We start from the raw sequence: 54,339 nt of genomic DNA, 5'->3' as shown, positions 1-54,339 counted from the left end.
CGAGGAAAGGACAGAATCATTTCACCGCTAGGACACCGGTGGGATGAATTTTTTCTGAATGGGCCTCGTGTCAGTGATGACTTTATGAGCGACCGTGGGTCGCAAAATCAATCAGATCGAGAAGCGCTTTGATGTTCAAGTATCTTTTGGATACCAACATCGTCATCTATGTGTTGAAGAAGCGACCCATCGAAGTCATGGGGATGTTTAATCAAAATGCCAATCGCATGGCGATATCAGCCATTACTTTTTCTGAGCTTCAGCATGGGGCCGAAAAAAGTGTGCGCGTCCAGGAGAATCTCAATGCAATTGAAGAGTTCACCACTCTAATTGACATACTGCCCTATACCGCCAAGGCCTCCATGCACTATGGTGACATTCGAGCTGTCTTAGAAAAAGCAGGCCAAACCATTGGCGTGAATGACCTGCACATTGCTGCCCATGCCAGAAGTGAGGGTCTGGTTTTGGTAACGAACAATTTGAATGAATTTGTTCGCGTACCTGGTCTGTTGGTTGAAAACTGGGTAAGCAACTAACGACAAAACAAGGTCATTAGCTATGCTCAACCGCCCAGCTATGTCCTGTACCTCGCGCCAACGCTGGCCCCACCACTTCCATGGCCTCGCGCAGTTTGTCTTTGAGCGTAAAAGGCGCATTGACCACAAACATGCCACTGGCCGACAAACCTGCCGAGCTGCCGTCGGTGTTGCGGCCAATCGACAAGGTGAGGTTGAGCCATGGTTTTTGTGACTGGTTGCTCAAAGTGCGCAAACGCTTGGGCAAATCGTGCGCCTCAGGCCGCGCAATGATGGGGTACCAAACCAAATAAGTACCTGTCGCAAAGCGCTTGAGGCAATCTTGTATGTTGGCGGCCACTTTGCCGTAATCGCTTTTGATTTCGTAGCTGGGGTCCATCAGCACCATGGCGCGTTTGGAGCCGGTGGCCGACGGCGGCGGTGGTAACAATTTTTTGAGCGATTCAAATCCGTCTTCGCGGGCAATCATGATGCTGCGGCCGGCGTCCAGTTGGGCCACGTTAGAAGCCAAAGCTTTGCTGTCGGTGGGGTGCAATTCAAACAGACGCAACTTGTCGCGCGCATCTTTGCGCAGCATGGCGTGAAGAATGAAGGGCGAGCCGGGGTAGAACTTGGCTTGGCCATTGGGGTTGAAGCTGGCAATCATGTCCAGATAGGCTTGGAGCGCTTCGGGAATGGGCTTGGCATCTTTCTTGGCGCTGGCAGCGTCAAGCTGGCTGAGCAGTTTGAAGATGCCGTCCTTTGCTTCTCCGCCGGTTTCGGAATAATCACCGTCAAGCCGGTACAGGCCAGCACCCGCATGGGTGTCCACAATGGTGATGCCGCCTTCTTTTTGTTGCAGGTGCTGCAAAGTGGCAATCACGGTAAGGTGCTTGATGACATCGGCATGGTTACCGGCGTGAAAGGCGTGTCTGTAACTGAACATGCCCTGATGGTAACGCTTACACCCCCTCAAATGCCAAAAAACCCTTGCAAAACAACAATTTTGTCGTTTAGAATCGAGGGCTTCGCAGCGAATTAGTGATCCCGCGGCGAAGGGCCTTGATTTTTACCTCAGGTAAAGACGTAAAGGCCAACCCCACCTAAGAGGTTCCCAGAAGAGGAACACCGACCGTGGAAAAGGATCCAACAAACCTTCTTTTAAAGAGAAAACTCATGACCAAAACGTTCAGCGCAAAACCCGCTGACGTGACGCACGAGTGGTTTGTGATTGACGCGACCGACAAGGTCCTCGGACGAGTAGCCAGCGAAGTTGCTCTCCGTTTGCGCGGCAAACACAAGGCCATTTACACGCCTCACGTCGATACTGGCGACTTCATCGTCGTCGTTAACGCAGCACAACTTAAAGTGACTGGCACCAAGTCTTTGGACAAGGTGTACTACCGCCATTCTGGTTATCCAGGCGGCATCACAGCCACTAACTTCCGCGACATGCAGTCCAAGCACCCTGGACGCGCGCTCGAGAAGGCCGTTAAGGGCATGTTGCCCAAAGGTCCTCTGGGCTACGCCATGATCAAAAAACTCAAGGTGTACGGTGGCGCTGAGCACCCCCACACCGCCCAACAGCCTAAAGTGCTGGACATTTAAGGAGCCTTGAGAATGATTGGTGAATGGAACAATGGCACCGGCCGTCGCAAATCTAGCGTCGCCCGCGTGTTTCTGAAAAAAGGCTCTGGCAAGATCACGGTCAATGGCAAGGACATCCAAGCCTACTTCGGCCGCGAGACTTCGATCATGATCGCTAAGCAACCTTTGATGTTGACCAACAATGCCGAATCTTTCGACATTCAAATCAACGTTCACGGTGGCGGCGAATCCGGTCAAGCTGGTGCAGCCCGTCACGGCATCACACGTGCCCTGATTGACTATGACGCTTCTTTGAAGCCCGTACTCAGCCAAGCTGGTTTTGTCACACGTGACGCCCGCGAAGTTGAACGTAAAAAGGTCGGCTTGCACTCTGCTCGTCGCCGTAAGCAGTTCTCTAAGCGTTAATTCGTTTACAGCCTGTTTCAAGAAAACCGTTCTGCTTGCAGAGCGGTTTTTTTTTCGTCAGGTTTTTTCGTAAGTGCTTTTTTTCTGGGCGGCGGTGGGGTACGGGTTGACGCTCATCTTCGCTTGACTCAGAACTTCGCTTACAACCCATACCCCACCACCACCCAGAAAAAAGGGTAGCGGCATGCGGGGAAGTTAACACCAAGTAAGCAGTACTGGAAGAGGTGGTGCTGGTGTTCGGACAAGCGAAGTTCTGAGTAAAGCGAAGATGAGCAAGTCCGAATACCAGCGCCGCCTCTTCCAGAACGGACCGGCGGAAACCCCTCCTAACAAGGCAGTTATTAGAAGTTAATTGTTGACCAATCCACTATACTACTCACCAAGTAGCCGGAGAAAAAACATGAGCGCCTTAGCCGAAACAATCCCCACAGAAATGCCCGAAGCCATTGTCTTCACAGACAGTGCAGCCGCCAAAGTGGCCGACCTCATTGCCGAAGAAGGCAACCCCGATTTGAAACTGCGCGTGTTTGTGCAGGGTGGCGGTTGCTCAGGCTTCCAGTATGGTTTTACGTTTGACGAAATCGTCAATGAAGATGACACCACCATGACCAAACATGGCGTGTCTTTGCTGATCGATGCCATGAGCTACCAGTATTTGTTGGGCGCAGAAATTGATTACAAAGAAGACCTGCAAGGCGCGCAGTTTGTGATCAAGAACCCCAATGCCACCACCACGTGTGGTTGCGGTTCTTCATTCTCGGTTTAATTCAGCGACAAAGCCAAATACACCGAAGGGTCATCTGGGATAGATGGCCCCCAAGACACGGGCGCCTCGAGCGCCCGTGACGCTTTCTAGACTTCCCGTTTCTCGTTTTATCGCTTTGGCAGCCAGCCAAGCAAAGGCGGCCGCTTCCACTTGCAAGGGCGGTAAGCCATGCAGTTCCGTAGAAGCCACCTGCACACCGGGTGCATGAAATTGCAAACGCGACATCAGGTGCGCATTGAGTGCGCCACCGCCACACACCCACAACTGCTGGGCTTCAGGCGCATGGCGCTTGAGGTCTTGCGCAATGGCCAAGGCCGTGAACTCGCACAGCGTGGCTTGCACATCAACGGCTTTGAAATCTGCACGCAAATGTTGCTGCAACCAAGTGGGGTTGAACAAATCGCGGCCTGTGCTTTTTGGGGGGGCCTGATGCAAAAACGCTTCAGTCAACAAGCTTTGCAGCAATGAAGGAATGACTTGACCTTGCGCTGCCCAAGCGCCGTTGGCATCGTAGTCAGTGCCTTGGTGCACATGCACCCAGTGGTCCATCAAGGCGTTGCCAGGGCCGCAGTCAAAGCCGGTGATGCTGTGCTGTGCGGTGTTGCGCAAGATGCTGATGTTGGAGATGCCGCCAATGTTGACCACAGCCACGCTGTGCTTGGGGTTGCCAAAAACCTCTGCATGAAAGGCTGGCACCAAAGGCGCACCTTGACCGCCGGCTGCCAAATCGCGTGTCCGAAATTCGGCCACCACATCAATGCCCGTCAGTTCGGCCAGCAAAGCGGGGTTGTTGAGTTGCAAGGTGTAGCCGACTGCGCCCTGACCGGTGCTGCGGTCGGCATCAAATTCAAGTGGACGATGTCGCACCGTTTGGCCATGGGCGCCAATGGCTGCAATGTCATGTGCTTGCAAACCACTTGCATTGAGCAGCGCATGCACCACCTGCGCATAGTTTCTTGCCAAGCGATTGCCAGCCAATGCGGCGCGATGCAACTCGTTGTTGCCCGGTGTATTCAGACTCAGCAACTCTGCCCGAAATTCAGCATCAAATGGCTGAAAGACATGCTGCAAAACTTTGAGGCTGGGCGTGTTGAACAACAACGCAGGAGACTGATCTTGACCCACGCTGCCATTTCCACTTTTGCCACTTTCTTGTTCCGGTTTGCTTTGCCATTGCAAGAGCACACCGTCCACGCCATCGAGCGACGTGCCCGACATGAGGCCAATGAAGTATTGAAAGCTGGGTTGAGTCACCGTTGTGGGCGATGGGGAAAGGGGAGAAGAGGGGGAGGAAGTCAACCCGGCCCCTGCCAACGCTGAGAATTATTGAACGTTGTTTTGGCGCATTTGCGCCGCAGCCATCAACTGTGCGCGCGCAAATTCGGCACGTTGGTTGAACTGGTTACGCTGAGCAGCCGAGATAGGTTCGGATGAACCTTGTTGTGCCAAGGTCAGTGGATCGACGTGACGACCATTGATGCGGAATTCAAAGTGCAGGTGAGGACCTGTGGACAGACCCGTGGTACCCACTGCGCCCACAATATCGCCTTGTTTGATGGTTTGACCGCGCTTGACGTTCATGCGGCTGAGGTGAGCGTAAACCGTGCTTTGACGAGCATTGTGTTGCACCACCACCATGTTGCCAAATGCGCCTTGGAAGCCACTTTCAACAACCACACCGTCGGCAACGGACATGACGGGTGTGCCAGTTGGCGCTGCGTAGTCAACCCCTAAGTGCGCGCGCTGGGTATGGAGAATGGGATGCTCGCGCATGCCAAATCCGCTGGTGCGGCGTGAGTAGGGAACAGGTGATGCCAAGAAAGCTCGGCGAAGGCTGTCGCCTTTGAGGGTGTAGTAAGCACCCTTTTGGCCAGGCTCTTGGAACCAAACAGCGTTGTAGGTTTTTTGATCGTTGGTAATTTCGGCGCTGAGCAAACGGCCGGCGCGCAGGGGTTCGCCTTCAGCTTCCAAGGTTTCGTAGACCACCGAGAACACAGCGCCTTTGCGCAATGCACGGTGGAAGTCAATTTGACCAGAGAAGACATCGGCCAATTGGCGTGTGACCGTTTCGGGCAAACGGGCTTCGTCGGAGGCTTCGTACAAAGAAGAATTGACTGTGCCGCCAGACATGCGAACGCTGGCTGTTAAAGGTGCCGTGTCGGTGCGAACGCTGAACTTGTTGTCTGCATCACGCGTGATGACCATGCGCTGGAATTGGCTGTCGTTGTCGTTTTTGAGCCAGCGTGTGGTGAGCGTCAACAGTTGCTGCTGCTCATTGGCCTCCACAGACACATTGCGGCCAGAGCGGTTGAGCAGGGCTTGACGAACTTCTGGCGTTTTGCGGATGTAGGCGGCGGCGGCTGCGTCAACCAATCCCAGGCGGCGCAACAAACTCTCGGCCGTGTCGCTACCGCGGGTGATGTCGTTGCGGTAGAGCTTGAGGGTTTGCTGCTCAAGCGCTTCAACTTGTGCATCTAAATTGGGTGTGCTGAGTGTTTCAACCAGGGTGCGAACGGGCAAATTGGCGGCATCTGGCCCCAAGTTGGCCACCGCAAACGCGCCGCCGCCGCCGCCGAGCAGAACTGCGGCAAGCACGGCTGTGACGTGTTTGGGATGACGCGCAACAAAGTCCCGCAGCGTGTCGCTGTGGGCTTTGGCCGATGCCAACAGCGCGAGGCTGAACGGCTTGGCAGTCGTCATCAATGTGTTGAAAAATTTCATTCAATAGGGAATAGCAAGGTCAGCCCTTAAAATAGGGCAAACAATTCCGCCAATTCTACCTTCAAACCTCCAAGGCGCATACTGGAAAACCCTATGAATTCACCTGTTTCGACCTCCTATCCCGTGACAGACGCTGTCAAAGAGGCCTTGGCGGTCACCTTGCGAGGCTGTGAAGAGCTCATTCCCCAAGAAGACTGGGTCAAAAAACTGGCCAAATCAGAGGCCACCGGCGTGCCCTTGCGCATCAAGTTGGGCCTGGACCCCACCGCGCCCGATATCCACGTGGGCCATACCGTGGTGCTGAACAAAATGCGCCAGTTGCAAAATTTGGGTCACCAGGTGATCTTTTTGATTGGCGACTTCACCAGCCTGATTGGCGACCCCTCTGGTCGCAACTCCACGCGTCCACCGTTGACGCCCGAGCAAATCAAGTTGAATGCAGAGACGTACTACCGCCAGGCCAGTTTGGTGCTGGACCCCACCAAAACCGAAATTCGGTACAACAGCGAGTGGAGTTTGCCGCTGGGTGCCATGGGCATGATTCAGTTGGCGGCCAAGTACACAGTGGCGCGCATGATGGAGCGCAACGATTTTCACGATCGGTTTAAAGCCGGTACCCCCATCAGCGTGCACGAGTTTTTGTACCCCCTTATGCAGGGCTACGACTCTGTGGCTTTGAAGTCTGACCTGGAATTGGGCGGCACCGATCAAAAGTTCAACTTGCTGATGGGTCGTCATTTGCAGACCGAGTACGGCCAAGAGCCTCAGTGCATTTTGACGATGCCTTTGCTCGAAGGCTTGGACGGCGTGGACAAAATGTCCAAGTCCAAGAACAACTACATCGGCATCAGCGAAGAGCCCAACACCATGTTTGCCAAGGTGCTGTCGATTTCGGATGTGCTCATGTGGCGCTGGTACACCTTACTGTCCTTCAAATCCATGGCCGAGATTGAAGCTTTGAAGAAGCAGGTGGCCGATGGCTTGAACCCCAAAGAAGCCAAGGTGGCCTTGGCCAAAGAAATTACCTCGCGCTTCCATGGTGCGGCAGCTGCCGATGCCGCCGAGCAAGACTTTATCAACCGCAGCAAGGGCGGTGTGCCCGATGAAATTCCTGAAGTGAGCCTAAGTGGCGCACCTTTGGGCATCGGTAATTTGCTCAAGATGGCAGGCTTGGCGCCTTCCGGCTCAGAAGCCAATCGCTTGATTGATGGTGGCGGTGTGCGCGTGGATTCTTCTGTGGTCAGCGACAAAGGCTTGAAGTTGGAGGCCGGCACGTATGTGGTTCAGGTGGGCAAGCGCAAATTTGCGCGCGTGCATTTGAGCGCTTGATGCTTGTTCTTGATCTAGGGCTTGGTTTTTGTCATCGATGTGCGTTAACCTGACACCATGATTTCAAAACTACCGCCTTGGTCACCCCGCACTTTGTTGTGGGCCTCTGTGGTGGTGGCCATCATCACCATCACGCTCAAAACTTGGGCTTGGTGGATCACCGACTCTGTGGGTTTGTTGTCCGATGCCATGGAGTCTTTGGTCAATTTGGCCAGTGCCATTTTTGGCTTGCTCATGGTCACTGTGGCTGCGCAACCGGCCGACGAAGAACATCCTTATGGTCACCACAAGGCGGAGTATTTTTCTTCGGGCTTCGAAGGCATTTTGATCATCGTGGCGGCCATGGGCATCATTTGGGCCGCCAGCCACCGTATTTTTGATCCACAGCCCATTGAGCAGGTGGGTTGGGGTTTGGCATTGTCGGTGGGCAGTTCGGCTTTGAATGGATTGTTGGCCTGGGTCATGTTTGGTGCCGCCAAGACGCACCGCTCTATTGCTCTGGAAGCTGATGCCAAGCATTTGGTGACCGACGTGTGGACTTCGGTGGGCGTGGTCATTGGCATTGCTTTGGTCAGCGTCACCGGTTGGTTGTGGCTCGATGCGCTGGTGGCCATTGGTGTGGCGTTGAACATTTTGAAAGAAGGCTTTCACCTCATTTGGCGTTCGTCACAAGGTTTGATGGATGAAGCAGTAGAGCCTGAAGTGATTGCGCAAATTCAAGAGACTTTGGCGGGCTTTGCGCATCAGCGCGATGATGTTTCGATCATTCGCTTTGACCACATCACCACGCGCAAAGCGGGGCAGCGCCGATTTGTCGACATGCACATGCACATGCCTGCATCCTGGACCTTGGGTCGTGCGGCAGCATTGCGAACCAGTGTGGAACAAGCCTTGATGAGCGCTGTGCCTGGCTTGCGTGCTTCAATTCAGTTGTTGCCCTCCGATGTAGAAGCACACTTTGATGCAGAAAGAGATTTGCTGTGATCGGTGTCGCGCAACGTGTGCTTGAGGCACGTGTGGTGGTGGATGGGCAGGTGATTGGCCAAATTCAAAAGGGTTTGTTGTTGCTGTTGTGCGCCGAGCAAGGTGACACCACTGTGAATGCAGACAAGATGCTCAGCAAACTTTTGAAGTTGCGCATTTTCAGCGATGAGGCGGGCAAGATGAATCGCTCTTTGCAGGATTTGGATGGCAATGGCTTGCAAGGCGGTTTGTTGGTGGTGAGCCAATTTACGCTGGCCGCCGATGTGAGCGGCGGCAATCGCCCCAGCTTTACGCGTGCTGCGTCACCGGCAGATGGTCAACGCTTGTACGACTACTTCGTTGCGCAAGCCCGAGAGGCACATCCCATTGTGCAAACCGGTCAGTTTGCGGCAGACATGAAAGTGCATTTGGTTAACGATGGTCCTGTGACCATTCCTCTTGAGATGTAATCGGGGCAAGTTTCTTCCTCTCCGGCGAGAGCAAAACAATTGGGGTCAGATCAACATTAATTCCCAATTCAAGGGGCAAAAGCCTGAGGGGGGCTGAACGATTTCTGGTACTCCAGTATGAGGAAGCCCCCCTCAGGCTTTTGCCCCTTGGATTGACAAAATTAATGTTGATCTGACCCCAATTGTTTTTCACCCCAACTCACTCACACGCATAATCGACGCATGAACGAAAACAAAAATGATTTTGCGAAGCTGAGTTTGTCGGCTTCGATGCTGGGCAATTTAGAGCAGTTGGGCTATTTGCAGATGACGGCCATTCAGGCGGCCAGTTTGCCTGAGACCTTGGCGGGCAAAGATTTGATTGCCCAGGCCAGCACCGGCAGCGGCAAGACGGCGGCGTTTGGCATTCCCTTGGTCGAAAAAATTCTGCCCGCAGACTTTGCAGTGCAGGCCATGATTTTGTGTCCAACCCGTGAGTTGGCCGATCAGGTGAGTCAAGAAATTCGCCGTTTGGCGCGCGCAGTGGGCAATGTCAAAGTAGTCACCTTGTGTGGCGGTGTGGCGCTGCGTGGCCAGGTGCTGAGCTTGGAACATGGCGCACACGTGGTGGTGGGCACACCGGGTCGCATCATGGACCATTTGGAGCGCGGCTCTTTGAAACTCAAAGGCCTCAAAACCTTGGTGCTAGATGAAGCCGACCGCATGCTCGACATGGGTTTCTTTGAAGACATCGCCACTGTGGCCAGACAGTGTCCGCAGAATCGTCAAACCTTGCTGTTCTCTGCCACCTATCCTGAAGGCATTGCCAAGTTGGCCACGCAGTTCATGAAAGAGCCGCAAACGGTGAAGGTGGAAACACAGCACAGCGCCAACAAGATCAAACAAATATTTGTGCAGGTGAAAGAGTCTGAACGCCTGCATGCCGTGTCGATGGTGTTGAACCATTTCCGTCCTACCTCCACGCTGGCCTTTTGCAATACCAAAGTGCAGTGCCGCGATTTGGTGGCGGTGTTGCAAGCGCAAGGTTTCAGTGCGCTGGCGCTGTATGGCGAATTAGAACAGCGTGAACGCGACCAAGTGTTGATTCAATTTGCCAACAGAAGTTGCTCCGTGTTGGTGGCCACCGACGTGGCAGCGCGCGGCCTAGACGTGGCACAACTCGAAGCGGTCATCAACGTTGATGTCACGCCCGACGCCGAAGTGCACATTCACCGCATAGGCCGCACAGGTCGCGCCGATGCAGAAGGCTTGGCTGTGAGTTTGGCCAGCATGGACGAGATGGGCTATGTGGGCAAGATTGAAGTGTTGCAAGGCCGTGAGTCGAGTTGGCAAGAACTGAGCACTTTCACGCCGACTGGTAAAGACATGCTGGTGCCCGCCATGGCCACCTTGCAAATTGTGGGCGGACGCAAAGAAAAAATTCGTGCGGGTGATGTGTTGGGCGCACTTACGGGCGAAGCGGGTTACACGCGCGAACAAGTGGGCAAGATCAATGTGAATGAATACTCTACCTACGTTGCGGTAGCACGTGACATTGCGCGAGAGGCTGTTTCGAAATTGTCGCGCGGCAAAGTGAAGGGCAAGTCAGTGAAAGTACGTTTGCTGGAGGATGCTTCTGGCATTGAAAGTGAATAAAGAAAATCACGGCTGAGTGTTCCACTGACACTCAATGCATGACCATGAATGAAGGGCTAGCAGCATCATGGCTGGATGCACTTTACATGCGACCCCAACAAAAGCCGTGCAAATTATTTCAAACATGGCATAGTGCTTGAATTCGCTCAATTTCTTGATTGGACGAAGGAAGTAGTTTGGCAGGATGTTCGCTACAACTACAACGAGGTCCGCATGAGCGGCTTGGTACCTTTGGAAGGCAAACTTTACGCAGTGGTGTATGTGTTGCGTGCTGAATCTACCCGAATCATCAGTTTGCGAACAGCAAACAAACGAGAGGTTAAGCGCTATGAAAAAAATCAGTAAAAATACCAAAGCCATGAAAATCATCATGCCAACGGATGAAGAAGACAGAGCCATCACATTGGCTGCGATGAGCGATCCAGACAATCAGCCTTGGACTGATGAAGATTTTGCAAAAATTAAAAAATTCTACAGATTTGGTGATGTGATGCCGAAAGCTTCCGATCTTCCATCGAAGTAAATCAGGCGCTTTAAAATCAATATGGGTTCTTAAACCCTAGCCTGTGCATGATCTTAATTTCATGCGCCTCCATGGCCTCTGCATCGGCCTCACTGGTCTCATGATCCCAGCCCTGCGCATGTAGTGCGCCATGCACTAGCAAATGCGCATAGTGCTCCTGCAACGTCTTGCCTTGCTCTCGAGCTTCCTTGGCAACTACCGGCGCACATAACACTAGGTCTGCCATCACCACAGGTGACTGCATGTAATCAAATGTCAGCACATTGGTGGCGTAATCTTTCTTTCGAAACTCACGGTTCAAGCGCTGACCTTCTTCGGCATCGACAATGCGCACCGTGATCTCGCCATCTGCAGCCAAGCTGTGTCGAATCCAACGTGCCACTTTGTGACGCGGCAAGGCGGCACGATGACGCGTAGCATAAGGGATGTCACCGAATTGCAAGGACAAGTTAAGCGTAGAAAGTGCCATAAGTTTTAAGCATCAATCGATCGACTACGCACCGTGGTTCTTTGCGCATCATAAGCATCCACAATGCGCGCCACCAAAGGATGACGCACCACATCCGCACTAGAAAAGCGCGTCATGGCGATGCCCTTCACGCGCCTTAAAACACGCTCGGCATCAATCAAGCCACTGAGCTGCCCTTTGGGTAAATCGATCTGACTCACATCACCCGTGACCACCGCCTTGGCACCAAAGCCAATGCGGGTGAGGAACATTTTCATTTGCTCTGGCGTGGTGTTTTGTGCTTCGTCCAAAATCACAAAGGCATTGTTCAAAGTGCGGCCGCGCATGAACGCCAAAGGTGCAATTTCAATGGCATTGCGCTCAAAGGCTTTTTGCACTTTGTCGTAACCCATGAGGTCGTACAGGGCGTCGTACAAAGGACGCAAATAGGGATCCACCTTTTGCGACAAATCGCCTGGTAAGAAGCCCAATCGTTCACCAGCTTCCACGGCAGGGCGGGTGAGCACAATGCGTTGCACACTGGCGCGCTCCAGGGCGTCGACAGCGCTGGCCACGGCCAAATAGGTTTTGCCTGTACCCGCTGGGCCAATGCCAAAGGTGATGTCGTGCGTGGCAATGTTGTCCATGTACAAAGCTTGCACAGGGGTTCGGGCTTTGAGGTCGGCGCGGCGGGTTTGCAGCGTGGGCACGTCGGGGTTGTTGGCCACCTCGGGGTCGCCGGCCATCATGAGCTGAAGCGAATCTTCCTTGATGGGCCGGTCGGCCATTTCATAGAGTGCCTGCAGCAACTCCAGCGCTTGGTTGGCTTTGGCTTTGGGGCCGTCGATCTTGAACTGCTCATGCCGATGGGCAATTTTGACCTGCAGCCCAGCTTCGATGGTGCGCAAATGCGCGTCCATGGGGCCGCAAAGATGGGTCATGCGGGTATTGTTGTGCGGCGTGAAATTGTGTCTGACAATCAAGCTGATAATCCTCAGTGGAAAATAGACATCCAAGCCAGGGGCATCGATGTCTGACCCCCTAATGATAGGCACTTATCTGATGAAGAAGAACGGCACGCCATGATTGGTCAGTTAACAGGCACTTTGATCGACAAAAACCCACCCGAAGTGATGGTGGATTGCCATGGTGTGGGCTACGAGGTGAGCGTGCCTATGAGCACCTTCTACAACCTGCCAGCCTTGGGCGAAAAAGTGAAGTTGCTCACGCATTTTGTGGTTCGCGAGGACGCACAACTCTTGTACGGCTTTGCCACAGCTGAAGAACGCGCAGCCTTCAGGCAGTTAATCAAAATTTCAGGCGTCGGCCCCCGCACCGCATTGAGTGTGTTGTCGGGCATGGGCGTGGCCGATTTGGCGCAAGCCATTACCCAACAAGAAGCGGGGCGTTTGGTCAAAGTGCCCGGCATTGGCAAGAAAACCGCTGAGCGTTTGTTGCTAGAACTCAAAGGCAAATTGGGCGCCGACTTGCTCACCACAGGCAGCGCATCACACGACCACGCCAGCGATATTTTGCAAGCCCTGGTGGCTTTGGGCTACAGTGACAAGGAAGCTGCTTTGGCCTTGAAATCTTTGCCCGCTGATGTGGGTGTGAGCGATGGCATCAAAATGGCACTCAAGGCCTTGGCCAAATAAACGGACACCATGAGCATTCAAACCGACGACTTTGGAACACCGCCGCCGCCCGCGCGCATGGTGGACGCCACACCCGAAACGCCTCAAGAAGAAGCCATTGAGCGCGCCTTGCGCCCCAAGTTGCTGGACGACTATGTGGGCCAAGCCAAGGTGCGCGAGCAACTGGAGATTTTCATTGGCGCCGCCAAAATGCGCGGCGAGCCGCTAGACCACGTGCTCTTGTTTGGCCCGCCCGGTTTGGGCAAGACCACCTTGAGCCACATCATTGCCGCCGAGCTGGGTGTGAACCTGCGTCAAACCAGTGGCCCCGTGCTTGAAAAACCCAAAGACCTGGCGGCATTGCTCACCAATTTAGAAAAGAACGATGTGCTCTTCATTGACGAGATCCATCGTTTGTCGCCCGTGGTGGAAGAAATTTTGTACCCCGCCTTAGAGGACTATCAAATCGACATCATGATTGGCGAAGGCCCCGCAGCACGCAGCATCAAGCTCGATTTGCAACCCTTCACCTTGGTGGGTGCCACCACCCGCGCAGGCATGCTGACCAACCCTTTGCGCGATCGCTTTGGCATCGTGTCGCGCCTGGAGTTTTACACCCCTGAAGAGTTGGCGCGCATTGTGACGCGCAGTGCCAGCCTGCTCAAAGCACCCATGGATGCAGCCGGTGGTCAAGAAATTGCCAAGCGTTCCCGCGGTACGCCGCGCATCGCCAATCGCTTGCTGCGAAGAGTTCGCGATTACGCCGATGTCAAAGGCGTGGGCCACATCACACACGACATTGCCAAACGTGCTTTGTCCATGCTGGATGTCGACCCTGAAGGTTTCGATTTGATGGACCGCAAATTATTGGAAGCTGTGATTCACCGTTTCGATGGTGGCCCTGTGGGCTTGGACAACATTGCCGCCAGCATTGGCGAAGAACGCGACACCATTGAGGATGTGATTGAGCCCTACTTGATTCAGCAGGGCTTCTTGCAGCGCACGCCGCGTGGCCGCATGGCCACCTTGGCGGCCTATCGCCATTTGGGTGTGACACCGCCCAAAAGCTTCACGCAAGACTGAAACAAGCGGCCAAGCAAAAGCCGCAAGCTCGGTGTCAGCCGCTTCAGAATTCGTCGCGCGTGGTTTCGTCTAAATGCGACGTGTCGGCCCAACCGACCAAGGTGACACTTTGCGGTGTCCACAGCAAGCGGTTGATGGCGGTGTTGGTGAGCGTCCATGAGCGCGGCGCTTGCAAATCCAGGCCAGTGGCAATGCGGTACAACAAATCCATCACGCCGCCATGTGCAAACAAAGCAATGTGTTGCCCCACGTGTTGGGCCGCTAAATCGTCCAAGGTTTGACGCACGCGCTGTTCCATCACGACCAAAGATTCACCACCTTGAGGCGGTGCCCACAGTGGATCGCGTTTGCGCCATCGCATGGAATCTTCTGGCAGGTCGCGTTCAATTTCGGCAAAGGTTTTGCCTTCAAAGGCGCCAAAGCCGCGCTCGCGCAAACCGGGATGGCTGATGGCCTCTAAGCCTTGCTGCACAGCCACAGCAGTGGCGGTTTGATGGGCGCGTTTTAAATCGCTGGTGTACACCGCATGCAAGGGATCTTGCGCGGCCAAGGCTTTGGCCAATTGGGCAGCTTGCCACTCGCCTTTGGCGTTGAGGGGAATGTCGAGTTGGCCTTGGATGCGGGTGTCGACATTCCAAGCAGTTTCACCATGACGGATGGCCAGAATTCGGGTAGCTTGCATGCGCAAAAATCAGATTCAAATGTCAGCGTGAAATGGTGGTATCAACGCGTCGGTTTCGGACTTGGGGATTGGGAAATCCTTGCAAGGCGGCGGCCATCATGACGGGCAAAATATTGGCGTGATCGGCCCAAGGGCCTTCATGCGTGGCTTTGGTTTGGTACACCACGTTGCTGGTGTTCAAATCGCGAATGATGATGCTGACTTCTTGGGCGTAACCAGAAGGCGGTGGAAAACCAGCGCGGCCAAAGGGTGGCAAACCTGTGCTCATGCCAACGCCCACACCAACGCCGTGTGCGCGGTAGCCAGATCCCACGCTGATTTGCAGGTGGTTGGCCCAAGGACTGCGAACAGGTCGGCCCCAAGGGTCTGCAATGAACTCAGCGGTGCGCACGCCCACCCAAATGCTGTACTGGGCTTCGAGGTCGTTGCGTGTCCAGCCCAGTGGCGCCAAGGCAGACTCCAGCTGAACTTCGGCCCAACCCGCTTGCGGGTTGTTGACATCGGCAGGCAAGCGATCCCAGCGGTAAAACGCTTTGGCTGGTGCAGGCGCTGTCCATTGCGGCGTGGACTGAACTTGGCTTTCAATGATGCGAACGTTGGTGCATGCAGTCAGCAGCAACATGCTGGCCGTAACGGCCAGCAAGAAGATGCGCTTCATGCTTTGAGACATGGCAGGCTGTTTCATGATTGCCTCCTGAAGAAATACGTGTTGGGCAAAGTCACTCGGTTCAAAGTTGCACCACTTGCACACCCTGCAAGCTGGCCATGACATTGGGCGCTTCAAAGCTTTCTTCGTCAAATGCTTTGTCGCCATCGGGATTGGGCTTGCCGGTGATTTGCAAATTTTTAAAGTCGTGCAACTGGGCGTCCATCAAGTGGGAGGGCACCACGTTTTGCAAAGCGGCAAACATGTTTTCAATGCGTCCTGGGTATTTTTTCTGCCAGTCGCGAATCATGTTGCCAATTTGTTTGCGCTGCAAGTTTTCTTGGCTGCCGCAAAGCGTGCAAGGAATGATGGGGAACTGACGGTGTTCGGCCCAGCGTGTCAGGTCGGCTTCGGCCACATGGGCCAGCGGGCGAATGACCATGAACTCACCGTTGTCGCTCAGCAATTTGGGCGGCATGCCCTTGAGCTTGCCACCAAAAAACATGTTGAGGAAAAAGGTTTGCAGCATGTCATCGCGGTGATGGCCCAAGGCCAATTTGTTGCACTTGAGTTGACCGGCCACCTTGTACAAAATACCGCGGCGCAATCGACTGCACAAACTGCACATGGTCTTACCTTCGGGAATTTTGTCCTTCACGATGGAATAGGTGTCTTGCGTTTCAATGTGAAACGGAATGCCCAAACTGCCCAGGTAAGCGGGCAAAATTTCGGCAGGAAAGCCAGGCTGCTTTTGATCCAGGTTAACAGCGATCAGCTCGAAGTTGACAGGCGCACGCTGCTTCATCTTCATCAAGATGTCGAGCATGCCGTAGCTGTCTTTGCCGCCCGACATGCAGACCATGATGCGGTCGCCTTCTTCAATCATGTTGAACTCGCTGATGGCCTGACCCACCTGACGGCACAAGCGCTTTTCGAGCTTGTGCGTTTCGCGTTCAATCTTGATGGCCTTGGCTTTTTGCTCGGCTTGTTCGGCCAGCGCATCGGCATCGTCGGCCACGGCTTCTAGCCAGCTGTTTTGGGTGGGTGCATTCATGGGTTCACCATTGTCCTGTTTCCATGCGAATGGCAACTTCGCAATCTTCAAAAATTTCGAGTTTGGCAATCTTCACGCGCACGCCTTTAACGCCATGCAACTGCATGAGGCGGTGCGCAAGTTTGCCGATGAGGCTTTCGAGCAAGTTGACATGCTCGGCCGTGCATTCATCGATGATGATTTTGCGCACCTTGCGGTAGTCCAGCACATTGCTGATGTCGTCGTCGCGCGGCAGCAAGGGTTGGGGGCCGAGGTTGAGTTCGGCGTCGACTTGAATGGGCTGAGGTGCTGTTTTCTCGTGTTCCAAGATGCCCAAGTTGGCATCAAAGCGGAGGCCTGTGAGCGTGAGGGTTTGGTTGCCTGAGGTGGCTGTGGGGGTGGCCGTCATGGGGTGCTCACATCAAAGAAAAATCGCGCTCGAACTTCATCAAGTGCTGTCCGCCATCGACCAACAAGGTGGTGCCTGTGATGGCGCGGTTTTGCATGGCAAACACCACGGTGCTCACCACATCCTGGGCGGAGGAGGAGCGGCCCAAGGGGCTGAGCTTGTGCAGTTGTTGAAACTTGTCATCGTCCAGCATGTGGCTGGTGAGCGTGAGGCCAGGGGCCACGCCCACCACGCGCACTTGCGGCGCCAAGGCTTGCGCCAACAAGGTATTGGCCGCTTCCAGTGCCGCCTTGGACAAGGTGTAACTTAAAAAGTCGGGGTTGGGGTTCCACAACTTTTGATCGAGCATGTTGATGACGACAGCCTCGGCAGCGGGTGCCTGACGTGCTTGGCAATGCTGATGCAAAGCCTGCGCCAACACAATGGCGGCGCCAGTGTTGGTGGCCCAATGTTGCGCCATGTTGGCATAACTGAAGCTGTGAATGTCATCGTGCTCGAACAAGGCGGCACTGTTGACCACACCGTGAACATGGCCCAGTTGGGCGGCCACTTGGGGTAATAGATTGCGGGTGGCTGTTTCGTCAGCCAAGTAGGCTTGAAAAATAAACCGGTGCGGGTCCAATGAAGCCGTGTCTGCGTTCAAGGCCAAACAATCTTTGGCCGTTTGCAAAGCTTCAGCTGCAGAGCTTTTGTAGTGCACGGCCACTTGCCACCCCGCTTGGGCCAGGCCCAAGGCGATTTCTCTGCCCAAGCGCTTGCCAGCGCCTGTGACCAGGGCTGTGCGCGGTGCCATGTGAGGCGCAGAAGAAAAAGATGTCGACATTCGGGGACAATCGGGGGTGATGACAGAAACTCATAGTTTAACGACCGCCATGCTGGCGCGGGTGCACAAGGCCATTTTGGCGGCCGACGGCTGGTTGCCGTTTGATCAGTTCATGGCCTTGGCCCTGTACGAGCCCGGTTTGGGCTATTACGCCAACCAGCACCCCAAGTTTGGCCGCATGCCCCAGTCGGGCAGTGATTTTGTCACGGCCCCCGAGTTGTCGCCCTTGTTTGGCGCCACCTTGGCCCAACAGGTGGCCGAAGCTTTGAGCGCCACAGGCACCGACGAGGTGTGGGAGTTTGGTGCGGGCAGCGGCGCATTGGCGTACCAGTTGCTGAGCGAACTGCAGCGTTTGGGCTGCAAGCTTAAACGCTACAACATCATGGACTTGTCGAGCACCTTGAAGGCCAGACAGCAGGCCAAGTTGGCCGAGTTTGGCAGTCAGGTGCAGTGGCTCAGCCAATGGCCAGAAGCGATGCAAGGCGTGGTGGTGGGCAATGAAGTGCTCGATGCCATGCCGGTCAAATTGCTGCACAGAATCCAAGGCGTTTGGCACGAGCGCGGGGTTGTGGTGGCCCATGAAACCCCTGATGGCTTGGCTTGGGAAGACCGGCCGACGGCATTGCGTCCCCCCTTGGAGCCTGTGGGTGAGCACGATTACCTGACCGAAATTCAAGCGCAAGGCGAAGCCTTTGTGGCCAGCTTGGCAGAGCGCCTGTTGGCCAGTGAGAAGGGCGGTGCGGCTTTCTTTCTGGATTACGGCTTTCCAGAGTCGGAGTTTTTTCACCCCGAGCGCCACATGGGCACGGTGATGTGCCACCAAGCCCACAAGGCTGATGCCAATCCTTTGGCGGCGGTGGGTTTGAAGGACATCACGGCCCACGTGAACTTCACGGGCATTGCATTGGCCGGACAAGATGCGGGTTTGAATGTGCTGGGCTACACCAGCCAAGCGAGGTTTTTGCTGAATTTAGGTTTGGCTGAACGCATGGCCGCTTCTGCTTTGCTTGAACGGGCTCAGGCCATGAAGCTGATCAGTGAGCATGAAATGGGCGAGCTGTTCAAGGTGGTGGGCTTTGCCACACACGCGCACTGGCAGGCCCAAGGATTTGCAGCGGGCGACCGCAGCCATCGGCTTTAAGCCCAGCCCCTATGCTGCGCTGGCTCATCGTGACTTTTCTGGCCCTGGTGCTGATCAGCTGGGTCAGGCCGTGGATGGAAAAAATGGGTCTGGGCAAATTACCCGGTGACTTTCATTTCAAATTGTTTGGCCGCGAGTGGTTCATTCCCTTGGCCAGCACCCTGCTGTTTAGCTTCGTGATCAGCCTGATTGCAAAGTTTCTATAAATAAGCAGACAAGTTTTAAAACATTTGTGTTACAGTTCGCGTTCGTTGAAGATCTTTGACATCGAAACAAAGACCTTCACGACAAGCGCGGTCCCTGCAAATTGCTTCATTTCTCGTATGAAGACTCATGCAGAAGAGCGGCGCACCCCCAAGCACGGGTGGGTTTGATTTCACGCTTCCCCCTTTTTTTATGTGCCCCCAACGGGCATTCACCAGGCCAACACGACCTCCCTTCGCCCCTAAGACGGCATTGAACGGGTCATTTGGAGGCATTTGCAAGGCGTTTCAGCCCTCTGCAGGCGTCCAATGTGTTGCTCTGTACACACCAAATTTTTAGCTTTTAGATGATTCATACGATTACTTTTGAAAATAACCCCCTCACCGTGGGAAAATACCGCATCGCCGCTTGTCCGCGCGCCTTGCCTTGTGGTCGCTTTGCGGCCCAAGTGTCAGTGGCAAGTGGACGTGGCAGTGCCAGTACCGATCGGGTGATGTGTTTTACCAATGACTTCGCCACCCGCGATGCTGCTGCCAACTTTGCGTTGGCACAAGGTTTGGATTGGGTGCGTGCAACCACGCAAGCCCACTGAACCCCCCAGAGAACCTGAAAGGAAAAAATGGCGAAAGAAGACTTGATCGAACAGATGGGCGTTGTGAACGAGGTTTTACCTGACACACGTTTTCGTGTGACCTTGGACAACGGTCACCAGTTGATCGCTTACTCAGCAGGCAAGATGCGCAAGAACCACATTCGCATTTTGGCGGGCGACCGCGTCACGCTGGAGTTGTCACCCTACGACCTCACCAAAGGCCGTATCAGTTTCCGTCATTTGGCAGGCCGTCCACCGGCAGCGCCACGCACGCCTCGCACACCTTCTCGTTAATTCGAGGTGTGCTGTGAGTTGAGTGCCTAGACCCACAAGTGGGCAATGGCCTCTACTCTGGCTTGATGTATTTTTTCGCCAACTGCAGGGCCCGTGAGGCCCTGTTTTTGCGCCTCGGCCGCTATGTCCGCGGTGGTCACAGACAACGCAGCCTCTAGCGCTTTGAGCAATCGCGATTTGGGTGCGTAGGCTGAATCTTCAAACCCAAGTCGACCTCGTGCATCACACTCGCAGGCCAACAAGATCTCGGGCCAGCGATCGGGCTTTCGAATGGCATCGCAGCGTTCAAGCAAGCGCATCAATGCAGCCGCATTCAAGTCGTGACTGCGGTGAATGTTGCCGTGTTCACGAGCAACCACATCGGCCAACTCTTTGCACTCCACAGGGACACGCAGGCGCTCGCAAACTTGCTTGAGCAACTTGGCGCTGCGCTGTTCGTGGGCAATGTGCCTGGGCCACTCGCTTTGCGGCGTGCTGCCTTTGCCCAAATCGTGCATGAGGCAGGCCACGCGCACAGGCAAAGATGCATTCAGTTGTGCGCTCATGTCGAGCACCATCATGAGGTGTACACCTGTGTCGATTTCAGGATGATGCTCAGCACGCTGCGGCACGCCCCACAAAGCATTCACTTCGGGCAACAAAACTTGCAGCGCTCCACAGGCTTTCAGCACGTCAAACATGCGCGAGGGCTTTTGCGTCATCAGGCCTTTCGCCAATTCTTGCCACACACGTTCGGGTACCAAATGTTCAACTTCGCCGGCTTGCACCATGTCTTGCATGAGTTGCAGAGTTTCAGGGGCAATTTTGAATTCTGGAAAGCGCGCAGCAAAGCGAGCCAGTCGCAGGATGCGCACAGGATCTTCGCGGAAGGCGGTGGTGACGTGTCGGAGGGTTTTGTTTTTCAGATCTTGCCAACCGTGATAAGGGTCAATGCCGTGTGCTGAGAAGACGTCTTCCAATGTTTGCGGTGAGTTGGACGTCGATGCTGGATCCAGCAAGCCTGAATGCGCCTCTGGCAGTGCCATGGCATTGATGGTGAGGTCTCGCCTTGCAAGGTCTTCTTCTAAGGTGACATCAGGCGAGGCATGCACCACAAAGCCTTTGTAGCCTGGTGCGGTTTTGCGCTCGGTGCGCGCCAGGGCATATTCCTCGCGCGATTGCGGATGCAAAAACACAGGGAAATCTTTGCCCACAGTTTGATAGCCGAGTGCCGTCATGTCAGCAGGCGTTGCGCCTACGACCACCCAATCTTTGTCTTTGACAGGTTGACGCAGAAGGGCATCGCGAATGGCCCCACCCACACTGAAAATTTGCATCGTCATAGTTCGCGTCGATTCAGTGAAGCACGGCAGGCTTTGACGTCGTTGCGCATCCTGTGCTCAGGGCTTGGTCCGAAACGGCTCTTCAAAATCGATGAAGTCTTTTTCGGCCAAGGCATCGTCGATCCAAGCTTTCACGCCGGGCATGGCGCACAAGCGCTCGATGTAGGCCTGTGTTTCTGCTGAGACGGGTAGCGCATAGGTTTTGATGCGCATCACCACCGGAGAGAAGTAAGCATCGGGAATGCTGAACTCGCCAAACAACATGGGGCCTTGGTGTTGTTTCAAAAGTGACGCAAACAAAGTGTCAATGCGCTTCAGATCATTGCGCACAGCTTCTTTGTCACGCAAGGCTAAGGCGCCAATTTCTGGCAAGTAGGCGTCGATGTTCATGGGGCATGCACTGCGAATGCCCATGAAGCCGCTGTGCATTTCGGCGCAAATGCTGCGTGCACGGGCGCGGTCGGCCACTGCGCTAGGCCAGAGTTTTTTCTCAGGGAATTTTTCGGCTGCGTATTCGGCAATGGCCAAGGTGTCCCAAACCGCCAAGTCGCCATCGACCAGCACCGGCACTTTGCCTACGGGGTTGATGTCTTTCAAGCTTTGCTTGAACTTGGACTGCGCATCAAAACCATCAAAGCGCACCATCACTTCTTCAAAGGGGATGCCTGCTTGCTTGAGCATGACCCAGGGTCGCATGGACCATGAGGAGTAATTTTTGTTGGCGATGAAAAGTTTCATGGGCGTCCTTTGGCGCGGAAAACATCCAGTTTAGTGCAAGCGCCTTTGTAGCCCAAGTAGCCCGGAGCGATGCTGTAGACACTGCTGGCTTGAATGTTCAGTTCTTTGAGGCTTAAGGCATTGCCGGATGACACGTTGTCGACTTGCATCGACCGCAGATTGTCGCGGCTCATGAGGGGTTGGCCGGGGGCCAATTCCATCAGGAAGGCTTGTAGCCAAGCGAGGGTGTGAGGAATGCCAAACACCCAGCGACCTCGGCCACCTTTGACGCCTGCCCATTGACCGGACTTTTGAACCAATTCTTTCAAGGTCCAAATTTCGGGTCCGCAAATTTCATAGGTGTGACCTTGCGTCTTGGCATCCATGACGCAATGCGCCACCGCCGATGCCACATCTTCCACCCACACCGGCTGAAAACGCGTGCTGGCGCCTGCCAAGGGCACCACAGGCGCAATTTGCTGCAACTGGGCAAACAGGTTGAGGAACTTGTCGTCTGCGCCAAAGATGACGCTGGGTTGCAAGAGCGTTAAATCCAAACCCGCTTGCTTGAGCAAGGCTTCGCCTTGGGCTTTGCTGCGTTGGTAAGCTGAAGGTCCGTCCGGGCTGGCGCCCAATGCGCTGATGTGAATGAGGCGTTTGACGCCGCTGGCAAGGCAGGCCTCTGCAATGACTTGGGGTAACTGAACATGCGCTTTGCTAAAGGCCGCTTCAGAGCCATGCAAGATGGCGATGAGGTTGATCACGACATCGTGTTGCGCCATGCATTTCGCCAGAAAAGCGCTGTTGTAGACATCGCCCTCCAGTACGCGCACGCGGGGTAAATTTTGAATGGCGGCGGCTTGGCTGGCGCGGCGGGTGATCACCGTCATGCTGCAGCCCATGCGGGTGAGTTTTTCGCAAACATGGCGGCCGACAAAGCCGGTGCCACCCAATATCAGAATGCGCTTGGAAGAGCCGTTCATTTCAAACCTTGGAGTGCTTGGCCCATGGCATCGCGCGCTTGTGTGATGATTTGCGCGCGCCATTCATCGGTGTCGGTGTAGAAGGCGTTGAAGATTTGCGCTTTGATGCTTTTCTTCAAATCCTCAGACGCCTCGGGATGAATGTGCAGCCAGTGGTCGGCGCGCAGGGCCATCAACATGTCGTTCATGGGCAAGGTGCCGTATTCCAGCGCAATGCCGGTGTATTCGGCTTGAGGGCATTCGTCTTGCACCGACATCCACATGAGGCCTGTGAGGAACGCAGAAGAGGATGTGCCATCGTAAATGGAAGTGATGTTGCCCCACCATTGGCGCGCGCGCTCAATGGCGGCTGCATCGTTGGCGCCCGCATAGATGCGTTCGCCCACGCCGCTGGGGCCTAAGCCAGTGTGCAAATCAATCCAAGCCAACTTTTGCGCTTTGCCGGCTTGTTGTTTGAGAACTTTGCGAATGGTTTGGTTGCTCCAGGTGGGTGCTTGGCCGCCAAAGAACAAACCCTTGGGATCGTGGTGCTGGCCTTGTGACACCGCGGCTTGCAGTTTGGGCATACCGTGTGTTGCGATGTATTGCATCGTGGCCTGCATGTTGGCTTCGTTGGGTGGCCATACGTCGGGCAACAACAGATGCTGGACTTCTTTGTAGGCCGTGTTGTCGGGCAGGGGTTTGCTGAAGTCGTGGAAGTTGCGATTCAGGTCAACGTTTTCTTGTGTGACGCGGCGCACGTGCGAGAAACCATGGGGGTTGAGGGCGTGGACGTACACCACCGCCACACCGCTTTGTGCCACAGCCTTGTGCCATTCAGCACTGCGCATGGCGTCAATTTGCACACCACTGCCGCAGTAACCTTCTACGCCATGACAGGCACTGCTGACCAGCAAGACCTGTTTGGCATCGGCAGGACCTTCGCGCACCACGTCCATGGCCAACTCTTCGCCATCGCGGCCTTTTTCGGGGTGAATGTGGGATTCAACTTGCAGGCCTGCTTGTTGTGCAGCGCTTAAAAACTTTTGGCGAGCCTCTGCATAGCTCTTTGAAAATGCGTCGTGAATGTTTGTCATGAAAGCTCCAAATGAATGAAGCCCCGAAGGGCTTCAAAAGTGAGGTCAAATCAATTGACCCGGAAAAGCGGAGAGCCGCTGGACTTTACTTTTGAGTGGGGTTGGCCAACCATTGTGTGGCCAATTCAACCCAATACGTGCCGCCCAATGGAATGAGGTCGTCGTTGAAGTCGTAACTGGGGTTGTGCAGCATGCAAGGACCTGCGCCATGGCCCATTTCGCGGTGTGAACCGTCGCCATTGGCAATGAACACATAGGCACCAGGCTTGGCTTGCAACATGAACGAGAAGTCTTCGGCGCCCATGGTGGGTTCTTGAACTTGCACGTTCTCTTTGCCCACAATGCCTTCCATCACTTTGCGCGCAAATTCGGCCTCGGCTGCGCTGTTGACAGTGGGTGGGTAGTTGCGGTTGAAGTGGAATTCGGGCTTGGCATCAAAAGCAGCGCACAGGTTTTCTGTGATTTGCTTCATGCGGTTTTCGATGAGGTCGAGCACTTCCAACGTGAAGGTGCGAACGGTGCCTTGAATGACGCAGAAGTCGGGCACCACATTGGTGGCTTCACCCGCATGCACCATGGTGACCGAAATAACGCCCGCATCGACGGGCTTTTTGTTGCGCGTGATGATGGTTTGAAAAGCTTGGACCAATTGGCAAGCCACAGGCACGGGGTCGATGCCGTTGTGAGGCAGGGCGGCGTGGCTGCCTTTGCCTCGGATGGTGATTTTGAATTCGTTGCTAGACGCCATGACCGGGCCAGGGCTGACCGCAAAGTTGCCCACTTGGGCGCCGGGCCAGTTGTGCATGCCAAATACGGCTTGCATGGGGAATTTTTCAAACATGCCGTCTTTGATCATTTCGCGGGCACCGCCACCGCCTTCTTCGGCGGGTTGGAAGATCAAGTAAACGGTACCGTCAAAGTCGCGGTGTTTAGAGAAGTGCTTGGCGGCTGCCAACAGCATGGCGGTGTGGCCATCGTGGCCGCAAGCGTGCATCTTGCCTTGGTGTTTGCTGGCGTGGGCAAAGGTGTTGAACTCTTGCATGGGAAGCGCGTCGATGTCGGCGCGCAAACCCACACCACGTCCGCAAGCACCGCCATCACGGCCGTGCACAATGCCAATGACACCGGTGGTGCCCATGCCGCGGTGAATGGGAATGCCCCAGTCGGTGAGTTGCTTGGCCACCACATCGGCGGTGCGCACTTCTTGGAAGCACAACTCGGGGTGGGCATGGATGTCTTTGCGAATGGCCGCAATGCTGGCCGCGTCGGTGAGGATGGAGTCGATGATTTTCATAACCACAGTCTAGCGAGAGTCGTGCCATTGCGCTACAACCCTTTTGCACTTGGGGGACATTTCTCTTCAGGGTTATCCCCAAAAATACCCTTTTAGAATGAAGCCATGACAAATTCAGTGCTTGAACAAAATGCCGTGGTGCGCGGTTTGTGCCCGCACGACTGCCCCGACACCTGCGCGCTGCTCACCACCGTGGAGAACGGGCGCGCCGTGAAGGTGCAAGGCAACCCTGACCATTTGCACACGCAAGGGGTGTTGTGCACCAAAGTGTCTCGCTACACCGAGCGCACCTACAGCCCTGAGCGCTTGATGCACCCTTTAAAACGCAGCGGCCCCAAGGGCTCTGGCCAGTTTGTGCAGGTGACTTGGGAGGAAGCGATTCAAGACATCGCTTTGCGACTCAAGGCCATTGCGTCAGAGAACCCAGAAGCCGTGTTGCCCTACAGCTATGCGGGCACCATGGGCTGGGTGCAAAGCGAGGCCATGGCTTCGCGTTTTTTCAACAAGATGGGCGCGTCGCTGTTAGATCGCACCATCTGTGCTTCGGCCGGTGGCGAAGGTTTGGTCTACACACTGGGTGGCAAGTTCGGCATGAAGACCGAGTTCTTTTCTGAATCCAAACTGATTGTGATTTGGGGCAGCAACTCGATCACCAGCAACGTGCACTTTTGGCGTCGCGCACAAGATGCCAAACGCAATGGCGCCAAACTGATTTGCATTGATCCGCGGCACAGTGAAACTGCTGAAAAATGCCACGTGCATTTGCCCATTCGACCAGGCACCGACGCAGCTTTGGCCTTTGCCATCATGCGCGAATTGGTGGTGAACGATTGGCTAGACCACGACTACATTGAGAAGTACACCTTAGGCTGGGATGCATTGCGCGAACGCGCCATGACATGGACCCTAGAGCGCGCTGCTGAAGTGTGCGGCATCGAGGCCGAATTGATTCGGTCTTTGGCCAAAGACTGGGGCACCACCACCAAAGCTGCGATTCGATTGAACTACGGCATGCAGCGTGTGAAAGGTGGCGCCAATGCCGTGCGCGCCATTGCTTGCTTGCCCGCCTTGACTGGCGCCTGGCGTGACAGAGCAGGGGGCTTGTTGCTCAGCAGCTCCAGCAATTTCAAGGTGAACAAACAAGATCTGCATCGCCCTGATTTGCTGGGCACACGCCGTCCCCGCATGCTCAACATGGCCACGATCGGCAACGATTTGAACCACCCAGGCAGTGCGGTGTGGGGCCCTCAAGTGAAAGCCTTGTTGGTTTACAACAGCAACCCCGTGGCCATTGCGCCGCAATCGGGCAAAGTGGTGCAGGGCTTTGCGCGCGAAGACTTGTTCACGGTGGTGATGGAACATTTCCAGACCGACACCGCCGACTACGCCGATTACGTGCTGCCCGCCACCACGCAGTTGGAACACTGGGATGTGCAAGGCAGTTATGGCCACACCGATGTGTTGCTGAACCGACCCGCCATTGCGCCAGTGGGCCAAGCCAAATCCAACAGCGAAATTTTTCGCTTGCTGGCCAAAGCCATGGGCTACAACGAGCCTTGCTTCAGCGAAGACGACCTGAGCATGTGCCGCACCGCAGTAGGCCCCGATGTTGATTTTCAAACGCTGTTGGACGTCGGCTTTGTGTCCATGCCAGTGCCTGAGGCGCCGTTTGCAAAAGGCGGATTTGCAACGCCGTCGGGACGTTGCGAATTTGTGAGCGATCGTTTGTCTGCGCAAGGTTTGGACCCCTTGCCCAATCACATTCCCAATTACGAAGTACCTGTTGCGGGAAGTGCCTATCCCTTGGCCATGATCTCACCCCCTGCGCGCAACTTCTTGAATTCCTCGTTTGTGAATGTTGAGAGTTTGCGCGCCATTGAGAAAGAACCCTTGGTCGAAATTTGTTTTGAAGATGCTTCTGCGCGTGGCATTGCCACAGGCGATACGGTGAAGGTGTTCAACGACCGCGGCGAATACCATTGCAAAGCCGACGTGACAATACGTGCACGTCCTGGTGTTGTGAATGGCTTGGGCATTTGGTGGCGCAAGATGGGCCTGAACGGCACCAACGTTAATGAAGTGACCAGTCAATTGCTGACCGATTTGGGCCGTGCGCCCGTGTTTTACGATTGCCAGGTGGAAGTGGCACTTTTGAAGAAGGCTTGAGAGACATGGCTGAAATTTTCATTCAACGCGATCACACTTTGGGCATGGAGAAGGCCCGTGCGGTAGCCGCTCAATGGCAAAAAGAAGCCGAAGAAGATTGGGGCATGGACTGCACTTATGTGGCCAACGAAATCAACGACAAAGGCGAGGTGCAAGATCGCTTGAACTTTGAGCGCGCTGGGGCTTCTGGCTATTTGTGCATCACGGGCACTCAACTCAGCATGAAGTTGGAGTTGGGCTTTTTGATGGCGTCTTTCAAAGACAAGATTGAAGAGAAAATTTCTAGCAACTTGGACAAATTGCTGGGGTGAAATAATTGGGGTCAGATCAACATTAATTTCCAATCGGTGAGGGCTCAACCCAAGGGGGGCTGAACGATTTCTGGTACTCCAGTATGAGGAAGCCCCCCTTGGGTTGAGCCCTCACTGATTGACCAAATTAATGTTGATCTGACCCCAATTATTTTTCACGGCAAGTCAGCGTTTTCCTCAGGCGCTTGAGCGTTTCGAGGTCCAACAGTACCTAGGCGTGCCTTCAAGGACTGTGGCTGGCCAGTGATGATGACCGCATAGTTGGTCGTGTTAGACAACACTTTCTTCACATAGTCCCGTGTTTCAGTGAACGGAATGTTCTCAGCCCAAATGGCTGCTTCCAAGACGGGGCCTTTGCGCCACGCGCGTGAGCGGCTGGGACCCGCGTTGTAGGCCGCTGCGGCCAATGGCATCGAGCCATCAAAATCATCTAAGACCAATTTCAAATAGCCCGTGCCGATGGCCACATTGGTCTCGTGTTCATTCAGTTGATTCACCTGAAAATTCGTCAAACCAATTTTCTTGGCGGTCCATTTGGCAGTGGCCGGCATCACCTGCATCAGGCCAGAAGCGCCCACCACCGATTTGGCGTCCATGATGAAACGGCTTTCTTGTCGGATCAGGCCGTACACATAAGCAGGATCGAGTTGCACCTCTTTGGCTTTGCGCAACACCGTGTCTTTAAGCGGCATCGGAAAGCGCTGGTCAAAATCGATTTGTGTTTTGGTGCGGTCGCTGGTGTTGATGCAGCGGTCCCACACTTGTTTGCTGCAAGCCAAGTCTGCAGCGGCCAACAGTTCACGCTCGCTCATGCCGCCGGGTGTGTGCAAGTTGGTGCTGTAGTTCCACTCACGGTTGCCCTCTGGCCGCAGGCCCAGGCTCAATGCATAGAGCGCGCGTTGCAAACCTGCATTTTGTTGGGCAGCTGCTTTTTCTTGAGCGGTCAGTGGCGCAGGTTTGACGGGCACGGAGATGGCTTGGCCCAATTCTTCAAGCGCCAGTTGTTCGTAGAAGCCTTTCACACCTGCAATGCTTTTGAGGGCTGCTGTGGCTTCTGTGCGTTGTGCGTCGGTGGTGGCAGTGCTGAGTTGGGCTCTGGCTTTCCAGTAGATCCACGTGGCGTCATTTTTGGCATCTTCCATCGCGTCCAGCGTGGTCGCTACAGCTTTCCAGTCGCCTTGGCGCAGGGCTGCGCGGGCTTTCCAGGCCAGCAGGTCGTCGTTCAAATCTTGGTTGCGTGAGACCTTGCTGAAGTACTGGTGCGCGTTGTCTTGTAGCTTTTGTGCGGCCTGTTTGCCAATGACACCCCAGGTCCAGTTGTGCTCCTCCTTGGTGAGCATCAAGCCCCATTTTTTCTCAAGCAACTGGGCGGCTTTGTCGGGGTCAGTGTTGGCGATGCGAATGAGGGCCAAGACAGAAAGTTCTTTGCGTTTGCGTGTGAAGGCCACAATGCGCTTGTCCAAATATTTCTGTGGATCGGCGTGAATCAAAATGGCTTGCTTGCCCAATTCCGCCGATTCAATGTTGAGCGCACTTTGCGCAGTGCGCGGCCGGTTGTTGTCCATGGCCAAGCGGGCTTTGCGCCAGATGTCCAGGCTCTCTAGCTTCTTGGCATCGTGCAGTTTTTCGGCCACGGTGGTGCAGCCGTCGTCCGATTCGCGCAAGGCGTACCAAAGTTTTTTCAGCTCTGCCGGTGTTTCGGGTTTGCTCAGCTGTGCGTCTGTGCCCAAGGCATAGCAGCGCACTTCGCGATCGTCGTTCATTCGAAAGCGTGGGTATTCTTGGGCAATGAGGGCCCAATCACGCTGGCGGCCCAATTGCAGCAACCAATCGTTGCGCAGGCGGTCCTCTGCATAGGTGCCTGCATACGTGGTCAGAAATTCTTGAATTTCAGCGGTGCTGGCCTGGTCCAAGCGAACGCGCAGCTCCCAATACGCCGCCCATGGCTCTAAGGCGTGGCCTTTGGCTTTGGGCAAAAGGCGTGAAAGCTGGGATTTGTCGTTCTTTTTAAAGGCCTGGTTCATCTCCAAAATGACGTCATCGGACTTGTTTTGGGTCACGATTTGGCCATTGGCCGTGTTCATGAAGGAGAAAATGAGGACGGAAGCCCCAAGCGATGTCAAAATCTGTGTCAATTGCATGGGTTGATTATGGACAAATCAGAAGCCAAAAAACAAATTCGCCAAGACTTGTTGGCGGCGCGCCTCAACATGCCCGACAGGCTGGCGCGAAGTGACGCCTTGCAAAGGGTGATGCGCATTTGGCTGTTTGGCCGTTCAGATGCCGTGATTGGCGCCTATTGGCCCATCAAAGGCGAGTTCGATCCCCTGCCTGCGTTGCACCGCTGGAAAGAAGATGGCGAGTTGACCGGTGAGTCACAGTTGCGCCGCATTGGGCTGCCGGTGGTGGACAAGGTTCACAAAACCCTGACCTTTCATGCGTGGTACCCCGGTTGCCCCATGGAAGAAGACGCTTACGGCATTCCCAAACCCAAGGACACGGAAGTGATTGTGCCAAGCTTGTTGTTTGTGCCTTGCGTGGGTTACAGCGCAGGGGGCTATCGCCTTGGCTATGGCGGTGGTTTTTACGACCGCACCCTAGCCACTTTGCAACCCAAACCATTTACGGTGGGTTTGGGATTTATCCAAGGCTATGTCGATGACTTTGAACCCGAGCCGCACGATGTGCCGCTCGATGCCATCTTGAACGACAACGGCGTGGTGTGGCCTGTTGGCTGATGATGTGAGAATTGATGGCAAGACCTAAATCCGCCACGCACGACATCAAGCGCGACGCCATTTTGGACATCGCGGCGCAGTGCTTTGCCGATCGCAGCTATCCGGCGGCCAGCATGAATGAAATCGCCACGGCCTGTGGCACTTCTAAAGCGCGGCTTTACCACTACTACGACAGCAAAGAGGCCATTCTGTTTGACCTCATGGACCGTTACACGCAACGCTTGCTGTCCTTGATTGCTTTGACAGATGCCACGGCGCAGCGTCGCAATTTGGACGACCGTGCAGCTTTGCATGAATTGATCCGTGCGTTTCTGCAGGAGTACGAGAGCTCGGCCACGCGGCATGTGGCTTTGCTGAACGATACGCAGTTTTTAAGCGATGTGCCCGATGCCAATCTGGGCACGCCCGCCATTTCGCCGCGCGAGCTCATTTTGAACCGTCAGCGTGATGTGGTGGCAGCGGTCACACGTGCTTTGCGGCGTGCCTATCCTGGTCGATTGAATGCGTCGAACCAAACGGCCATCACGATGATGTTGTTCGGTATGATCAACTGGACTTTTACGTGGCTTCGCCCTGGCGGCCCCATTTCGTATGTGGCTTTCGCGGAGGAAGTCATTGCCCTGTTAGAGAAGGGTTTGAATTAATTTAATTGGGGTCAGATCAACATTAATTTCTAATCAAAGGGCTTAAAGGGTAAGGGGGGCTTCCTCATACTGGAGTACCAGAAATCGTTCAGCCCCCCTTACCCTTTAAGCCCTTCGATTGACAAAATTATTGTTGATCTGACCCCAATTAAATTTGTTTGTACAACGGAGAGAGAACATGAACCAACCAACCAAAGCATTTGCTTCACAAGCTGACTTGGCCGACAAAGTCATTAAGTTTGAGCAGCTCAGCAAGCATTGCTGGGCCTATACCGCTGAAGGTGATCCTAATTCGGGGGTGATCATTGGTGAGAAGTTCATCATGGTGAGCGATGCCACGGCCACGCCCAGCATGGCGCGCGATTTGATTCAACAAATTCGCAAGATCAGTGACAAGCCTATCAAGTACGTGCTGTTGACGCACTATCACGCTGTGCGTGTGTTGGGCGCCAGTGCTTATGCGGCCGAGGGTGCTACGGAAGTGATTGCCAGCCAAGGCACTTACGAGCTGATCGTGGAGCGCGGCGCGCAAGACATGAAGAGCGAGATGGAGCGTTTTCCGCGTCTGTTCCGCGGTGCTGAAGAAGTGCCTGGCCTCACATGGCCCACCATGGTGATTGGCGGCGGCGATGCCACGAAGGGTGAAGTGCCCGGCAAATTGGTGGTTGATTTAGGGGGCGTTAAGGTTCAAATCTGGAGCCCCGGTTACGGACACACGCGTGGCGACACCATTGCGTGGGTGGAAGAAGAGAAAGTTTTGTTCTCTGGCGATTTGGTGGAATACGAAGCGGGCGTGTACACGGGCGATGCGCAATTGGCCGAGTGGCCCGCCACTTTGGAAGCCTTGCGCGCTTTGAAAGCCGAAGCCATTGTGCCCGGCCGCGGTGAAGCCATGAAAGGTCAAGCGGATGTGAACAAAGCTTTGGATTACACCAAGCGCTGGGTGGAAACTTTGTTCAATGCCGGCAAAGAAGCAGTGGCTGCAAAGATGGATTTGAAAGCCGCCATGGCCCATACGCGCAAAAGCATGGACCCGGTGTTTGGTCATGTGTTCATTTACGAACACTGCTTGCCCTTCGATGTGACCCGCGCTTACGACGAAGCCTCTGGCATCAAGAACCCTCGCATTTGGACTGCTGAGCGCGACATGGAAATGTGGAAGGCCTTGCAGGACTGAAGCAGAATAATTGGGGTCAGATCAACATTAATTTCCAATCAGTGAGGGCTAAACCCAAGGGGGGCTGAACGATTTCTGGTACCCCAGTATGAGGAAGCCCCCCTTGGGTTTAGCCCTCACTGATTGACCAAATTAATGTTGATCTGACCCCAATTAAATCAAGTCGCGAATGTCTTTTTCGTATGCGCGCAAACGGCGTTGCGCCTTTTGGCGTTGCGCTGGGGTGGTGGTGTTGTGGAATTGTGAGAAGTTCAAGCACGCTTGTTGCTCAAGCTGAAGTTGCAAATTGAGCAAGGCAGGGTCTTGGGGGCGAATCGATTGCAGGCTGAGTTGCAACACAATATTTTCGGCTTGCGCCAAATTGAACCCCGGCTTTGATGCGTCTTGAGTCAGGCTCTGCAAAACCAGCAATTGCGATTGCTGGCGCTTGATGCGGTTTTGAATGGCCACCTCGGGTGACCACAGTGACTGTTCAATTTGTAGGCGCAACATCTTGATTTGCTCAGAACTCAAGTCGCCATAAAAATCTGAAAATCGATCGACCGTGGCATCAAGGCGTTTTTTCAAACGGTCATCGGCGCTGGGCTGCAGCCAATCTTTTTTCCATTCTTCATTTTTTACCGTCCACTGCTTTTCCAAATGTCGCAGTTGCCGCGGTGTCAGTTGCAACACAATGGGCGTGGCCAAGCGTGAGCTTTCCATAGCGACAGACTCGATGCGTTTTTCTAACTTGCCCCAAACCTCGCAAGCTTGTTGGGTTGAAATATTTTGCGGCGCCATGCTTTGAGCTTGCACCAGCAAATCGGCCAGCAAAGGCAGCTCTTCTTTGCGGTGCCAAGCATGTAGTTTTTTCAGGGCTTGCTTGGCTTGGGTTGCTTGGGTGTCGGTGAAGTTGATGTAGTTGTCGAGCCACCACGAACTGATCTCGGGCAGTTGGTTGTAGCCCAATTTGATGGCGCTGCAGCCACTTAAGCTGGCACTGACCACCACAGCCGCCACAGAAGCCGCGATAATTCGTACCCAGAAGGAAATTTTCGCCATGTCGGACACCTCAACAAACCAATCAGCATTGTCACCTCAACGGCCCTTGGACGTGGTTGTCATGGCGGCGGGTAAGGGTACTCGGATGAAAAGCCGTTTGCCCAAAGTCTTGCAACGATTGGCGGGCAAGCCCTTGCTGGGCCACGTGTTGTCAACTGCTGCGCAGCTTCAAGCCCGATCTGCCGTTGTCATCACCGGACATGGTGCTGAAGAGGTGGAGGCCGCCGTGGCCAAGCAAGCTTCTGGCTTGGCGGTGAAGTTTGTCAGGCAAGAACCTCAGTTGGGCACTGGCCATGCCGTGCAGCAAGCCGTGCCTGTGTTGGCAGATGATGGCTTGGTGGTGGTGTTGTCGGGCGACGTGCCCTTGACACAAGCCGACACGCTGAAAGCTTTGATGGTATGCGTTCACGGTGCGGGCGAAGATCGCTTGGCCTTGCTCACCCTCGACATGCCCAACCCCACAGGCTACGGCCGCATCGTGCGCACCGCGCAAGGCGATACCGTGCAAGCCATCATTGAGCAAAAAGACGCCACCCCAGAGCAACTGAAAATTCAAGAGGTCTACAGCGGCATCATGGCGGTGCCTGCGCGCCAACTCAAAACATGGCTGGCCAAACTCGACAACCACAACGCCCAAGGCGAGTACTACCTTACCGATGTGGTGAAGTGGGCCGTCGCCGACGGCGTGACGGTGGTGGCCCATCGCATTCAAGACGAATTGCAAGTGACGGGCGTCAACAGCCCGCAGCAACTGGCGCAACTTGAGCGCGCGTTCCAATTGCAACAAGCCAACGCGCTGATGGTGCAAGGTGTGCGTTTGGCCGATCCTGCGCGTTTGGATGTGCGCGGTGAATTGACCTGCGAAGCCGATGTGGAAATCGATGTGAACTGCGTGTTTGAAGGCCAAGTGCACTTGGGTGAAGGCGTGCGCATTGGCCCCAACTGTGTCATTGCGAATGCACGCATTGCCGCAGGTGCCGTCATTCATGCCTTCACGCACATCGATGGTGAAAAATTAGGCGTGACCGTGGGCGAGGGCGCTTTGATTGGTCCTTTTGCCCGCTTGCGTCCTGGCGCGCAACTGGGCGCCGAAGTGCACATTGGCAATTTTGTGGAAGTGAAAAATTCCACCTTGGCCAAAGGTGCCAAAGCCAATCACTTGGCCTACTTGGGCGATGCCACCGTAGGCGAGCGCGTCAACTATGGCGCGGGCAGCATCACGGCCAATTACGACGGTGCCAACAAACACCGCACCGTGATTGAAGCCGATGTGCATGTGGGCAGCAACTGTGTGTTGATTGCGCCTGTCACGATTGGCGCGGGGGGCACTGTGGGTGGCGGTTCGACCATTTCCAAGAGCACCGAACCTGGCGCATTGAGTGTGGCGCGCGGCAAGCAAGTGAGCATTGCGAATTGGAAGCGGCCCCAAAAAGCGCCAAAGCCTGCCAAGTAAATTTGCAACCCTTGCGCTATTTCTAACCTCTTAAGGCATAGCGATGGGCAGCGGAATTTCAGTGCCAAACTTGGCACGCTTCACGCTGAAAAAAGCCTTCACGTTTCGCACATTGGCGTCTTGCGTCAGCAGCCTTTGGGTGAAAGCCAAATAGGCCGGCATGTCGGGCACTTGCACCACCAACATGAAATCTGGGCCTGGCGACACACGCCAGCATTGTTGAACTGCTGCTTCTTGAACGGCGCGCGTTTCAAAGGCCTGAAGTAATTCCTCGCCTTGTTTGTCTAAGCTCACTTCAATCAAGGCTGTGACGCTGTGGCCCATGAACCGGCCCATTTTGTCGGAGGACAAAATCGCCACCTGCTTTTCAATCCAACCCTCTTGCTGCAAACGCTTGGTGCGGCGCAAGCAGGTGGGCGCGGAAATGTGCAATTTGTCGGCCAATGCAATGTTGCTGATGCTGGCATTGGCTTGCAAAATGGCCAGCAATTGAAGGTCAATGGCATCCAAGCTGCCGGATAAGGTGTTGGCTTCAAAGGAGGTGGACATATGAATTATTTCAATTTAATTTAATTAATGAAATAATAAATCATGAATTTATATTTGTGAAATATTATTTCAATAATATAAAAAATTATTAAAAGTAATTTCTATTCAAGCCGCCTAAGATTCACGCACTTTCAAATCAAAGGTTGATCCTATGTGCGGCATTGTTGGTGCAGTTTCCGATCGAAACATCGTTCCCATCCTGGTTCAGGGCTTGCAGCGCCTCGAATACCGTGGCTACGACTCTTGCGGTGTGGCCATTCATGAAGCCAGTCTCAAGCGCGGCGTAGGCGGCTTGAAACGTGCGCGAAGCACCTCCCGTGTGGCCGAGTTGATGGACCAGATTCAAACTGACCATTTGGAAAGCGGCACCGGCATTGCCCACACACGCTGGGCCACACATGGCGCGCCTGCAGTCCACAACGCGCACCCACATTTCAGCTCAGGCCCTGGCAGTTTGGAGAGCTTGAAAGACAAGCCAGGTCGCGTGGCCTTGGTGCACAACGGCATCATTGAAAACCACGATGAATTGCGTGCCCAACTGCAAGCCAAAGGCTATGTGTTCACCAGCCAAACCGACACCGAAGTGATCGCGCATTGGGTGGACAGCGTGTACGACGGTGATTTGTTTGATGCCGTCAAACGCACAGTGAGTGAACTCAAAGGCGCCTACGCCATCGCTGTATTTCACAAAGACGAACCGCAACGTGTGGTGGGTGCACGTGCCGGATCGCCCCTCATTTTGGGTGTGGGCACATCACACCACGAAAACTTTTTGGCCAGCGATGCCATGGCCCTGGCGGGTGTGACCGATCAAATTGTGTACCTCGAAGAAGGTGACTTGGTCGACATTCAGTTGGGCAAGTATTGGATTGAGGACCGCAACCATCAGCGTGTAGAGCGCCCCGTCAAAACCGTGCACGCCCACAGCGGCGCTGCCGAGTTAGGCCCCTACAGACACTACATGCAGAAGGAAATTTTTGAGCAGCCCCGCGCCATTGCCGACACCTTGGAAGGTGTGGAACACATCGTGCCGGAGTTGTTTGACGGCGTGAGCGGTGGTGGGCAATCGGCCAGCGCATTCAAGGTGTTCAAAGAAATCGACAAGGTTTTGATCTTGGCTTGCGGCACCAGTTACTACAGCGGTTGTGTGGCCAAGTACTGGTTGGAGTCGGTGGCGCAGATCCCATGCCAAGTCGAAATTGCCAGCGAGTACCGCTACAGAGATTCTGTGCCCGACCCCAAAACCTTGGTGGTCACCATCACGCAATCGGGCGAAACGGCCGACACACTGGCCGCTTTGCGTCACGCGCAAAGTTTGGGCATGCAGAACACGCTCACCATCTGCAACGTGGCCACGTCGGCCATGGTGCGTGAGTGCAAGTTGGCCTATGTGACGCGCGCAGGCGCTGAAATTGGTGTGGCCTCTACCAAGGCTTTCACCACCCAATTGGCGGGCTTGTTTTTGTTGACGCTGGCCTTGGCGCAAAGCAAAGGTCGTTTGAGTGATGCAGACGAAGCGATGCACCTCAAAGCCATGCGCCACTTGCCCGCAGCGTTGCAAGCGGTGTTGGCACTTGAGCCCCAAATCATCAGCTGGGCACAAGAGTTTGCATCGAAAGAAAACGCGTTGTTCTTGGGCCGTGGCACGCATTACCCGATTGCCTTGGAAGGTGCGTTGAAGTTGAAAGAGATCACGTACATTCACGCCGAAGCCTATGCGGCGGGTGAGCTGAAGCATGGTCCCTTGGCATTGGTAACGAGCGAGATGCCGGTGGTGACGGTTGCACCGAACGATGCATTGCTAGAGAAGCTGAAGAGCAACATGCAAGAGGTCCGTGCACGCGGCGGTGTGCTGTATGTGTTGGCCGATGGCGATACGAAGATTGAGAGCAGTGAAGGTGTGAACGTGATTCGCATGCCGGAGAACTATGGCGTGCTGTCACCTATTCTTCACGTGGTGCCTTTGCAGTTGTTGGCCTATCACACGGCTTGTGCGCGGGGCACTGATGTGGACAAGCCTCGCAATTTGGCGAAGAGTGTGACGGTGGAATAAATGGGGTCAGATCAACATTAATTTCCAATCAGTGTGGGCAGAGGCCAAGGGCGGGCTTCCTCATACTGGGGTACCAGAAATCGTCAGCCCGCCCTTGGCCTCTGCCCACACCGATTGACAAAATTAATGTTGATCTGACCCCATTTATTTGGCAAGGAATCTTCACGCCACCCAAAGGTTTGAGCAGACAGGTAGGGGCGTCTGAACGATTTCTGGTACTCCAGTATGAGGAAGACGCCCCTACCTGTCTGCTCAAACCTCTACCCATATAGAAGTGCCTTCCAACCTCCAAACAGAGGTGACGCTATTTCCCCCAACCCCATGCGAAAATCCGCGCACAAATTCTGAAAAACAAACACAGTCAAATGCAAGCATCACACATTGGACTCATCGGCCTCGGCGTCATGGGCGAAAACCTGGCCCTCAACTTAGAGCGCAACGGCTTCAGCGTCACAGGCTTTGACCTCGACGACAACAAACGCAACAGCTTTGCCAAACGCACAGAAGGCCTGAACGCCTGCGCAGCCAATACTTTGAAAGATTTGGTCGCCAACTTGCAACTGCCCCGACGCGTCTGGCTTATGGTGCCTGCTGGCGCCCCAGTTGACGTCGTCCTCAAAGAACTCACGCCATTGTTGAATGCAGGCGACGTCGTCATTGACGGTGGCAACACCCTCTATCGTGACACCCAACGCAGAATGGAATCGCTTGAAGGCACCGGCATCTTGTACGTCGGCTCTGGCGTCAGTGGTGGTGAAGAAGGTGCTTTAAAGGGCCCCGCTTTGATGCCGGGTGGCAGCGCGCAAGCGTGGCCTTTGGTGCGGCCCTTTCTGCAAGCCATCGCGGCCAAAGCCGACGACGGTCAACCCTGCTGTGAATGGATGGGGCCAGGCGGTGCAGGCCATTTTGTGAAGATGGTGCACAACGGCATTGAATACGCCGACATGCAAATGATTTGCGAAGCCTATGCGCTCATGAAGGGCTTGGGCATGACCGCGCAGCAAAAGAGCACGGTGTTCCGTGAATGGGGCGAAGGTGAGTTGAGCAGCTACTTGATCGACATCACCGCCGACATCTTGTCGCACGAGGATCCAGAAACCGGCAATGCTTTGGTCGACATGATTCTGGACACCGCAGAGCAAAAAGGCACAGGCAAATGGACCAGCCAAATTGCATTGGACATGGGCGTCAGTGCGCCTACCATTGCCGACGCTGTGTTTGCGCGCACCATGAGTTCCGTGCAGCCCGAGCGCGTGGTGGCTTCCAAATTACTGAAGGGTCCTCAGCCTCAAGTTGTACAAAACCTCCAAGAAGTCTTGCCCAAAATTCAAAAGGCTTTGCTTGCCGCCAAAATTTGCGCCTACGCCCAAGGCTTTGCCTTGATCAAAGCGGGCGACAAAGAACACGATTGGCAATTGCCCATGGACAAAGTGGCGTCGGTGTGGCGCGCCGGTTGCATCATCCGTGCGCATTTGCTCGAAGACATTCGCCGTGCATTTGCCAACCAAAACGAGCTCACCAACTTGCTGGTGGACGATCACTTTGCACGCCTGATGGCCGAGTGCCAACAAGATTTGCGTGAGGTGGTGGCCATGGCTGCCATGAATGGTGTGGCAGTGCCCGCCTTCATGAGTGCGTTGAGCTACTACGACGCCTACCGCACGGCGCGCTTGCCCGCCAACTTGTTGCAAGCGCAGCGCGACTACTTCGGTGCACACACTTATCAACGTTTGGACAAGCCCGGCAAGTTTCACACCCAATGGCCGAAGGCCAGTCAGTCATGAACTTCAATGTGGAGTTGGTGGCGGCCATGGCCATGTTTGCCTTTGTGACCTCGGTGACCCCAGGGCCCAACAACATGATGCTGTTGGCCTCGGGCGTTAACTTTGGTGTGAAGCGCACACTGCCGCATTGGCTGGGCGTTTCTTTGGGTCACTTTGTGATGCTGCTGTTGGTCGGTGCGGGCCTCGAAAGTTTGCTGAAGGCCTATCCCTTTGTGTACCAAGTGATGAAGGTCATAGGCTTTGCTTACCTGGTGTATTTGGCATGGGGCGTCGCCCGCAGTGGTGCGCCAGAGCGCAATGGCGAAGAGGCCACGCAACCCATCAGCTTCTTGGGTGCTGCCGCATTTCAGTGGGTCAATCCCAAAGCGTGGATCATGGCCATTGGCTATTTCAGCAACTATATGCCCACCGATGCATCGCTCACTTTTGTGGTGCTCACTTGCATGATGTTCAGCGCCATCAATTTCCCCAGTGTAGGTTTGTGGGTGTGGCTGGGCGCTAAGTTAGAGCGCTATTTGCAACAAGATACATGGCGCCGTATTTTCAATTGGAGCATGGCCCTGTTGTTGGTGGTGTCCATGGGTCCTGTGTTGTTTGTTTAAGTTTGAAACGACTTTGTTTATGAAAAAAATCCTCAGCCTGTTGGCATTGACTTTGTTGGGTGTATCTGCACAGGCAGGCCGTCCTTTGAATGTGGACGACGCCAATGTGAACGATCAGGGCGTGGCCCACGTTGAAACATTTTGGTCCCGTGCAGCCGATGGCTCGCGCACCTTGACCATTGCGCCCACTTACTCGCCTTTGCCTGGCCTGGATTTGGTTGCACAAGATGTGAGAACTTTTTCAGGCGGTCCTCACAGTCAAAATTTTCTAGCCAAGATGCAAGTGACGGCACCCAAAGAAAAATCTTGCCACTATGCGTGGGTGTTGGGCGTGACGCAATGGCAAAAAGGTGAAGGTCAAAAATCTTTTGTGGCGGGCAATACAAGCTGCGACATGGGCGCAGGTACCCTTCATTCAAGTTTGGTCAGCGCCAGAGATGCTGAAGGCAAAGATGTGCCGTCTTGGGGTGTGGCCTGGGAACAAACCATGGGTGATTGGACCGCTCACATTGAGTCAGTGGCGCAGCGTGCGTCCAAGCCTTTGGTGGGTGTTGGTTTGCGCAGAGATGTGTTGCCAGGTTTGCAGCTGGATGGCACATGGGGCAAACAAGGCGGCAAAGCTGTGTTCAGCTTGGGCACCAAGTACACATTCCAGTAATTCGAGGCAGCCCTCGCATCTTAGTGATGCTGCCTTGCTTCAGGTCTTTGCCGTTATGGCTTGGGCCAAAGCCTCGGCCACTTTGATGCCATCCACACCTGCCGACAAAATACCCCCAGCATAACTGGCGCCCTCACCAGCCGGATACAGGCCCAGGGTGTTCAAACTTTGAAAGTTTTCACCCCGTGTCATTTTGAGGGGCGATGACGTGCGTGTTTCTACGCCGGTTAACACGGCATCTTGCATGTCGTAGCCTTTGATCTTGCGACCAAATACCGGCAGCGCTTCACGCATGGCTTGCACCGCAAATGCGGGTAGCACTTGTGACAAATCGCCCAAGCTCACGCCTGGTTTGTAGGAAGGCTGCACTGCACCAAAATCTTTGGATGCCCGCGCATGCAAAAAGTCGCCCACCAGTTGACCGGGTGCGGTGTAGTTTTCGCCGCCTGCCACAAAGGCTTTAGATTCCAACAAACGTTGAAACACAATGCCCGACAGCGGGTGATAAGCCTTGGGTTTTTGCTGTGCCATCGCTTGCGCTTGCAGGGCCCATTTCAAACCATCGGCTTCACCAAAGGCGGCTTGCCATGCAGCGACATCCAGTGGGTAATCTTCAGGATCGATGGCCACCACCATGCCGGCGTTGGCGTTGCGTTCGTTGCGTGAGTATTGGCTCATGCCGTTGGTGACGACACGTCCAGGTTCGCTGGTGGCGGCCACCACCGTGCCGCCGGGGCACATGCAAAAGCTGTAAACCGCACGACCGTTTTGCGCATGGTGCACCAGTTTGTAATCGGCCGCACCCAGCAAAGGATGGCCGGCATGACGGCCCCATCGGGCTGCATCAATCACACTTTGTGGATGTTCAATGCGAACGCCTATCGAGAAGGCCTTGGCCTCCATGTAAACGCCGCGCTCGTACAACAAGGTGAAGGTGTCGCGCGAGCTGTGGCCCAAAGCCAGCACCACATGCTGGGTGGCCAAGTGCGAACGCTTGCCCGTGTTGCGGTCTTCCATGTGCAAGCCGGTGACTTGTCGGCCTTGCGCGGTGGTTTCAATGTCGATGTCGACCACGCGTTGTTCAAAACGCACTTCGCCGCCCATCGCAATGATTTGCTCTCGCAAGTTTTCCACCACCTTGACCAACTTGAACGTGCCGATGTGGGGATGCGCCGCAAACAAAATGTCGCTAGGCGCACCCGCTTGCACAAACTCGTTCATCACCTTGCGACCCAAATGACGCGGGTCTTTGATTTGGCTGTAGAGCTTGCCGTCAGAAAAAGTGCCGGCGCCGCCTTCGCCAAACTGCACATTGCTTTCGGGGTTGAGAGTTTTTTTGCGCCACAAGCCCCAGGTGTCTTTGGTGCGTTGACGCACGGGACTGCCGCGTTCAATGACGATGGGCTTGAAACCCATTTGTGCCAAGCTCAAGGCTGCAAAAATACCGCATGGGCCAAAGCCCACCACCACGGGGCGTTCACCTTCTTCCAAGCCAAAGTTGGAAGGTGCATGACAAGGCGCCTGCCAAGTCATGTTGGGCGTGGCTTGAATGTGAGGGTTGCCAGAAAACTGCTTGAGTAGCGAGTCCTCGGCTGCGGGATCTTTCAAGGTGATGTCGACAATGAACACCGCCAACAAATCGGCTTTGCGTGCGTCGAAGCTGCGTTTGAAAACATGCAATTGGTCAATCGCGACCGCATCAATGGCCAGCGCTTTTGCAGCCAGTTGGCGCAAAGCCTCTTCGGGATGGGGGGGCGGAATTCGATCTTCGTCAGTTTCTGACGGGGCATCTGCGGCGCGGCGCACTTCGACTGGCAATGCAGTCAAAGGCAACTTGAGTTCTGAGATTCGAATCATGGCAGTCGATCAATGGGCTTGTGGTTATCAAGCAGACCCGCCAATTATCGCGCGAGATGCAAAGCCAGGAAACCCTGCTTGGCATCCGCAGGCGCTGATATTCAGTTTGGCAAGAAGCCTTCAATCGACAAGTAACGCTCGCCAGTGTCGTAATTGAAGCCCAGCACGGTGGCGCCGGCGGGCAGTTCTTTCAATTTTTGGGCAATGGCGGCCAAGGTGGCGCCTGAAGAAATGCCAACCAACAAACCTTCTTCGCGTGCAGAGCGGCGTGCGTATTCGCGTGCGTCTTCGGCCTCCACTTGAATCACGCCGTCTAGCAAGCTGGTGTCCAGGTTTTTAGGAATGAAGCCAGCGCCAATGCCTTGAATGGGGTGGGGTGCAGGCGCACCGCCAGAGATGACAGGCGATGCGGTGGGTTCGACGGCATACACTTTGAGATTGGGGAATTTGGCCTTCAAGACTTTGGCAGTGCCCGTCAAGTGGCCACCAGTGCCCACACCTGTGATGATGGCGTCGATGCCTTCGGGAAAGTCCGCCAAGATTTCTTGCGCCGTGGTGCGCACGTGGACATCGATGTTGGCGGGATTGTTGAATTGTTGCGGCATCCAAGCGCCGGGGGTGCTGGCCACCAATTCTTCGGCGCGGGCAATGGCGCCTTTCATGCCTTTTTCGCGGGGTGTCAGATCAAAGGTGGCGCCATAGGCCAACATCAAACGGCGGCGCTCAATGGACATGCTGTCTGGCATCACCAAGATCAATTTGTAGCCCTTGACGGCCGCTACCATGGCCAAACCAATGCCTGTGTTGCCCGAGGTGGGTTCAATGATGGTGCCGCCCGCTTTGAGAGCCCCCGTTTTCTCGGCATCTTCCACCATGGCCAAGGCAATGCGATCTTTCACGGAACCACCGGGGTTGCTGCGCTCGGATTTGATCCACACATTGGCATTGGCGCCAAACAGTTTGTTGATGCGAATGTGGGGCGTGTTACCGATGGTCTGTAAGACGTTTTGAGCTTTCATGATCGCGGTCCTTGGGGTGTAAAGGGGAATGATTCGAATGACTGAGACGGATTTTGACCTACTTGTTCTGCCAATTCCTGCATATGGTTATGCCGCGAGGCGATAATGCATGTGTGAAGCCTGCCAGACCGTCGCTGGTGCAAGCTGCAAAGCCATGGCGAAAGATTTTCTTTGGCCATGGGCCGAAAGGCCGCACTGGAGGAACGTCCGGACTGCACAGGACAGCGTAGGAGGTAACACCTCTCCACCGAAAGGCCGCAAGGCAACAAGGTGAGGATTAGAGCAACAGAGACGAGCCGATTCAGTTCGGGTGAAACGGGCAATCTCTACGCGCAGCAATACCAAATAGGCACACGTTGATCTGGTTCCGGAGAGTGTGCGGGTAGGTAGCACCGAGCCGAGTGGGCAACCCTCGGCCCAGAGTAATGGCGGTCACATTGAGGGCAACTTCAATGCACAGAATCCGGCTTATCGGTAGGCTTCACACTTTATTCAAGGCTGTTTCAAAGCCAAAAAAAAAGCGCCCCTGGTCACCCAGGGCGCGTTTTTTGCATCGAATTTGATTCGATTAGCGAGTCGGCACCAAGCTGGCCGCCAATGCAAACACCGAGTTGGGCACGTTCATCTTGACGGGCTGGCTCTTGGGCTTGGCAAACACGCCACGCTTGACCACGGAGGGAGCTGGCTCAACCGTCACGCCTTTGGCGCGCTGCTCAGAGACCAGTTGACGCAAGCTGATGGACTGCAAGTGCGCCAACATTTTCTCGTTCAGGCTGGCCCACAATTCGCTGCTCATCCATGTGCTGCCTTCAGAGTTGCTGGCCTCTTCAGCTTCAACAGAGAAATCGACAGCGCTCACGATGTCGGCCATGGTGATTTTTTCGGCGCTGCGGGCCAATGAATAACCACCGCCAGGACCGCGCGTGCTTTCAACCAATTGGTGCTGACGCAGTTTGCTGAACAGCTGCTCCAAATAGGAGAGTGAAATTTGGTGACGCTCGCTAATGGCCGAGAGCGAGACGGGACCGCGATCTTCGCGCAAAGCGACATCGATCATGGCCGTGACGGCAAAACGACTTTTGGTGCTCAAACGCATATAGTTTTTCCTTTCAGCTCAAGCTACGAACATTCGTGTGAATATTCTCTCAAACTTACAAGTTAAATGAGGATGCCCTGATGAATTTCAAGGGTTTGCAAGGCCCGGATGTGGCAAATATGCGCAAAAACAGGGTTTTTTCTCAAAATCTTTCGTAGGGCATCAAGGCCCGCCACTCACCGGGGGCAAGGGGGGCCATCACAACACGGCCCATTCGGACGCGTTTGAGACCTGTCAGCCGCAACCCTGTATTTTCAATGACACCTGCAGCATACCCCGGTTGGTAACCTTTGAAAGCCATGCGCAAACCCGTTTTTTCGGGGGCGGCACTGCTGATGCTGGTTTTGAGCCCTGTGGGGCACATGTCGTGCAACTGATCAGGGCTCACGGGCCCTTGCACTTCGGCCAGCATTTCATGTTCTAAAGGCGTGCGTTCATCCAGCAATTTGCGCAACATGGCAGGGTCTTCGGTGAGCACAACCAAGCCCGTGGCAGCATCTTCTAAAGCGGCCGCACATTGCAATGATTTTTGCAATCGCGGTGTCAGTGTGATGCCAGAGCGATCTTGGTGAGAACGAGTTTTGGGTGTGAGGGATTTCCAGATGTTGTTGTGACTTTGCGACAAGCAACTTTGCCCTGGGGTTTTGTGCAAGATGACTGTGAGCAAGGGCACTTTGCCGCGTTGCGCAGTGCTGTGAATGTCGATTTGCTCGTCTTTGACGCGGTGCGCGGGTTCGTCCACCACCAAGTTGTTGACCTTGACCCAGCCGCCCACAATCACTTGCTCCGCCTCTGCGCGCGAGCATTTCAAAATATCGGCCACACGTTTGGACAGGCGAATGCCTTCGGTGCTAGCCGTTGCGTGAGGGTCTGTCATGGATTGCCTGGTGGCATGGACTGAATGCGGTCCACATGCGCTTGCAAAGATCGTGCAGCCACAGGCCACAGACGTTCGTGGACGTCGTCGTAAGCGTGTGCCACCCAGTCTTCTAGGGTGCCATGTGGCAAGGCGCGCATGGCGGCGATCACTTTGGCTTCACGCTTTAAGCGATGTGCTTTGAGTTGGGCAATGGCTTGTTCGGCAAAGCCCAGCACATAGCCGTGTGCTGGCAAGATGAACTCGAGTTGATGGGTGCGGCATTCGGCGGCCAACAAATCAAGCGAATCGAGGTAATCGGTCATGCCGCCATCGGGCGGATTGACCACCGTGGTGCTGCCATTGAGCACGTGATCGCCAGAAAACAAGAGGCCATCTTCGAGCAAGGCCAAACAAAGGTGGTTGGCCGCATGGCCGGGGGTGTGCAGCACCTTGAGGCTGTGCACGCCCACTTTCAAAATTTCACCGTGGGCCAATGAACGATCGGGCGTGAATTGGCTTTGTGCATTGGCCGTGCTGGCAGAAGGCAAGCCCAGCACGGGTGGCAAGCCATGCGAGGCCCCTTGGCAAAGCGCCTGCAGAGGCTTGGCGCCGGGTGAATGATCGGGGTGCGAATGCGTGCACACAATCATGCGAATTTGGCCGCTGGTGGCACGCCAAATTTTGTCCAAGTGATCGGGGTCGGCTGGGCCTGGATCGATCACGATGTAGCCGCTGTGGGGATCGCCCACCCAATACGTGTTGGTGCCGGGGCCAGTCATCACGCCAGGGTTGGGCGCAGTCAGGCGTTGCACATTTTTGAGCAAAGCCACGGGGTGATCGGACTGCCAATCGAGGTGGTGCACGATTTGGCCATCGGGGCTGGTGAGGGCCAATTCGCCATAGGGCGATTCGTGTTCCATGTAGCGCTCTTCTTTGCCTGCCAACCAGCCTGCGCGCGGGCAGCTGGTCCACAAGGGTTCGTCATTGACGGCACAGGCGTCTAATACGGCTTGCACATTGGCAAAAGGCGTCAGGCGCTGCAAGGTGCGAATGGTTGGGAAGATGATGAAAAAGTCGCCAGCTTCGTGGCGTTTGAGGGCGTCAGAGGGCCTCACCCACACAGGCTCAAATTGTTCCGATTCGTCGGCCACGGGCGTTTGATCTTCTGGCATGCGTGCCACCAAAAAGGGCACATCAAAGCGTTTGGGCAAATCGCGGTCGGTGATCCAATGGGCCAACACATAAACCTGATCGGCGGCCAACTTCAAGCCCAGCGCGGTGCATTGGGCGGCAAAGGGCTTGCTGCGATCGAGCAAGGCAATGTCTTGCGCGGTGGCCATGCTGTGGTCGGCGCGGTAAGCCAGCAAAATGCCCAGTTCCTCAAAGCTTTCCCGAATGGCGGCAATGGCTTGAGTGAGGTGCAGGTCACTTTGGGTGGGTCGTCGCAGGGCCTGCGCATGAGAAGCTGCGTCCAGTGCGTCAATGCCGCCACCTGGAAAGACATAAGCGCCAGGTGCAAAGCTGGCTGTCAACGAGCGCCGCGTCATGAGCACTTCGATGCCTTGCGCACTGTCGCGCAGCAACAGCACCGTGGCAGCCGGCCTTGTGGCGGCGGGTTCTCGCTGGGGATGCAATAGTTGTTGAGGTCTCACCATGGATGGATTATCGGTCCTAGTGCGAGGCTTGTCGCATTGGCGTGCTGGCATTGTTCAAACAATGCGCCGAACAGACGATAATTCGGCCATGCGAATTCGCTTTACAAAAATGCAGGGTGCGGGCAACGATTTTGTGGTGCTCGATGAAACCCGTGCGCGCTTCAATCTCAGCACGGCCCAATACCGTTTCTTGGCCGACCGTCATTTTGGGGTGGGCGCCGATCAAATTCTGACGGTGCGCCCCGCACCCAACGACACCCTGGATTTTGAATATGTGATTCACAACGCCGATGGCGGCGAGGTGGAGCACTGCGGCAATGGCGCGCGTTGTTTCGTGCGTTATGTGCGCGACAAAGGCCTGACCTCCAAAGACCGCGTTCGTGTGAAAGTTCAGCAAGGCGAAATTGAATTGCAAATGAACGCCGATGGCCGCGTCACCGTCAACATGGGTGCGCCCATACTGGATTTGCTCAAAGTGCCGTTCAAAGCAGATGGTTTGAAGCACGCGCTGGTCAATGGCTGCGAAGTTTGGCAATTGCCGTTGAAAGCTGCGAAGACAGACGCTGAAGCGCATGTGGCCGTGGTCTCGATGGGCAATCCACATGCCGTTCAGGTGGTCGACAACGTGGACACCGCGCCCGTTCTCACCCATGGCCCCTTGATTGAACACCACCCTTCCTTTCCCAATCGCGTCAATGCAGGCTTCATGCAAATTGTGAGCCGCGATGCCGTGCGCTTGCGCGTATTTGAACGCGGCGCCGGCGAAACTTTGGCCTGCGGCACAGGCGCTTGCGCCGCCGTGGTGGCCGGTATTCGCATGGGCCTGCTCAACCCCAAAGTGGACGTGCAAACCCATGGCGGTACCCTCACCATTGAATGGCAGGGCCTTGCCAAAAACGATCTGTCGCAAGCCGTCTTCATGACAGGCCCTGCCACATCGGTGTTTGAAGGCGAGATTGACGTTCCCAACTTACCTTGATTTGAAAGACAGGCATGACCCCCACCTCTATCAATCCGATGAACCCCATCACCGAAGATGACATCGCTGATTTTTTGGCCAACACGCCTGATTTTTTTGAGCGTCATGCGCAGTTGCTCGCCTCTGTGCAATTGCTCAGCCCCGACAACCACCGTTCGGTGAGCTTGCAAGAGCGACAAGCGCAAATGCTGCGAGACAAAATTCGTGCACTGGAAATGCGCATCATGGAGATGATTCGCCATGGCAACGAAAACATGATCATCACCGAGAAACTGCAAAAGTGGGCTTGTGAGTTGTTGCAGACGCCTGCGGCTGAGCGTGTGCCCTCTGCTTTGAAAAACATTGAAGCGCGATTTCAAGTGCCGCAAGTCGGCGTGCGTTTGTGGGGGGTGTCAGAAGCCTTTGCGAATGCAGCGTACAGCCAAAGTGTGAGCGATGAAGTTAAGCAAGCTGCCGCCAGTTTTACAGCGCCATTTGTCGGTGCAAGCTCGGGTGTGGAAGCTGTGCAGTGGTTACAAGAGCCCGCACAAGCGGCATCGGTGGCTTTGTTGCCCTTGCGTTTGAGCAAAGACCAAGCGCCGTTTGGTTTGTTGGTGTTGGCTTCGCCCGATGCACAACGCTTTCACAGTGGCATGGGCACAGACTTCCTGGAGCACTTGGGAGAGTTGTGCAGTGCGGCACTGTCGGCTTTGTTGCCCACGAAAGACTGAGGTTTAAAGCATGGACGAGCGCGTTGCTCGTTACCTCGACCATGTGCGTTTTGAAAAACGCCTGGCCGAGCGAACCACGACGCTGTATGCCTTAGACCTGCAAAAACTGACTGAGTTGGCGCAGGCCGCCAACGTCGATTTGGCACAAGTTCAAACCCTGCATGTGCGCCGGTGGGTGGCGCAAATGCACAGCGGCGGCCGCACGGGCCGCGGCATTGCCCTCATCTTGTCAGGCTGGCGCGGCTTCTACCATTGGCTGGCGCGCGAAAGCCTTATTTCGCACAACCCCGTAGAAGGCGTGCGCGCGCCCAAAGTGGCCAAGCCATTGCCCAAAGCCTTGGGGGTGGACGAAGCCGTGCAGTTGGCCGAGCACACCGAAGAAGCAGACGATCCTTGGTTAGAAGCGCGGGATGCCGCCATGGTGGAGCTGTTGTACGGCTGTGGCTTGCGTGTGGCTGAGCTCACGGGTTTGGATGTGGTGGCCAGTACGGAAGCTTCCAACAAGGGCCGCGGCTGGATTGACTTGCAAGGTGCCGAAGTGATGGTGCAGGGCAAGGGCGGCAAGCGCAGAACGGTGCCTTTGGGGCAAGCGGCCATCAAGGCGCTAGAAAACTGGTTGCCCTTGCGCAGCCAAGCCATGGGCATGATGACGCAATCGGTGCCCGGTTTGTCGGACGCAGCGCTGGCGCTGTTTCCGGGCAAGCATGGCACGCGACTCACAGCGCAGTCGGTTTGGCAGCGCCTTAAGCGCCGCAGTTTGTTGGCGGGCTTGGCCACCCCCGTGCACCCCCACATGTTGCGGCATTCGTTTGCCAGCCATGTGCTGCAGTCGAGCAGCGATTTGCGCGCGGTGCAAGAGCTGCTGGGCCATGCCAACATCAGCACCACGCAGGTCTACACACGTTTGGACTTTCAGCATTTGGCCAAGGCTTATGACGCGGCGCACCCACGCGCTAAGCGCGGTGCTGGCAACAAAGAGAAAAAATAATCGGCGGCACCAGCATCTGTTTTGAACCACCGAGAGTGGGACAATGGCAGTATGAAAACGATTCGACTCAAAGCTGGCAAAGAGCGCTCTTTGCAACGCCAACACCCCTGGATTTTTGAATCGGCCATTGCCAAGGGCAGCGCCGATGCCGGTGAAACCGTGCGCGTGGAGTCACATGAAGGTGTGTTTTTGGCGTGGGCGGCTTTCAGCCCCACCTCGCGCATTCGCGCAAGGGTTTGGAGTTTTGATGAAGCGCAGCGCATTAATGCAGCCTTCATCGAAGGGCTGATTCACAAATCGGTGCAAGCGCGCAGTTTGTTTGACATTCAAAGCAATGGGATGCGATTGGTGCATGGTGAGTCTGATGGACTGCCTGGTTTGGTGGTTGACCGCTATGACGACACTTTGGTGGCGCAATTTACCTCTTGCGGCACGGAGCGTTTCAAGGATGTGATGGCCGATGCGCTGCTCAAAGCCACAGGCTTGACCAAGCTTTACGAACGCTCAGACGCCAATGTGCGTTCACTCGAAGGTTTGCCTGAGGTGACGGGTTGGCTGCGCGGGGAGGGGCCCACAGAGATCACGCTGCAAGAGCATCAGTGGCAGCTGTTGCTGAACATTGCCGAAGGCCACAAGACGGGTTTTTATTTGGACCAACGCGACAGTCGTTATCGCTTTTACCAACACACGCTGTTTCGCAAGTTTCAAAGTGTGCTCAACTGCTATTGCTACACGGGTGGGTTCAGTGTGGCGGCTTTGGCGGGTGGCGCAGTCCATGTAACGTCGATTGATTCGTCGGGGCCTGCTTTGGAAAAGGCCAAGGCAAATGTGTTGCTGAATGGTTTTGAGTTGTCGCGCACCACGTTCATGGATGCGGATGTCAATGCGTCGCTGCGGTCTTTCATTGAACAAGGTGTGCAGTTTGATGCCATCGTGCTGGATCCGCCTAAGTTTGCGCCGACTGCAGCGCATGCCGATCGGGCTGCGCGGGCGTACAAAGACATCAATCGCTTGGCGTTTAAGTTGTTGGCACCGGGGGGGGAGTTGTTCACTTACTCTTGCTCGGGTGGGATCAGCGCCGATTTGTTTCACAAGATTGTGGCGTCTGCGGGGACGGATGCAGGGGTGGATGGGTACATCAGTGAGCGGCTGCAAGGGGCGCCGGACCATCCTATGACTGTTTATTTTCCTGAGGGGGAGTACCTTAAGGGCTTAGTGGTGGTTAAGAAGATTTGAACTTCACTTCACACGCTTCCTGGACAATGACGCCTTGTGCGGGTGCCTCATACTGGGGTACCAGAAATCGTTACCCGCACAAGTCATCCTTGCCCAGGAATGACCATTGGTAGCCGATTCCAACCTCTTTCTGCTGAGTTTTTTCTGGGGTGGGTACACTTCAGTCCTCTTTTGTTTTCTGTCTCTCGGAGTATTTCCATGGCTTTGATTCCTGCAACCATCCTGACGGGCTTTTTGGGTTCGGGTAAGACGACGCTGCTCAAGCGGGTGTTGACGGAGGCGCATGGCCAGAAGATTGCCATCATTGAGAATGAGTTTGGCGAAGAGAACATTGACAACGACATTCTGGTGTCGGACACGAATGAGCAAATCATTCAAATGAGCAATGGGTGCATTTGCTGCACGATTCGGGAAGATTTGCGGACGACGTTGCAGACATTGGCGGCTCAAAAGCGCAAGGGTGAGCTCGACTTTGAGCGCGTGGTGATTGAGACCACGGGGCTGGCTGATCCTGGACCTGTGGCGCAAACGTTTTTCATGGACGATGAGATTGCGGAAAGCTTTTTGTTGGACTCGATCCTGACCTTGGTGGATGCCAAGCATGCGGCGCAGCAATTGAACGATCGCCAGGAAGCGCGCCGGCAAGTGGGTTTTGCCGATCAAATTTTCATCAGCAAGGCTGATTTGGTTTCAAAGTCTGAACTCGAGGCTTTGCAACACCGTTTGGCCCACATGAATCCGCGTGCGCCTCAGAAGGTGGTGCATTTTGGTGAGGTGTCATTGGCAGAAGTGTTTGATTTGCGTGGTTTCAACTTGAATGCCAAATTGGACATTGATCCTGACTTTTTGAAAGAAGAAGCGCCGCATGTGCACGATGAGCATTGCGGGCACGATCATGGCCATGAGCACCATGATCATCATGACCACGAACATGGCGAGCACTGCAATCACCCCTCGCATCAAGGGGAGGGGCATGGCCACCACCATCACTTTGACGATGATGTGAAGAGCTTTGTCTTCAAATCAGACAAAGCTTTTGAGCCCGCCAAGTTGGAAGACTTTTTGGGCGCCATCGTGAATGTTTACGGTCCCCGCATGCTGCGTTACAAGGGTGTTTTGAACATGAAGGGCACCGAGCGGAAAGTTATTTTCCAAGGCGTTCACCAGCTGATGGGCAGCGATTTGGGACCACTTTGGGCTGAAAACGAGCCCAAAGTCAGCAAAATGGTGTTCATTGGCATTGACCTGCCCAAAGACATTTTGTTGCAAGGTTTGGAGCAATGCTTGGTTTAGTTTTCCAGAAAGCGTTTTGAGGGCTTTCAGTCGCTACAATCTGCGCCCTGACGGGGTCCCTTAATTGGGGTTCCGATGCGCCCAGAAGGTCGAAAAATATGGGTTTTGACGCAAATGAGCCGATGACCACAATTCATTTGCAAATGGCTGGTGCCTTGAGGGGCACGTAAGCCGCCACGGCTAGGAGACAGGACGTGAAAAAGCCCCTTAAAACGAGCTCAAAAACCGCAGTGAAAAAAACCAGTACAGCAGCGAGTGCCAAAGCCAAATCGGCTGCACCGGCCAATAAACTGAGCAAACCCGCGCCTGCGAAAGCAGTCAAGACTGCTGTCACCAAAGCCGTGGCCAAGGGCAAACCTGTTGTGAAGAAGGCTGCGCCTAAAGCGTCGGCCAAGCCTGCAGCCAAACCTGCAACCAAACCCGTGACCAAAACCAACAAAGCTTCTGCCAAGCCTGTGGTTCAAACCAAGGCCAAAACAGCGTCTAAGACGCCTGTCAAAGTCCCTGTTAAAGCCAATGTCAAAGCCAGCGCTAAAGTGGTTGCCAAGCCCGCTGCCAAGCCTGTTGTAAAGGCCAAACCTGCTGCAAAACCCGTGGTGAAAAGTGCGGCCAAAACAGTTGCCAAGCCCACACCGAAAGTTGCGCCAAAAGCAGCCGCCAAAGTGGCTGCCAAGCCAACGGCCAAGCCATCTGCAGCCGCCAAAGCGCCAGTCAAAGCACCGGCCAAAGTCGCACCCAAAGGTGCAAGCAAAGCGCCTGAAAAAGCCTCAGCCAAACCGGTCGCCAAGACAGAAACCAAACCCGTCACTAAACCTGTCACGAAACCCGTCGCCAAGCCTGTTGCCCCTGCCAAAGCAGAAAAGCCAGCCAAGCCTGCAAAAGCTGAAAAAGTTGTCACTCCGCCTGCAGCACCCGTTGCTGCACCTGTGGCAACGGGTGATGTACCCGCACGTGCGGTTCGTCCTTCAGCGCGACTTGCCCAAATTACAGTGCCATCGATGGCCCAATCGGTGGCTTCTACGGCTGCAAAAGCCAGTTATCTCCAAAACATGCCTTCACAAGTTCTCACACCTCCCCCCTTTGTTGCCGTTAAAAAAGACCCTAAGTTGGCCAATAACTGGAAAAAGAAGACGCCTGATCAACTCACCGACGCAGAGGTCATGGCCATGTCCGACAACGACTACATGAACGATGCGCAAATGGCATTTTTCCGCCTCAAATTGGTGGCTTTAAAGCAAGGCATCTTGGCGAACGCTGGCGAAACCACTGAGCATTTGCGTGAAGACACCGTGGTGGTGCCCGATCCCGCTGACCGCGCCACCATTGAAGAAGAACATGCGCTGGAGTTGCGTACGCGCGATCGTGAACGCAAGCTTTTGAAGAAAATCGAGCAATCCATTCAACGCATTGATGCGGGCGATTACGGTTATTGCGATGAAACAGGCGAACCCATTGGTGTGGGCCGTTTGTTGGCGCGCCCCACAGCCAATTTGTCCTTGGAAGCTCAGCAACGCCGCGAACTCAAACAGAAAATGTTTGGCGATTGATAAGGCATTTTCTTTTCATTTCAAAAAGGCTCCATCAGGAGCCTTTTTTCTTGAATTGAAAGAAAACAAAGTGGACAGAAAAAAAAGTGAAAAAAATGTCAATTTTTTTTGACGCATGAAAAGTCTCAGAAGTTACTTGCAGACAAACTTCTAAGTGCCTAATTTTCAACAGTTTTTTCTGCTAAATTCTGATGCAAAGAGCGTTCTAAGCCCTTGATTTCATTGAAAAAAACTCGAAAACCCCCTTGCGAGGTGATGAATTCCTGATACAGTGCAAAAAAGTGCAATTAAGTGGGAGAAATACCCAAATTGCGTGTGTATTGACCAGGAATTGAGAATCAAGTGTTTCAAGGTGCATCTTCGTTGAGTTTGGACGCCAAAGGCCGCCTGTCGGTGCCTACGCGTCACCGCGAGGTTTTGAGCGCCACAGCGGGTGGTCAATTGACCATCACGAAACACCCTCATGGCTGTTTGATGGTCTTCCCCAGAACGGAGTGGGAGCGATTCCGTGAGCGCATTGCCCAACTGCCCATGGAAGCGCAGTGGTGGAAACGTATTTTCTTGGGCAACGCCATGGATGTGGAGATGGATGGCACTGGTCGCGTATT

At 54.8% G+C, this 54,339-nt stretch carries 57 protein-coding genes and 1 other RNA gene (2 of these 58 cut by a window edge); 35 read left to right on the top strand and 23 right to left on the bottom strand.

The features are described 5' to 3' along the window. Positions 1-132: the 3' portion of a type II toxin-antitoxin system VapB family antitoxin gene (gene vapB / locus L103DPR2_RS14010; protein ID WP_055362077.1), read on the top strand. It extends 102 nt beyond the left edge of the window; the window shows 132 of its 234 coding nt (coding positions 103-234); the start codon falls outside the window, past its left edge; the stop codon is at positions 130-132. Then, positions 132-536 (top strand): type II toxin-antitoxin system tRNA(fMet)-specific endonuclease VapC, encoded by a 405-nt coding sequence (gene vapC, locus L103DPR2_RS14005; RefSeq protein ID WP_055361706.1) that lies wholly within the window; start codon positions 132-134, stop codon positions 534-536. Before vapB ends, vapC begins: the two co-directional genes overlap by 1 nt. Positions 537-552: 16 nt before the next feature. Here the strand turns inward: vapC and L103DPR2_RS14000 are convergent, their stop codons facing one another. Then, complete coding sequence (locus L103DPR2_RS14000; RefSeq protein WP_055361705.1) at positions 553-1,461, bottom strand: 23S rRNA (adenine(2030)-N(6))-methyltransferase RlmJ; 909 nt, start codon at positions 1,459-1,461, stop codon at positions 553-555. A 230-nt stretch (positions 1,462-1,691) separates the two neighbouring features. On the opposite strand from L103DPR2_RS14000, the gene rplM reads away from it, so the two are divergent. The 3 genes from rplM (at position 1,692) to erpA (ending at position 3,294) form a co-directional block, all read left to right on the top strand. Beyond that, positions 1,692-2,123: a 50S ribosomal protein L13 gene (gene rplM / locus L103DPR2_RS13995; protein WP_055361704.1), complete on the top strand. Its 432-nt coding sequence runs from the start codon at positions 1,692-1,694 to the stop codon at positions 2,121-2,123. Between the two features lie 12 nt (positions 2,124-2,135). Further along, positions 2,136-2,528, top strand: coding sequence for a 30S ribosomal protein S9 (rpsI, locus tag L103DPR2_RS13990; protein WP_055361703.1), 393 nt, complete (start codon positions 2,136-2,138; stop codon positions 2,526-2,528). A gap of 400 nt (positions 2,529-2,928) precedes the next feature. After that, positions 2,929-3,294: an iron-sulfur cluster insertion protein ErpA gene (erpA, locus tag L103DPR2_RS13985; protein WP_055361702.1), complete on the top strand. Its 366-nt coding sequence runs from the start codon at positions 2,929-2,931 to the stop codon at positions 3,292-3,294. A 30-nt stretch (positions 3,295-3,324) separates the two neighbouring features. Here erpA and L103DPR2_RS13980 read toward each other — a convergent pair whose 3' ends face one another. Together L103DPR2_RS13980 and L103DPR2_RS13975 are read right to left on the bottom strand one after the other, a co-directional pair. After that, complete coding sequence (locus tag L103DPR2_RS13980) at positions 3,325-4,548, bottom strand: anhydro-N-acetylmuramic acid kinase (RefSeq protein ID WP_257719797.1); 1,224 nt, start codon at positions 4,546-4,548, stop codon at positions 3,325-3,327. A 69-nt stretch (positions 4,549-4,617) separates the two neighbouring features. Next, complete coding sequence (locus tag L103DPR2_RS13975; RefSeq protein ID WP_082466829.1) at positions 4,618-6,015, bottom strand: M23 family metallopeptidase; 1,398 nt, start codon at positions 6,013-6,015, stop codon at positions 4,618-4,620. A 93-nt stretch (positions 6,016-6,108) separates the two neighbouring features. Between L103DPR2_RS13975 and tyrS the strand changes: the two genes are divergently transcribed. The 6 genes from tyrS to L103DPR2_RS13945 all read left to right on the top strand — a co-directional run bounded on the left by tyrS (position 6,109) and on the right by L103DPR2_RS13945 (position 10,935). Next, the gene (tyrS, locus tag L103DPR2_RS13970; RefSeq protein WP_055361700.1) at positions 6,109-7,344 is read left to right on the top strand and encodes a tyrosine--tRNA ligase; all 1,236 of its coding nucleotides are present in this window, start codon (positions 6,109-6,111) and stop codon (positions 7,342-7,344) included. Positions 7,345-7,401: 57 nt separating this feature from the next. Beyond that, a complete protein-coding gene (locus tag L103DPR2_RS13965; protein ID WP_055361699.1) occupies positions 7,402-8,328 on the top strand; it encodes a cation diffusion facilitator family transporter in 927 nt (308 codons plus the stop codon). After that, positions 8,325-8,777 (top strand): D-aminoacyl-tRNA deacylase, encoded by a 453-nt coding sequence (dtd, locus tag L103DPR2_RS13960; RefSeq protein ID WP_055361698.1) that lies wholly within the window; start codon positions 8,325-8,327, stop codon positions 8,775-8,777. The genes L103DPR2_RS13965 and dtd overlap by 4 nt, the downstream gene beginning before the upstream one ends. Before the next feature lie 222 nt (positions 8,778-8,999). Continuing rightward, on the top strand, positions 9,000-10,412 hold the full coding sequence (gene dbpA / locus L103DPR2_RS13955) for an ATP-dependent RNA helicase DbpA (RefSeq protein WP_055361697.1): 1,413 nt from the start codon (positions 9,000-9,002) through the stop codon (positions 10,410-10,412). Between the two features lie 75 nt (positions 10,413-10,487). After that, on the top strand, positions 10,488-10,757 hold the full coding sequence (locus tag L103DPR2_RS13950; RefSeq protein WP_055361696.1) for a BrnT family toxin: 270 nt from the start codon (positions 10,488-10,490) through the stop codon (positions 10,755-10,757). Next, positions 10,741-10,935, top strand: coding sequence for a hypothetical protein (locus tag L103DPR2_RS13945; RefSeq protein WP_055361695.1), 195 nt, complete (start codon positions 10,741-10,743; stop codon positions 10,933-10,935). Before L103DPR2_RS13950 ends, L103DPR2_RS13945 begins: the two co-directional genes overlap by 17 nt. A gap of 16 nt (positions 10,936-10,951) precedes the next feature. Here L103DPR2_RS13945 and ybeY read toward each other — a convergent pair whose 3' ends face one another. Continuing rightward, positions 10,952-11,404, bottom strand: coding sequence for an rRNA maturation RNase YbeY (gene ybeY / locus L103DPR2_RS13940; protein ID WP_055361694.1), 453 nt, complete (start codon positions 11,402-11,404; stop codon positions 10,952-10,954). Between the two features lie 5 nt (positions 11,405-11,409). Continuing rightward, on the bottom strand, positions 11,410-12,366 hold the full coding sequence (locus L103DPR2_RS13935) for a PhoH family protein (RefSeq protein WP_055361693.1): 957 nt from the start codon (positions 12,364-12,366) through the stop codon (positions 11,410-11,412). 99 nt (positions 12,367-12,465) lie between these two features. Between L103DPR2_RS13935 and ruvA the strand changes: the two genes are divergently transcribed. Both ruvA and ruvB read left to right on the top strand, forming a co-directional pair. Then, positions 12,466-13,038, top strand: a complete 573-nt coding sequence (ruvA, locus tag L103DPR2_RS13930) for a Holliday junction branch migration protein RuvA (RefSeq protein ID WP_055361692.1) — start codon at positions 12,466-12,468, stop codon at positions 13,036-13,038. Positions 13,039-13,047: 9 nt separating this feature from the next. Beyond that, positions 13,048-14,100 (top strand): Holliday junction branch migration DNA helicase RuvB, encoded by a 1,053-nt coding sequence (gene ruvB / locus L103DPR2_RS13925; RefSeq protein ID WP_055361691.1) that lies wholly within the window; start codon positions 13,048-13,050, stop codon positions 14,098-14,100. A gap of 43 nt (positions 14,101-14,143) precedes the next feature. Here ruvB and L103DPR2_RS13920 read toward each other — a convergent pair whose 3' ends face one another. From L103DPR2_RS13920 to L103DPR2_RS13900, 5 genes are read right to left on the bottom strand one after another with little or no spacing between them, the layout of a single operon-like run. Continuing rightward, positions 14,144-14,782: a histidine phosphatase family protein gene (locus tag L103DPR2_RS13920; RefSeq protein WP_055361690.1), complete on the bottom strand. Its 639-nt coding sequence runs from the start codon at positions 14,780-14,782 to the stop codon at positions 14,144-14,146. Positions 14,783-14,804: 22 nt separating this feature from the next. Next, complete coding sequence (locus L103DPR2_RS13915; RefSeq protein ID WP_055361689.1) at positions 14,805-15,467, bottom strand: hypothetical protein; 663 nt, start codon at positions 15,465-15,467, stop codon at positions 14,805-14,807. A gap of 43 nt (positions 15,468-15,510) precedes the next feature. Beyond that, positions 15,511-16,482: a tRNA 2-thiocytidine(32) synthetase TtcA gene (gene ttcA / locus L103DPR2_RS13910; RefSeq protein WP_055361688.1), complete on the bottom strand. Its 972-nt coding sequence runs from the start codon at positions 16,480-16,482 to the stop codon at positions 15,511-15,513. A 4-nt stretch (positions 16,483-16,486) separates the two neighbouring features. Next, positions 16,487-16,870 carry a dihydroneopterin aldolase gene (locus L103DPR2_RS13905; RefSeq protein WP_055361687.1) on the bottom strand — a complete coding sequence of 128 codons (384 nt, stop codon included), beginning with the start codon at positions 16,868-16,870 and terminating at the stop codon, positions 16,487-16,489. Positions 16,871-16,877: 7 nt separating this feature from the next. Continuing rightward, positions 16,878-17,693 carry an SDR family oxidoreductase gene (locus L103DPR2_RS13900; RefSeq protein WP_055361686.1) on the bottom strand — a complete coding sequence of 272 codons (816 nt, stop codon included), beginning with the start codon at positions 17,691-17,693 and terminating at the stop codon, positions 16,878-16,880. Between the two features lie 19 nt (positions 17,694-17,712). Here L103DPR2_RS13900 and L103DPR2_RS13895 point away from each other — a divergent pair, with 19 nt between their 5' ends. From L103DPR2_RS13895 to infA, 4 genes are all read left to right on the top strand, one after another. Continuing rightward, positions 17,713-18,834: a class I SAM-dependent methyltransferase gene (locus L103DPR2_RS13895; RefSeq protein WP_055361685.1), complete on the top strand. Its 1,122-nt coding sequence runs from the start codon at positions 17,713-17,715 to the stop codon at positions 18,832-18,834. Between the two features lie 11 nt (positions 18,835-18,845). After that, a complete protein-coding gene (locus L103DPR2_RS13890; RefSeq protein ID WP_055361684.1) occupies positions 18,846-19,040 on the top strand; it encodes a DUF2905 domain-containing protein in 195 nt (64 codons plus the stop codon). A 344-nt stretch (positions 19,041-19,384) separates the two neighbouring features. After that, positions 19,385-19,630 carry a hypothetical protein gene (locus L103DPR2_RS13885; protein ID WP_055361683.1) on the top strand — a complete coding sequence of 82 codons (246 nt, stop codon included), beginning with the start codon at positions 19,385-19,387 and terminating at the stop codon, positions 19,628-19,630. 27 nt (positions 19,631-19,657) lie between these two features. Continuing rightward, positions 19,658-19,924 carry a translation initiation factor IF-1 gene (gene infA / locus L103DPR2_RS13880; RefSeq protein WP_055361682.1) on the top strand — a complete coding sequence of 89 codons (267 nt, stop codon included), beginning with the start codon at positions 19,658-19,660 and terminating at the stop codon, positions 19,922-19,924. Between the two features lie 26 nt (positions 19,925-19,950). Here the strand turns inward: infA and L103DPR2_RS13875 are convergent, their stop codons facing one another. From L103DPR2_RS13875 to L103DPR2_RS13855, 5 genes are all read right to left on the bottom strand, one after another. After that, positions 19,951-21,240 (bottom strand): multifunctional CCA addition/repair protein, encoded by a 1,290-nt coding sequence (locus L103DPR2_RS13875; protein WP_055361681.1) that lies wholly within the window; start codon positions 21,238-21,240, stop codon positions 19,951-19,953. Positions 21,241-21,303: 63 nt separating this feature from the next. Then, a complete protein-coding gene (locus tag L103DPR2_RS13870; protein ID WP_055361680.1) occupies positions 21,304-21,984 on the bottom strand; it encodes a glutathione S-transferase family protein in 681 nt (226 codons plus the stop codon). Next, entirely contained in the window at positions 21,981-22,946 is a 966-nt protein-coding gene (locus L103DPR2_RS13865) for a complex I NDUFA9 subunit family protein (protein ID WP_055361679.1), read from the bottom strand. The genes L103DPR2_RS13870 and L103DPR2_RS13865 overlap by 4 nt, the downstream gene beginning before the upstream one ends. Beyond that, a complete protein-coding gene (locus L103DPR2_RS13860) occupies positions 22,943-24,022 on the bottom strand; it encodes a M14 family metallopeptidase (RefSeq protein WP_055361678.1) in 1,080 nt (359 codons plus the stop codon). The genes L103DPR2_RS13865 and L103DPR2_RS13860 overlap by 4 nt, the downstream gene beginning before the upstream one ends. An 85-nt stretch (positions 24,023-24,107) precedes the next feature. Further along, positions 24,108-25,316 (bottom strand): M20 aminoacylase family protein, encoded by a 1,209-nt coding sequence (locus L103DPR2_RS13855; protein WP_055361677.1) that lies wholly within the window; start codon positions 25,314-25,316, stop codon positions 24,108-24,110. Between the two features lie 105 nt (positions 25,317-25,421). Between L103DPR2_RS13855 and L103DPR2_RS13850 the strand changes: the two genes are divergently transcribed. Together L103DPR2_RS13850 and L103DPR2_RS13845 are read left to right on the top strand one after the other, a co-directional pair. After that, complete coding sequence (locus tag L103DPR2_RS13850) at positions 25,422-27,482, top strand: molybdopterin-containing oxidoreductase family protein (protein WP_055361676.1); 2,061 nt, start codon at positions 25,422-25,424, stop codon at positions 27,480-27,482. A 5-nt stretch (positions 27,483-27,487) separates the two neighbouring features. Further along, positions 27,488-27,793 (top strand): polyhydroxyalkanoic acid system family protein, encoded by a 306-nt coding sequence (locus tag L103DPR2_RS13845; protein ID WP_055361675.1) that lies wholly within the window; start codon positions 27,488-27,490, stop codon positions 27,791-27,793. A 155-nt stretch (positions 27,794-27,948) separates the two neighbouring features. On the opposite strand, the gene L103DPR2_RS13840 is transcribed toward L103DPR2_RS13845, so the two are convergent. Further along, positions 27,949-29,934: a lytic transglycosylase domain-containing protein gene (locus L103DPR2_RS13840; protein ID WP_055361674.1), complete on the bottom strand. Its 1,986-nt coding sequence runs from the start codon at positions 29,932-29,934 to the stop codon at positions 27,949-27,951. 9 nt (positions 29,935-29,943) lie between these two features. On the opposite strand from L103DPR2_RS13840, the gene L103DPR2_RS13835 reads away from it, so the two are divergent. The 3 genes from L103DPR2_RS13835 to L103DPR2_RS13825 all read left to right on the top strand — a co-directional run bounded on the left by L103DPR2_RS13835 (position 29,944) and on the right by L103DPR2_RS13825 (position 32,352). Then, positions 29,944-30,531, top strand: coding sequence for a 5-formyltetrahydrofolate cyclo-ligase (locus L103DPR2_RS13835; protein ID WP_055361673.1), 588 nt, complete (start codon positions 29,944-29,946; stop codon positions 30,529-30,531). 14 nt (positions 30,532-30,545) lie between these two features. Beyond that, a complete protein-coding gene (locus tag L103DPR2_RS13830) occupies positions 30,546-31,175 on the top strand; it encodes a TetR/AcrR family transcriptional regulator (protein ID WP_055361672.1) in 630 nt (209 codons plus the stop codon). Between the two features lie 178 nt (positions 31,176-31,353). Beyond that, positions 31,354-32,352, top strand: a complete 999-nt coding sequence (locus tag L103DPR2_RS13825; protein ID WP_055361671.1) for an MBL fold metallo-hydrolase — start codon at positions 31,354-31,356, stop codon at positions 32,350-32,352. A 153-nt stretch (positions 32,353-32,505) separates the two neighbouring features. On the opposite strand, the gene L103DPR2_RS13820 is transcribed toward L103DPR2_RS13825, so the two are convergent. Beyond that, positions 32,506-33,393 (bottom strand): DUF6279 family lipoprotein, encoded by an 888-nt coding sequence (locus tag L103DPR2_RS13820; protein ID WP_055361670.1) that lies wholly within the window; start codon positions 33,391-33,393, stop codon positions 32,506-32,508. On the opposite strand from L103DPR2_RS13820, the gene glmU reads away from it, so the two are divergent. Then, a complete protein-coding gene (gene glmU / locus L103DPR2_RS13815) occupies positions 33,392-34,846 on the top strand; it encodes a bifunctional UDP-N-acetylglucosamine diphosphorylase/glucosamine-1-phosphate N-acetyltransferase GlmU (RefSeq protein ID WP_055361669.1) in 1,455 nt (484 codons plus the stop codon). The two genes, L103DPR2_RS13820 and glmU, sit on opposite strands and share 2 nt — an antisense overlap. A gap of 30 nt (positions 34,847-34,876) precedes the next feature. Here glmU and L103DPR2_RS13810 read toward each other — a convergent pair whose 3' ends face one another. After that, entirely contained in the window at positions 34,877-35,395 is a 519-nt protein-coding gene (locus L103DPR2_RS13810; protein ID WP_055361668.1) for an Lrp/AsnC family transcriptional regulator, read from the bottom strand. Positions 35,396-35,546: 151 nt separating this feature from the next. Here L103DPR2_RS13810 and glmS point away from each other — a divergent pair, with 151 nt between their 5' ends. The 4 genes from glmS (at position 35,547) to L103DPR2_RS13790 (ending at position 40,492) form a co-directional block, all read left to right on the top strand. After that, positions 35,547-37,448 (top strand): glutamine--fructose-6-phosphate transaminase (isomerizing), encoded by a 1,902-nt coding sequence (gene glmS / locus L103DPR2_RS13805; protein ID WP_055361667.1) that lies wholly within the window; start codon positions 35,547-35,549, stop codon positions 37,446-37,448. 365 nt (positions 37,449-37,813) lie between these two features. Next, entirely contained in the window at positions 37,814-39,232 is a 1,419-nt protein-coding gene (gene gndA / locus L103DPR2_RS13800) for an NADP-dependent phosphogluconate dehydrogenase (protein WP_055361666.1), read from the top strand. Beyond that, a complete protein-coding gene (locus L103DPR2_RS13795) occupies positions 39,229-39,834 on the top strand; it encodes a LysE family translocator (RefSeq protein WP_055362075.1) in 606 nt (201 codons plus the stop codon). Before gndA ends, L103DPR2_RS13795 begins: the two co-directional genes overlap by 4 nt. 19 nt (positions 39,835-39,853) lie before the next feature. Beyond that, a complete protein-coding gene (locus tag L103DPR2_RS13790) occupies positions 39,854-40,492 on the top strand; it encodes a hypothetical protein (RefSeq protein ID WP_055361665.1) in 639 nt (212 codons plus the stop codon). A gap of 39 nt (positions 40,493-40,531) precedes the next feature. Here L103DPR2_RS13790 and L103DPR2_RS13785 read toward each other — a convergent pair whose 3' ends face one another. Both L103DPR2_RS13785 and cysK read right to left on the bottom strand, forming a co-directional pair. Next, positions 40,532-42,349 (bottom strand): NAD(P)/FAD-dependent oxidoreductase, encoded by a 1,818-nt coding sequence (locus L103DPR2_RS13785; protein WP_055361664.1) that lies wholly within the window; start codon positions 42,347-42,349, stop codon positions 40,532-40,534. A 101-nt stretch (positions 42,350-42,450) separates the two neighbouring features. Then, positions 42,451-43,368 (bottom strand): cysteine synthase A, encoded by a 918-nt coding sequence (gene cysK / locus L103DPR2_RS13780; protein ID WP_055361663.1) that lies wholly within the window; start codon positions 43,366-43,368, stop codon positions 42,451-42,453. Positions 43,369-43,483: 115 nt separating this feature from the next. Here cysK and rnpB point away from each other — a divergent pair. Then, an RNA gene (gene rnpB, locus L103DPR2_RS14185) (RNase P RNA component class A) lies at positions 43,484-43,855 on the top strand. A gap of 81 nt (positions 43,856-43,936) precedes the next feature. Here the strand turns inward: rnpB and L103DPR2_RS13775 are convergent. The 3 genes from L103DPR2_RS13775 to L103DPR2_RS13765 all read right to left on the bottom strand — a co-directional run bounded on the left by L103DPR2_RS13775 (position 43,937) and on the right by L103DPR2_RS13765 (position 46,978). Beyond that, on the bottom strand, positions 43,937-44,464 hold the full coding sequence (locus tag L103DPR2_RS13775; RefSeq protein WP_055361662.1) for an Rrf2 family transcriptional regulator: 528 nt from the start codon (positions 44,462-44,464) through the stop codon (positions 43,937-43,939). Between the two features lie 142 nt (positions 44,465-44,606). Beyond that, positions 44,607-45,341 carry an RNA pseudouridine synthase gene (locus L103DPR2_RS13770; RefSeq protein WP_055361661.1) on the bottom strand — a complete coding sequence of 245 codons (735 nt, stop codon included), beginning with the start codon at positions 45,339-45,341 and terminating at the stop codon, positions 44,607-44,609. Then, positions 45,338-46,978: an MBL fold metallo-hydrolase gene (locus tag L103DPR2_RS13765; protein WP_055361660.1), complete on the bottom strand. Its 1,641-nt coding sequence runs from the start codon at positions 46,976-46,978 to the stop codon at positions 45,338-45,340. The genes L103DPR2_RS13770 and L103DPR2_RS13765 overlap by 4 nt, the downstream gene beginning before the upstream one ends. An 88-nt stretch (positions 46,979-47,066) precedes the next feature. On the opposite strand from L103DPR2_RS13765, the gene dapF reads away from it, so the two are divergent. From dapF to mraZ, 7 genes are all read left to right on the top strand, one after another. After that, positions 47,067-47,957 carry a diaminopimelate epimerase gene (gene dapF, locus L103DPR2_RS13760; protein ID WP_055362074.1) on the top strand — a complete coding sequence of 297 codons (891 nt, stop codon included), beginning with the start codon at positions 47,067-47,069 and terminating at the stop codon, positions 47,955-47,957. Between the two features lie 14 nt (positions 47,958-47,971). Further along, complete coding sequence (locus tag L103DPR2_RS13755; protein ID WP_055361659.1) at positions 47,972-48,667, top strand: DUF484 family protein; 696 nt, start codon at positions 47,972-47,974, stop codon at positions 48,665-48,667. Positions 48,668-48,677: 10 nt separating this feature from the next. Further along, on the top strand, positions 48,678-49,655 hold the full coding sequence (locus L103DPR2_RS13750; RefSeq protein WP_055361658.1) for a tyrosine recombinase XerC: 978 nt from the start codon (positions 48,678-48,680) through the stop codon (positions 49,653-49,655). Between the two features lie 51 nt (positions 49,656-49,706). After that, on the top strand, positions 49,707-50,891 hold the full coding sequence (locus L103DPR2_RS13745; RefSeq protein WP_055361657.1) for a class I SAM-dependent rRNA methyltransferase: 1,185 nt from the start codon (positions 49,707-49,709) through the stop codon (positions 50,889-50,891). 198 nt (positions 50,892-51,089) lie between these two features. Beyond that, positions 51,090-52,184, top strand: coding sequence for a CobW family GTP-binding protein (locus tag L103DPR2_RS13740; protein WP_055361656.1), 1,095 nt, complete (start codon positions 51,090-51,092; stop codon positions 52,182-52,184). A 662-nt stretch (positions 52,185-52,846) separates the two neighbouring features. Beyond that, positions 52,847-53,731 carry an RNA polymerase-binding protein DksA gene (dksA, locus tag L103DPR2_RS14435; protein ID WP_442915088.1) on the top strand — a complete coding sequence of 295 codons (885 nt, stop codon included), beginning with the start codon at positions 52,847-52,849 and terminating at the stop codon, positions 53,729-53,731. Positions 53,732-54,073: 342 nt separating this feature from the next. Next, a protein-coding gene (mraZ, locus tag L103DPR2_RS13725) for a division/cell wall cluster transcriptional repressor MraZ (RefSeq protein ID WP_055361654.1) crosses the window boundary here: on the top strand, positions 54,074-54,339 show its 5' portion. 163 nt of this gene lie beyond the right edge of the window; the window shows 266 of its 429 coding nt (coding positions 1-266); its start codon is at positions 54,074-54,076; the stop codon falls past the right edge of the window.

This window comes from Limnohabitans sp. 103DPR2 (assembly GCF_001412575.1).
In the GTDB taxonomy this organism is placed as follows: domain Bacteria; phylum Pseudomonadota; class Gammaproteobacteria; order Burkholderiales; family Burkholderiaceae_C; genus Limnohabitans_A.
Note: the sequence above shows the minus strand (reverse complement) of the source record. Positions and strands in the feature narration are given on the sequence as shown.

What these genes read in the sequence shown, in the direction of transcription:
- vapC (WP_055361706.1), top strand. Translation starts at nt 132, where the DNA reads ATGTTCAAGTATCTTTTGGATACCAACATCGTCATCTATGTGTTGAAG.
- L103DPR2_RS14000 (WP_055361705.1), bottom strand. Translation starts at nt 1,461, where the DNA reads ATGTTCAGTTACAGACACGCCTTTCACGCCGGTAACCATGCCGATGTC.
- rplM (WP_055361704.1), top strand. Translation starts at nt 1,692, where the DNA reads ATGACCAAAACGTTCAGCGCAAAACCCGCTGACGTGACGCACGAGTGG.
- rpsI (WP_055361703.1), top strand. Translation starts at nt 2,136, where the DNA reads ATGATTGGTGAATGGAACAATGGCACCGGCCGTCGCAAATCTAGCGTC.
- erpA (WP_055361702.1), top strand. Translation starts at nt 2,929, where the DNA reads ATGAGCGCCTTAGCCGAAACAATCCCCACAGAAATGCCCGAAGCCATT.
- L103DPR2_RS13975 (WP_082466829.1), bottom strand. Translation starts at nt 6,015, where the DNA reads ATGAAATTTTTCAACACATTGATGACGACTGCCAAGCCGTTCAGCCTC.
- tyrS (WP_055361700.1), top strand. Translation starts at nt 6,109, where the DNA reads ATGAATTCACCTGTTTCGACCTCCTATCCCGTGACAGACGCTGTCAAA.
- L103DPR2_RS13965 (WP_055361699.1), top strand. Translation starts at nt 7,402, where the DNA reads ATGATTTCAAAACTACCGCCTTGGTCACCCCGCACTTTGTTGTGGGCC.
- dbpA (WP_055361697.1), top strand. Translation starts at nt 9,000, where the DNA reads ATGAACGAAAACAAAAATGATTTTGCGAAGCTGAGTTTGTCGGCTTCG.
- L103DPR2_RS13950 (WP_055361696.1), top strand. Translation starts at nt 10,488, where the DNA reads ATGCACTTTACATGCGACCCCAACAAAAGCCGTGCAAATTATTTCAAA.
- L103DPR2_RS13945 (WP_055361695.1), top strand. Translation starts at nt 10,741, where the DNA reads ATGAAAAAAATCAGTAAAAATACCAAAGCCATGAAAATCATCATGCCA.
- ybeY (WP_055361694.1), bottom strand. Translation starts at nt 11,404, where the DNA reads ATGGCACTTTCTACGCTTAACTTGTCCTTGCAATTCGGTGACATCCCT.
- ruvA (WP_055361692.1), top strand. Translation starts at nt 12,466, where the DNA reads ATGATTGGTCAGTTAACAGGCACTTTGATCGACAAAAACCCACCCGAA.
- ruvB (WP_055361691.1), top strand. Translation starts at nt 13,048, where the DNA reads ATGAGCATTCAAACCGACGACTTTGGAACACCGCCGCCGCCCGCGCGC.
- L103DPR2_RS13920 (WP_055361690.1), bottom strand. Translation starts at nt 14,782, where the DNA reads ATGCAAGCTACCCGAATTCTGGCCATCCGTCATGGTGAAACTGCTTGG.
- L103DPR2_RS13915 (WP_055361689.1), bottom strand. Translation starts at nt 15,467, where the DNA reads ATGAAACAGCCTGCCATGTCTCAAAGCATGAAGCGCATCTTCTTGCTG.
- ttcA (WP_055361688.1), bottom strand. Translation starts at nt 16,482, where the DNA reads ATGAATGCACCCACCCAAAACAGCTGGCTAGAAGCCGTGGCCGACGAT.
- L103DPR2_RS13905 (WP_055361687.1), bottom strand. Translation starts at nt 16,870, where the DNA reads ATGACGGCCACCCCCACAGCCACCTCAGGCAACCAAACCCTCACGCTC.
- L103DPR2_RS13900 (WP_055361686.1), bottom strand. Translation starts at nt 17,693, where the DNA reads ATGTCGACATCTTTTTCTTCTGCGCCTCACATGGCACCGCGCACAGCC.
- L103DPR2_RS13895 (WP_055361685.1), top strand. Translation starts at nt 17,713, where the DNA reads ATGACAGAAACTCATAGTTTAACGACCGCCATGCTGGCGCGGGTGCAC.
- L103DPR2_RS13890 (WP_055361684.1), top strand. Translation starts at nt 18,846, where the DNA reads ATGCTGCGCTGGCTCATCGTGACTTTTCTGGCCCTGGTGCTGATCAGC.
- L103DPR2_RS13885 (WP_055361683.1), top strand. Translation starts at nt 19,385, where the DNA reads ATGATTCATACGATTACTTTTGAAAATAACCCCCTCACCGTGGGAAAA.
- infA (WP_055361682.1), top strand. Translation starts at nt 19,658, where the DNA reads ATGGCGAAAGAAGACTTGATCGAACAGATGGGCGTTGTGAACGAGGTT.
- L103DPR2_RS13875 (WP_055361681.1), bottom strand. Translation starts at nt 21,240, where the DNA reads ATGCAAATTTTCAGTGTGGGTGGGGCCATTCGCGATGCCCTTCTGCGT.
- L103DPR2_RS13870 (WP_055361680.1), bottom strand. Translation starts at nt 21,984, where the DNA reads ATGAAACTTTTCATCGCCAACAAAAATTACTCCTCATGGTCCATGCGA.
- L103DPR2_RS13865 (WP_055361679.1), bottom strand. Translation starts at nt 22,946, where the DNA reads ATGAACGGCTCTTCCAAGCGCATTCTGATATTGGGTGGCACCGGCTTT.
- L103DPR2_RS13860 (WP_055361678.1), bottom strand. Translation starts at nt 24,022, where the DNA reads ATGACAAACATTCACGACGCATTTTCAAAGAGCTATGCAGAGGCTCGC.
- L103DPR2_RS13855 (WP_055361677.1), bottom strand. Translation starts at nt 25,316, where the DNA reads ATGAAAATCATCGACTCCATCCTCACCGACGCGGCCAGCATTGCGGCC.
- L103DPR2_RS13850 (WP_055361676.1), top strand. Translation starts at nt 25,422, where the DNA reads ATGACAAATTCAGTGCTTGAACAAAATGCCGTGGTGCGCGGTTTGTGC.
- L103DPR2_RS13845 (WP_055361675.1), top strand. Translation starts at nt 27,488, where the DNA reads ATGGCTGAAATTTTCATTCAACGCGATCACACTTTGGGCATGGAGAAG.
- L103DPR2_RS13840 (WP_055361674.1), bottom strand. Translation starts at nt 29,934, where the DNA reads ATGCAATTGACACAGATTTTGACATCGCTTGGGGCTTCCGTCCTCATT.
- L103DPR2_RS13835 (WP_055361673.1), top strand. Translation starts at nt 29,944, where the DNA reads ATGGACAAATCAGAAGCCAAAAAACAAATTCGCCAAGACTTGTTGGCG.
- L103DPR2_RS13830 (WP_055361672.1), top strand. Translation starts at nt 30,546, where the DNA reads ATGGCAAGACCTAAATCCGCCACGCACGACATCAAGCGCGACGCCATT.
- L103DPR2_RS13825 (WP_055361671.1), top strand. Translation starts at nt 31,354, where the DNA reads ATGAACCAACCAACCAAAGCATTTGCTTCACAAGCTGACTTGGCCGAC.
- glmU (WP_055361669.1), top strand. Translation starts at nt 33,392, where the DNA reads ATGTCGGACACCTCAACAAACCAATCAGCATTGTCACCTCAACGGCCC.
- L103DPR2_RS13820 (WP_055361670.1), bottom strand. Translation starts at nt 33,393, where the DNA reads ATGGCGAAAATTTCCTTCTGGGTACGAATTATCGCGGCTTCTGTGGCG.
- L103DPR2_RS13810 (WP_055361668.1), bottom strand. Translation starts at nt 35,395, where the DNA reads ATGTCCACCTCCTTTGAAGCCAACACCTTATCCGGCAGCTTGGATGCC.
- glmS (WP_055361667.1), top strand. Translation starts at nt 35,547, where the DNA reads ATGTGCGGCATTGTTGGTGCAGTTTCCGATCGAAACATCGTTCCCATC.
- gndA (WP_055361666.1), top strand. Translation starts at nt 37,814, where the DNA reads ATGCAAGCATCACACATTGGACTCATCGGCCTCGGCGTCATGGGCGAA.
- L103DPR2_RS13795 (WP_055362075.1), top strand. Translation starts at nt 39,229, where the DNA reads ATGAACTTCAATGTGGAGTTGGTGGCGGCCATGGCCATGTTTGCCTTT.
- L103DPR2_RS13790 (WP_055361665.1), top strand. Translation starts at nt 39,854, where the DNA reads ATGAAAAAAATCCTCAGCCTGTTGGCATTGACTTTGTTGGGTGTATCT.
- L103DPR2_RS13785 (WP_055361664.1), bottom strand. Translation starts at nt 42,349, where the DNA reads ATGATTCGAATCTCAGAACTCAAGTTGCCTTTGACTGCATTGCCAGTC.
- cysK (WP_055361663.1), bottom strand. Translation starts at nt 43,368, where the DNA reads ATGAAAGCTCAAAACGTCTTACAGACCATCGGTAACACGCCCCACATT.
- L103DPR2_RS13775 (WP_055361662.1), bottom strand. Translation starts at nt 44,464, where the DNA reads ATGCGTTTGAGCACCAAAAGTCGTTTTGCCGTCACGGCCATGATCGAT.
- L103DPR2_RS13770 (WP_055361661.1), bottom strand. Translation starts at nt 45,341, where the DNA reads ATGACAGACCCTCACGCAACGGCTAGCACCGAAGGCATTCGCCTGTCC.
- L103DPR2_RS13765 (WP_055361660.1), bottom strand. Translation starts at nt 46,978, where the DNA reads ATGGTGAGACCTCAACAACTATTGCATCCCCAGCGAGAACCCGCCGCC.
- dapF (WP_055362074.1), top strand. Translation starts at nt 47,067, where the DNA reads ATGCGAATTCGCTTTACAAAAATGCAGGGTGCGGGCAACGATTTTGTG.
- L103DPR2_RS13755 (WP_055361659.1), top strand. Translation starts at nt 47,972, where the DNA reads ATGACCCCCACCTCTATCAATCCGATGAACCCCATCACCGAAGATGAC.
- L103DPR2_RS13750 (WP_055361658.1), top strand. Translation starts at nt 48,678, where the DNA reads ATGGACGAGCGCGTTGCTCGTTACCTCGACCATGTGCGTTTTGAAAAA.
- L103DPR2_RS13745 (WP_055361657.1), top strand. Translation starts at nt 49,707, where the DNA reads ATGAAAACGATTCGACTCAAAGCTGGCAAAGAGCGCTCTTTGCAACGC.
- L103DPR2_RS13740 (WP_055361656.1), top strand. Translation starts at nt 51,090, where the DNA reads ATGGCTTTGATTCCTGCAACCATCCTGACGGGCTTTTTGGGTTCGGGT.